The organism is Acidovorax sp. 35-64-16 (assembly GCF_002281195.1).
Taxonomy (GTDB): Bacteria; Pseudomonadota; Gammaproteobacteria; order Burkholderiales; family Burkholderiaceae_C; genus Acidovorax; species Acidovorax defluvii.
The window spans coordinates 1-54,935 of sequence record NZ_NCFM01000006.1 but is presented as its reverse complement, the minus strand read 5'-3'; the positions used below and the strand labels follow the sequence as shown (position 1 = coordinate 54,935).

Here is a 54,935-nt window from a genome sequence, read left to right as displayed (position 1 = left end):
CATGGCCGGGCTGGCGCAGGCGCAGCCGGTGCAAATCACGGATGACCGGGGCCGCGCGGTGGTGCTGCCGCGTTCGCCCCAGCGCATCGTGAGCCTGCTGCCCTCGCTGACCGAAAGCGTGTGTGAATTGGAGCAGTGCCACCGTCTCGTTGGGGTGGACCGCTATTCCAACTGGCCCGACGCGGTGGTGGGCAAGCTGCCTAAGGTGGGCGGCGGGCTGGACCCGAGCATCGAGGCCATCGTGGCCCTCAAGCCCGATGTGGTGCTGTTGTCCGTCAGCTCACGCGCCAGCGACCGGCTGGAGGCGTTGGGTCTCACCGTCGTGGCGCTGGAGCCCAAGACGCATGCCGACGTGCGCCGCGTGCTGGGCGTTGTGAGCGATTTACTGGGCGTGCCCCGCGCGCAGGGCTCCGACCGCCTCTGGCGCGTGATCGATGCGGGTGTGCAGGCGGCGGCGCAGTCGCTGCCACCCAAGGCCAAAAATGCGCGCGTGTACTTCGAGGTGAGCCGCGGGCCCTATGCGGCGGGCGAATCGTCGTTCATCGGCGAGTCCCTGGCACGGCTGGGGGTGCGCAATGTGGTGCCCGCATCGCTCGGGCCTTTTCCCCGTCTGAACCCCGAGTTTGTGGTGCGCGCCAACCCCGACATCATCATGATCGGCAACCGCAGCATGCAGGCCATGGTGCCGTACCCGGGCTGGGCCAGCATGCGCGCCATCCGTGAGAACCGGCTGTGCGTGTTTGGCCCCGGCGATTCCGACGTGGTGGTACGCCCCGGCCCGCGCATGGCCGAGGCCGCCCGCATCATGGCGCGCTGCCTGGCGGACAAAGCGCCATGACCGATCTCGCCGTAACTCTGCCATCGGGCTCGGCCAGCCGCCGAGCCACCTGGTGTGGTGCCTGTCTGTTGCTGGCCAGCGCTGTGCTGGCCGTGTGTGGCGCCAGCGTGGGCAGCACGGGTTTCGACAGCGTGCTGCGCATGCACGGCGACCCGGTGGCCTGGCAGATCGTGTGGGACATCCGCTTGCCGCGCACACTGGGCGCCTGGCTGGCGGGCGCGCTGCTGGGCCTGTCGGGCGCGGTGGCGCAGGGGCTGTTTCGCAACCCGCTGGCCGACCCGTACCTGCTGGGCAGCGCTTCGGGCGCGGCGCTGGGCGGGGCGGTGGCCATGGCCCTGTTTGGTGTGTCGCCGGTGGCGGCGCAGTGGCTGGCGCGCATTGGCATCACGGGCATGGCATTTCTGGGTGCGGCGGGCGCCGTGGTTCTTACGCTGCTGTTGGCCAAAGGCGTGCAACACACGCTGCGCCTGCTGCTGGCGGGCGTGATCGTGGGTGTGGTGCTGAGCGCCCTGCGCGACCTGGTGGAGCTGGCCTCGCCCGACATCCTGCAGGCCATGCAGGCCTTCACGCTGGGCAGCACGGCTTTTGTCGGCTGGATGGCCTGCGTGCTGATGGCAGGGGCCTTTGTTGTGTGTTCGGTGGTGGCATGGATGCTGGCCCGCGCGCTCGACGGCCTGACGCTGGGCGAGGCCACCGCCGCCAGCCTGGGTCTGCCGCTCGCGCCCATGCGCGCCGGGCTGGTGGCGGCCATGGCGCTGGCCACGGGCACGGCCGTGGCGCAGACCGGGTTGATTGCTTTTGTGGGGCTGGCGGCGCCGCACCTGGTGCGGTCCATCGTGCGCGTGACGCACGAGCGGCACATCGTGCTCTCCAGCCTGATGGGCGCGGTGCTGCTGCTGGCGGCCGACATCCTGGCACGCTGGCTGCTGGCGCCGCAGGAGCTGCCGGTGGGCGTGCTCACGGCGGCCCTGGGCGGTACCTACCTGCTGTGGCTTATGCACCGGCGCACATCGCAAGGTGGTGCACTATGAATTCAATAGCTATCAGCGCTTGCCAGATAAGCGCCAGCATCGGAAATCATTTGATATTGCAGGGCGTTGACCTGCAACTGCCCGCCGGGCGCTGGACCAGCATCGTCGGGCCCAATGGCGCCGGCAAGTCCACGCTGCTGAAGGTGCTGGCGGGCCTGTTACCCGGCGCTTCGGTGCAGGGCGAGGTGCAGTTGCTCGGGCGGCCACTGGCGCAGATCCCCGCACGCGAACGTGCCCGGCAACTCGCCTGGCTGGGGCAGAACGAAGGCTCGGCCGACGACCTCTCCAGCTACGACGTGGCCATGCTGGGCCGCCTGCCGCACCAGGCCTGGCTGGCCTCGCCCAGCGCGGCCGACCATGCCGCCGTCGAGCAGGCGCTGCGCACCACGCAGGCCTGGGACTGGCGCCACAGGCCGCTGTCGCAGCTGTCGGGCGGTGAGCGCCAGCGCGTGCTGCTGGCCCGCGCCCTGGCCGTGCAGGCGCAGGTGCTGCTGATGGACGAGCCCCTGGCCAACCTCGATCCACCCCATCAGACCGATTGGCTGCACACCATGCGCGCGCTGGTCGATGCGGGCGGCACGGTGGTCAGCGTACTGCACGAGGTGTCGCTCGCGCTGCAGGCCGACGACATGGTGGTGATGGCGGCAGGCCGCGTGCTGCACCAGGGCGCCTGCGGCGCACCCGACACCCACGCTGCGCTGGAGCAGGTGTTTGACCACCGCATCCATGTGCGGCATCTCGATGGCATGTGGATGGCGCTGCCATCGATACACCGTCACAACAAGACCAGGGAAATAGACGCATGAACATCGAATCGGGTTTTTCGCAGGTTGCGCAGTCGTTGTTGTGGCCCGTGCTGGTGCTGGTGGGGCTGGCGTTTGTCTACGCGCTGTGGGTGGGCGGCGCTACGCTCATGGAGGCCTGGCAACGCTGGCGCCAGCCACAGTACCGCTCGCTGGGTGCGGCGCCCCATCTGTCGATGGAGGAGTTGGAGCTGCAACTGGTGCGCCAGGTGGAGCCCGTGCGCCTGCTCAGCCGCCTCTCGCCCATGCTGGGGCTGATCGCCACGATGATCCCGCTGGGCCCCGCGCTGCAAAGCGTGGCGGCGGGCAACGGGCAGCAGGCCCTGGCCGTGTTCAGCGGCGCCTTTGCCGGCGTGGTGCTGGCGCTGGCTGCCGCGTCGGTGGGGCTGGTGGTGTACTCGGTGCGCCGTCGCTGGCTGCTGGCGGAGCTGCTGGTGGTGCGCAAGGAGCGCGGGGTGGCGCAATGACGTTGAAGCACCTGAGTGTCCTGGCCGAGGACGACGACGACCCGATGCTGTCCGCCGTGAACCTGGTGGACGTGTTCCTGGTGCTGGTGGTGGCGCTGCTCACGGCCGTGGCCGTGCAGAGCCAGACCAGCGCCAACGAAAGCGTCACCATCATCCGCAACGCGGGTCAGCCCGACATGGAAGTGGTGGTGCGCGAGCAGGGCAAGGAAGTGCGCTTCAAGGGCGCTGGCAGCGCAGCGCAAGGGCAGGGCGTGCGTGCGGGCGTGGCCTACCAGCTCGAAGACGGCAACATCGTCTACATCCCTGAAACGCGCGCTGTGTCAGCCCCTGAAGCGGCCGGTGGACCATCCGCCCAGCCATGAACGCGCTCATCTTGCGCGCGGCATTGTGGTGCCTGCTGCTGGCTGCGCCGCAGGTGCATGCCGTCCAGGCTGGCACAGCCGATCGCGCCGATAAGGCTGCGCCCGTGTTGCTGTGGCTCACCTCCGATATCACCACCGCCACGCGCACGGCGATGGTGCAGCGCCTGGCCACCGAGGCGGGCCTGGGCTTTGCGCACATCGACTACCCGCTCGCGGGCCCGGCGGTGCTGGATGCGGCGGATGCCCGGAAGCTGCAGCGCGCGCTGGCGGGCGCTGCGCTGGTGTGGGTAGACGCGCCGCATGCCAGCGTGGAGGCACGCCTGCGCCGCATGGCAGGGGCGCAGCTCGATGCCCATGCGACACGTTCCCCCGGCCGCCTGGTCTGGGTGCCCGCCGGAGTGCCCGCAACCGACATGGCTGCGCTCGAAGCGCCAGCCCGCATGGCGGCTTACCTGCAGGCCGGCGGCCCGCGCAACCTGCAGAGCGCCATCGCCCTGGCGCGTGCCACCGTGGCGGGTGTTGCCATGCCCGCCTTGCCCGCGCCCGAGATCCTGCCCGCCCGTGGCATCTACCACCCCGACGCCCCCCGCCTGTTGCCCCATGCCTCAGCGCTGGAGGCATGGCGCCAGGGCCAGCCCGCGCTGCGCAGCCTGCCCGCCGTGGCCGTGCTGGTGCACCGCCACCATTTTGTGGATGGCAGCACCGGATGGCTCGACGCCTGGCTGCGCACCTTCCGCCAGCAGGGCCTGTTCGCCTATGCCGCCTTTGGCCAGCAGGTCACGGCGCAGACGCTGGCCGAGGTGCTGGAGCTGACCCCCGAGAGCGGCACCGGCCCGGGCCGCCTGCATGCCTCGGCCCTGGTGCTGCACCAGCTCGTGCCCCAGGCCGCCGCACTGCAGCCGCTGCTGGCGCGCTGGGGCGTGCCCCTGCTGAGCACGCAGCCTTACCGTGCGGGCGATGCGGCGGCGTGGGAGGCCAGCGACACGGGCCTGTCGCTGTCCGACGTGCCGTTTTACCTGGCGCAGCCCGAAGCGGCCGGCGCCATCGACCCGGTCCTGGTGGCCGCCCACGGTGCCGAGGGGCAAGAATTTCGACTCATTGAGCGCCAGGCGCAGGCCGTGGCCGCCAAGGCGCGGCGCCTGATCGCGCTGCAGACCAAGCCTGCCGCCGACAAGCGCCTGGTGGCCATGGTCTACAACTACCCGCCGGGCGGCACCAACTTTGGCGCCTCGTTTCTCAACGTGCCGCGCAGTCTGGAGCAGGTGTCCAGCGGCCTGGCCCAGGCGGGTTACCGCACGCAGCGCGTGCCCGAGCAGGGCTGGATTGATGGGCTCAAGCCGCTGCTCGCTGCCTACTACCCCGGCGCCGATGTGCGCGCGCTGCTGCAAAGCGGCCAGGCCGCCGCGCTGCCACTGGCGCGTTATGAGCAGCACCTGGCCACCTTGCCAAAGGCCGTGCGCGAGCGCATGAACGCGCACTGGGGCGCACCCGCAAAAAGCCGTTACGTGGTCGATTGGCAGGGCGAAAAAGTGTTTGCGATCCCGCGCCTGCAGGTGGGCCAGCTGGCCGTGCTGCCCCAGCCGCCGCGCGAGGAAACCCTGCGCCTGGGCCAGAACCCCTTCATGCACAAATCCAAGGCGCCGCTGTCGCACCACTACCTGGCCGTGTACCTGTGGGCGCAGCTGGAGGCCGACGCGCTGATCCACTTTGGCACCCACGGCACGCAGGAATGGGCGGGTGGCAAGGCGCGTGCGCTGGATGTGCACGACGACGCGCTGCTGCCGCTCGGTGACCTGCCCGTGGTCTACCCCTACATCGTGGACAACCTGGGCGAGGCCCTCACGGCCAAGCGCCGGGGCCGCGCCGTGCTGGTGAGTCACCGCACGCCGGTGTTTGCGCCGGCCGGCTTTGCGGCGCGCATGGCCCACATGCACGAGGTGATGCACGAATGGGAAACCGTGGACGAAGGCCCCACGCGCCGCGCGCTCGAAAAGCAGCTGGTGGCGCAGTTCGTGGAGCACCAGCTGCACCGCGACCTGGGCTGGAGCGCCGAGCGCATCGCGGCCGATTTCCACGGCTTCCTCGAAATCCTGCACCCCTACCTGGACCAGCTCGCGCAAAGCTCGCAACCCAAGGGCCTGGCTGTGTTCGGCCGCGTGCCCGCGCCCGAGCAGCGGCGCGAAACCATCCTGCAGGCGCTGCGCAAGCCGCTGATCGAGGCGCTGGGCGAGGACATCGACGAAGCCTTTCTCATCCAGCACGATGCGGTGCGGACCGCGCGCCCCGCGCGCTGGCTGGAGGTGGCATTGAAGGACGCCGAGGCTGCGAGTGTGCTCGACCTGCGCCCCGCGCTGCCGGCGCAGGCGGCATCCGACGTGGTGCGCGCCGAAGACCATGTGCCCAACCGCGCAGCGCGCCAGCCGATCGACACCCCCGCGTTGCTGCAGCTGGCCCGGCGCGCGCAAGAGCTGGAGCGCCTGCTCGCCACCGAGGGCGAGCTGCCCGGCCTGCTGGCCGCGCTGGAGGGCCGCTACCTGCCCGCTGCCTACGGTGGCGACCCCATCCGCAACCCCGACAGTCTGCCCACGGGCCGCAACCTCACGGGGCTGGACCCGAGCCGCCTGCCCACGCGCCAGGCCTATGCCGTGGCCCAGACGCTGTTCAACGACTGGTTCAAGGACTACCAGGCGCGCCACGGCGGCCAGGCGCCGCAGCGCATGGCGCTGTCGCTGTGGGCGGGCGAGACGCTGCGCCACCAGGGCATCATGGAAGCACAGGCGCTGGTGGCCTTGGGCATGCGTCCGGTGTGGGACGATGCCGGCCGCCCGGTGCGCGTGGAAACCATTCCCGCCGATGAACTCAAGCGCCCGCGCGTCGATGTGCTCATGAGCATCACCGGCTCGTACCGCGACCAGTTCCCCGCGCTCATGGCGCTGCTGGACCGCGCCGTGGCCCAGGCCGCCACGGCCGAGCCCGGCAACGTGATCGCACGCAATACCGAGCAGATCGGCCAGGAGCTGCGCAAGCAAGGCGTGCCCCGCGCACAGGCAGAGCAACTGGCACGCGTGCGGTCGTTCGGCAATGCGGTGGGCGACTACGGCACTGGCCTGTCGGACGCGGCGCAGAGCGATGGCCTGCAAACCAACGATGCGCGTCTGGGCCAGATGTTCCTCGAACGCATGAGCCAGCCGTATCTGGACGGCGAACCCGTGACAGGCGTGGCGGGTGCGAGGGCTGCGCAGGCCCTCGGTGCCCACCTGCGCCGGACCGATGCAGCCATCCTCTCGCGCAGCTCGCACCTGTACGCCATGGTCAGTTCGGACGACCCGTTCCAGTACCTGGGCGGCCTCTCGGCCGCCGCCCGCGTGGCCGGCCGGCCGCAGGGGCTGGAGCTGCACGTGGCACAGCTGCAGGACGTGGCCGAGCCCACCACCGAGACGGCACAGCGCGCCATCGCGCTGGAGATGCAGTCGCGCTACCTGCACCCCGGCTGGCTGCAGGCGCAGAAGGCCGAGGGCTATTCGGGCACGCTGCAGGTGCTCAAGGCTGTGCAGTTCGCCTGGGGCTGGCAGGCCGTGGCACCCGACACGGTGCGCAGTGACCACTGGCAGAGCTTTTACGACGTGCTGGTGCGCGACAAGCACCAGCTGGGCCTGCCCGAATGGCTCAAGGAACATCCACAGGCCTACGCCCAGTCGCTGGAGCGCCTGGTGCAGGCGCAGCGCCAGGGCTATTGGCAGGCCGATACCGACACGCAAAAACAGCTCGCGCAGATGTACCAGGAGCTGACGCGCGCCGCGCCGCTGGCGGCCGAGCTGCCCAGCGTGCGCCGCTGGGTGGAGCAGGCCGCGCAGGGCACCGCTTCTGTGCCGACCGGTATGGCCGTGGCGGCGCCGCAGTCGCCCGCAGCTGCGTTGGCGCAGCCTGTGCCCCCATCCGCCGATCTGCCTGCACCACCGCCCCAGGCCAACACTCCACCCGACGCGCCCGCGGTGCCCACGATGGGCGTGCTGCTGGAGCGCCAGCCCGAGCATGAAGCCGCGGTGACCGAAACCACATTGCTGGAGCGCATGGCGGGCATCGTGGCGCTGCTGGCCATGGCCCTTGTGGTGCTCGCTGGCGCTGCCTGGCAGGCCCGTCGCCCATCTTCCCTGTCCCCACCGTCGCAATTGGCCGCGATGTGACGCCTTACCACTCTGAAAGAATGAACGCCATGGAAATTGAAACACCTCCCACCGAGAAGCGCTACGAAAAACCCGAAGGCGAACGCCGTGGCCTCATCATCGTCAACACCGGCGACGGCAAGGGCAAAAGCACGGCCGCCTTTGGCCTGGCGCTGCGCGCGCACGGCCGGGGCAAGGCCGTGAAGATTTTCCAGTTCATGAAGGTGCCCACCGCACGCTTTGGAGAGCACCGCATGTTCGAGCAGATTGGCCTGCCCATCGAGGGGCTGGGCGACGGCTTCAGCTGGAAAAGCAAAGACCTGGAGCACTCAGCCCAGCTGGCGCGCGACGGCTGGGAGAAGGCGCGCGCCGCCATCCTGTCGGGCGAGCACTTTCTGGTGGTGCTCGATGAGATCACCTACCCGCTGATCTACGGCTGGCTGCCGCTGGACGGCGTGATGCAGACCCTGCGCGAGCGGCCCAAGGACGTGCATGTGTGCCTCACCGGCCGCCGCTGCCCGCCCGAGATCATCGAACTGGCCGACACCGTGACCGAAATGCAGATGGTCAAGCACGCGTTCAAGGCGGGCATTCCCGCGCAGCGCGGCATTGAGGACTAGTCAGGCTGCCGTGTCCGACCACTGGCTTTTATTGCTCACACCCGCAGGGGGCTGGCCCCAATTGGCGGTGTGGATCGGCGTGCCGCTGCTGGCGCTGGCGGTGGACTGGTGGTTGGGTGAGCCACCCGCCGCCTGGCACCCTGTGGTCTGGATGGGGCGGGCGCTGCAGTGGTGGGGCGACCGGCTGGCGCCCACGGCCCCCGTCGCTGACGATTTGAAGGCTTTTTGGCGCTCAGCGCTTGTCTGGCTTGCACTGGCAGCTATTGTTTTGGTAGTGGCTTGGGGGGCACAACATCTGGTGCTGATGCTGCACGGCTTTGTGGCGGCTGCCTTGCTGGCGTTGCTGCTCAAGCCGCTGCTGGCCTGGCGCATGTTGCACGACGAGGTGCTGGCGGTGGAGGTGGCGCTGGGTCAGTCGCTGCCCGCCGGGCGCGCGCAACTGGCCCGGCTGGTGAGCCGTGATGTAAGCGCGCTCACCGCCGTACAGGTGCGCGAATCGGCCATCGAGTCGCTGGCCGAGAACCTGAATGATTCCGTGGTGGCGCCGCTCTTTTGGTTTGCGCTGCTGGGCCTGCCGGGCGCTGCGCTGTACCGCTTTGCCAATACGGCCGATGCCATGTGGGGCTACCCCGGCATGCGCGGCGGGCGCTACTGGCAATGGGCGGGCAAGTGGGCGGCGCGGGCGGACGACGTGCTGTCGTGGGTGCCAGCCCGCATCACCGCCCTGTTGCTGGCGGTGGTCGCCAGGGGCCTGCCGTTTTCCACGCTGGCCCGCCAGGCGCGCAAGACGCCATCCCCCAACAGCGGCTGGCCCATGGCGGCCATGGCGCTGGCGTTGAACGTGCGCCTGGCCAAGCCCGGTGTGTACACGCTGCACAGCAAGGGCCGCAGGGCGGGGCCTCTGGATACGCGGCGTGCCGCGCGCCTGGGCACGCAGGTGGTGCTGGCGATGGTGCCCGTGGTGGCGGGCCTGCAACTGCTGGTGCTGGTGGGGGTTGCCTGGGCGCACGCATGACCTCCCCAAGTTGTTTCTCCACGCCCGTGCCATTGCACGGTGGGCCGGATGCTGCGGGCGTTCCGGTGTTTGATTTCTCGACCAACAGCAACGCTTGTGGCCCGTGCCCCGAGGCACTGCACGCCGTGCAGTCGGCCGATGCCACGCGCTACCCCGACCCGGCCTACACGGCGCTGCGCGAGGGTTTGGGTGCTTTTCATGGCGTGACCCCGGCGCGCATCGTGCTGGCGGCCAGTGCCAGCGAGTTCATTCACCGCATGACCGCCCTGGCCGCACAGCAAGGCGCGGTGCAGGTGGCAGTGCCGCCGCACAGCTATGGCGACTATGCCCAGGCTGCGCAAGTGCGCGGGCTCGATGTTGTGCGGGGAGGTGGTGCTGCGGCGGGTTTGCAATGGGCGTGCGAGCCATCCAGTCCGCTGGGTCGGGCAGATCCTGCGGTGCGCACATGGCAGGACGGCAGCACCGTCGCTGCGCTGCGCGTGCTCGACTGCGCTTATGCACCACTGCGGCTGGACGAGGAGGGTGCCTGGGCTGGATCGCCATCGCCGCACCTGCCATCGGCCTGCTGGCAGCTGTGGACGCCTAACAAGGCCATGGGGCTGACGGGCGTGCGTGCGGCCTATGCGGTGGCGCCAGCAGATGCCGATGAGCGGGTCGATGTTTTGAACGCCATGGCTCCCTCGTGGCCCGTGGGGGCACATGGGGTGGCTTTGCTGCATGCGTGGATGCAGCCCGCGGTGCAGCAGTGGCTTTTGCACAGCCTTGGTCGACTGCGCGACTGGAAAGCCCGCCAGCATGGGCTGTGTGCCGACATGGGTTGGCAGGTGCAGCCGGGCAGCCTGGCCAACTACTTTTGCGCACGACCCGATGGCTTCGCCCAGTCAAAAGCCTTTTTGCAAATACTCCCCGGCTTGCGCAGCGCTGGCATCAAGCTGCGCGATTGCACCTCGTTCGGCTTGCCTGGCGTGGTGCGCCTGGGTGTGCTGCCACCTGCTTCGCAGGACGCCCTGGCTGCCGCGTGGCGCGGGATTCAGGTGACCCTTCCCCATCAGAAAGACATGGCATGACAACGACTTTTCTGGGGCGCCCCCTGGCCCGCTGCGTCATGGTGCTGGGCACCACCAGCGGCGCTGGCAAAAGCTGGCTCACCACCGCGCTGTGCCGTCACTACGCCCGTCAGGGCCTCAAGGTGGCGCCCTTCAAGGCGCAGAACATGAGCAACAACGCGCGTGTGGTCGAGGGCGTTGGGGGCGAAGGCGAGGGAGCAGGCGCCATGAGCGCTTGGGGTGAGATCGGCAGTGCGCAGTACTTCCAGGCCCTGGCCGCGCGCGCTGTGCCTGATGTGCGCATGAACCCGCTGCTGCTCAAGCCCGAGGCCGACACGCACAGCCAGGTGGTGTTGATGGGCCAGGTAAGCGCAGAGCTGACAGCCATGCCCTGGCGCGGCCGCAGTGAAAAGGTTTGGCCGCAGATCGCGACAGCGCTCGATGCGCTGCGCGCCGAAAACGACGTGGTGGTGATCGAAGGCGCGGGTTCGCCTGCCGAGATCAATCTGCACGCCAGCGACATCGTCAACATGCGCGTGGCGCGCCATGCGCAGGCGCGTTGCCTGCTGGTGACCGACATCGACCGGGGTGGTGCCTTCGCCCACCTCTACGGCACCTGGGCGCTGCTGCCCGAAGACGAGCGTGCGCTGATTGCAGGCTTTGTGCTCAACAAGTTTCGGGGCGATGCTGCCTTACTGGCGCCCGCGCCGCAAATGCTGCAAGCGCTGACCGGCGTGCCTACCGTGGCCACCATACCGATGTGGTGGCAGCACGGCCTGCCCGAAGAAGACGGCGTCTTTGACGACCGCACGCTGACCGCCGGTGCCGTGCACACCACGGTGGCCGTAGTTGCCTACCCGCGCATCAGCAACCTCGATGAATACCAGCCGCTCAAGAACGTGCCCGGCCTGCGCCTGCAGTGGGTGCGCAGCCCGGCCGACGTGGCGGGGCTGCGGCCCAACGACTGGATTGTGCTGCCGGGCTCCAAGGCCACAGCCGCCGATCTGGCCTGGCTGCGCGCGCAGGGGCTGGACCAGTCCATCGCCGCGCACGCGGGGCAGGGCGGCACCGTGCTGGGCGTGTGCGGTGGCCTGCAGATGCTGGGCGAGGCGCTGATCGACCCCGAGGGCATCGACGGCAACGGCCCCGGCCTGGGCCTGCTGCCGCTGGTCACCGTGTTCGAGCCCGCCAAGACCGTGCGGCGCACGGCTGCGCAGTTTGGCCCGCTGGCGGGCGCCTGGGCGCCGCTCTCGGGCGTGGCTGCCTGCGGCTACGAAATCCACCACGGCCAGACGGCCCAGCACCCCGCCATGGCAGCCAAGGGCGACGTGGCACGCGAGGTCATGCCCGGCATCGCCTGGCAGAACCCGGCGGGCAATGTGCTGGGCGTGTACCTGCACGGCCTGTTCGAGGATGCCGCCGTGCTGCACGCCCTGTTTGGCGCCCAGGCGCCCACGCTGGAGACCGTGTTCGACGGCCTGGCCGATGGCGTGGCCCGGCACTTCGACCCGGGCGTGCTGGACGCGCTGATCGCGTAAGCGTTGCGAACAGGGCGGCTGCTATCATCCCGCCCCTCAGGTGCCCGATGCTTCAATAGCATCGGGAGAATCGGGAAGGCGGTGCAAATCCGCCGCGTGCCCAACGCTGTAAGGACGATGCCCCCCACGTGTGCCACTGGCTGCCAAGCCGGGAAGGTGTGCCAAGGCAGACGACTCCAAGCCAGAAGACCGGCCTGAGCCATTTTTGGCGCTGCAAGGCCGGGCAGCGCTGCCACTATTCACGCACAGGGGACTGCCATGAATACCAGCGCAGTGGCGCAAGCCACGCCCAGCGCGCACGCCTTCACGCAAGAAGCGCGCGACGCCATCTACCACGCCATCTTTTCACGCCGCGATGTGCGCGGGCAGTTTTTGCCCACGCCCGTGCCTGATGAGGTTCTGAGCCGCATCCTCACCGCCGCGCACCACGCGCCCTCGGTAGGCTTCATGCAGCCCTGGAACTTTCTTGTGGTGCAGTCGCCCGAGACCAAGCGCCGCGTGCACGACGCCTTCGCCAAGGCCCACGCCGAGGCCGCGGGCATGTTCGCGGGCGACAGGCGCGCCGTGTACCAAAAGCTCAAGCTCGAAGGCATCGTGGAGTCGCCCATCGGTATCTGCATCACCTGCGACCGCGAGCGCACCGGCCCGGTGGTGGTGGGGCGCACCCACATGAAGACCATGGACCTGTACAGCAGCGTCTGCGCCGTGCAAAACCTGTGGCTGGCTGCGCGCGCCGAAGGGTTGGGCGTGGGCTGGGTCAGCATCTTCCACCAGGCCGACCTGCAAGAGGCGCTGGGCATTCCCAAGGGCATCACCCCCATCGCCTACCTGTGCGTGGGCTACGTGAGCCACTTCTACGACAAGCCCGAGCTGGAAACCGCCGGATGGCTGCCGCGCCTGCCCATGGAAGACCTCGTGTACTTCGAGCAATGGGGCCAGCGCGACGACCAGCAGCCGCTCATCGCCCACCTGCAGCGCGACCAGGCGGCAGCGCAGCGCAGTCGCCAGACCACCCCCGCATAAAGCTGCGTCGGTGCACGGGGCTTGCCCGCCGCACCACCACCATCACACGACGCGCAGTCCCGTACGTAAAGACCGCGCCCAACCCTTCTTGAAAGTTGAACCACACCATGACCGCCCCACTGCCTCTTCTTGCCGACATCGCCGACCCGCAGCTCACCCAGGCCCTGCAGCACAAGCTGGACCACAAGACCAAGCCCCTGGGCTCGCTGGGTCGCCTGGAGCCGCTTGCGCTGCGCATCGGACAGATTCTGGGCACCGACTCGCCCCGGCTGGAGCAGCCGCAAATGGTCGTCTTCGCCGGCGACCACGGCCTGGCCGCGCGCGGCGTCTCGGCTTTCCCCAGCGACGTGACCTGGCAGATGGTCGAAAACTTCCTCGCCGGCGGCGCCGCCGTGAGCGTGCTGGCGCGCCAGCACGGCCTGGCGCTCACCGTGGTGGACTGCGGCGTGGCGCGCGACTTTGCGCCGCGCGCTGCCGTGCCTGGCCAGCCCCAGCTGCTGGTGCGCAAGGTGGCAGCGGGAACGCAAGACGCGTCCACCGGCCCCGCCATGACGGCCGCGCAATGTGCCCAGGCGCTGGAAAACGGCATGGATGTGGTGCGTGGTTTGCCCGGCAACGCGCTGCTGCTGGGAGAAATGGGCATTGGCAACACCTCGGTGGCGTCGCTGTTGCTGTCGCGCCTGTGCGGCGTGTCGCTGCAGGACTGCACTGGCGCTGGCACCGGCCTGGACGCGACCGGGGTGGCCCGCAAACGCGCCATACTGGCGCAGGCGCTGGCGGCCAATGAAGGCGCGGTCAACCCGCTCGACGCACTGGCCGCGCTGGGCGGCTTCGAGGTGGCCACGCTGGTGGGCGCCGTGCTGCAGGCTGCGTCAGAGCGCCGTGTGATCGTGGTCGATGGCTTCATCACCAGCGCCGCCGTGCTGGTGGCTGCCCGCCTGCAGCCCCACGTGCTGCAGCGCTGCGTGTTCGCCCACGGCTCGGCCGAGCCCGGCCACGCGCATATGCTGGCGCACTTGCTGCCTGGCCAACAGCCCCAACCGCTGCTCGACCTGGGCCTGCGCCTGGGCGAAGGCTCGGGCGCGGCCCTGGCCTGGCCGCTGTTGCAATCGGCTTGTGCCGTGTTGCGCGAGATGGCCAGCTTTGAGGCGGCGGGGGTGGCAACGCAGTCGGTGTGAGCGGTGTGAGGCATGAGGCGCGCACGGTTTTGACGCTGTGCCGCACTCGCGTTAGTATTACAGACGTTATTACGAAAGCGACCATGCACACCCTCAAACTTACCCAGATCGGCAACTCGGTCGGCGCCATCTTTCCCAAAGAGTTGCTGGCGCGCCTGCAGCTCGAAAAAGGTGACGAGCTGTACGTCACCGAAACCCCCGACGGCCTGCGCATCACCACGCACAACCCTGAATTTGAAGCGCAGATGCGCGTGGCGCGCGAGATCATGAAAGAGCGCCGCGCCGTTTTGCACGAGCTGGCCAAATGACGCGCGAATGGGTCTGGCTGGACCGCGCCGTCATCCTTGCCATCCACGATATGCAACTGGCTGAACACGGCGGCGGCGCGGGTGTGCGCGATGCCGGCTTGCTCGACTCGGCGCTGGGCAAGCCCCTGCACCTGCAGGCCTACGGCGAGCCGCCCCCTGACGCGGCTGCGCTGGCCGCCTCGTATGGCTACGGGATCTCTCGCAACCATCCATTTATCGACGGCAACAAGCGCACCGGCTTTGTGGCGGCTGAGCTGTTTTTGCGCCTCAATGGACTGGCGCTGCACGCCGACGACGCGTCGTGCGTGCTGACGATGCTCGCCGTCGCCGCAGGCGACATGCCAGAAGAAGAGCTTGCCGCGTGGCTGCGCGCGCACACTGCGGCGCGGGCATGAGTTGATTTGAAAATTTAAGCTATTTAGGCCTCTGGCGCTTATATGGTAAGCGCTAGTAGCTATCAATAGCATAGCTAGCGGGGTGGCTGCCATGGTGTGCGCGTGTGCGTGGCGCGCCAGGCGGTGCTCCCAAATGGCAGCTGATCAACCAACGCAGGTCTGGTTGCGCCCCTGTTCCTTGGCTTGGTAAAGGGCGGCGTCGGCGCGCGATAGCATGGCGTCCAGGGTGTCCGCCGGGCCGTGCCAGCTGGTCACCCCGATGCTGAGCTGGCAATCGAGCGGGTGGCCGGCCTGCAGCAGGGCATGGATGCGTTGCGCCACACTGCGGGCGGCAGGCGCATCGGTGTCGGGCAACAAGACCAGAAACTCTTCGCCTCCATAGCGACCCAGCCGGTCTTCGCCGCGCAAGGCAGCTGCCGTGCAGGCCGCGAAATGCACCAGCACCGCATCACCGTGCTGATGGCCCTGCGTGTCGTTCACCATCTTGAAGTTGTCCAGGTCCAGCATCATGATCGACGGCCCGTGGCCATAGCGGCGGGCGCGGTCCAGTTCTACCTGGCACGCCAGCATGACGGCGCGGCGGTTCAAGGCCTGGGTGAGCGAGTCGTGCGTGGCCAGATGCTCCAGCTCGGTGCGCAGCCGGTCGGTGGCCAGCAAGATGGCGCCAATGGACAGCATCAGCACCGTGAGCACATAGGCGCCGATGTACACCGTCTGGAAAAGCGAAGGTTCCATGATGTCGCTGCCCGCCCGGCCCATCAGCACCGAGACAAACCGCGTGCTCAGCACCAGGATGTGCGTCGCCAGTACCACCTGGACCAGGCGCATGGGAAAGCTCTTGCCCCATGCCGCCACAGAAAGCGCAGGTGCGAGCCATACAGCACGGTCATCAGCAATGTGAAGGAGGCGATGCGCAGCGTGTAGCTCGGCGCAACATAGGTCATCCACATAAATGCCAGTGTGGACGCGGCCAATACGCCGCCCCACACGGACCATCCCCCTCCATGCCCCAGAAACCGGCGGCTGCCGAGGTAGTAGACCGTTGCGCCCAGCAGCAGTGCCTGGTTGACCATCACCATGGTCAGGAAATCGGGCAGTTTGCCCCGCGCGCTGAAGAGCACGGTGGAGACCAGCCAGAGCACCGGGGCCGCAGCCCAATAGTCCAGCCCGCGGATATGGGGCGGGTAATTGCGCCGCATGAGCAAAAGCACCACCGCCATCATGGCGGACATCAGGCCGCCCATGGCGATGAGGGAGCGCGGATCGAGTTGCATCTTCCGGCGGAGGCTGAGGCGGGCTGCGGTGTAAGAAAGTGTTTCGTTCAGTATAGACAGCATGCACCTTTAGGGCGAACGAATTTATGCAGTGGCTGCTGGCTGCTGGCAGGTGGCGCGGGTGCACGGGTGGCTGGGCCCATCCGGCGCAGACAGCCCAAAAAAATGCCGCCCACTTGCGGGGGCGGCATGCAGGGTGCGAACGCAGGGCCGTTCAGGCGGGGGTGGTTACGCGCTCCATGCGCGTGAGCGGCAGGGCTTCGTCCTCATTGGCCGCCTTTTGCATCACGAAGTTGAACCTGGAGCGGGCAAACGGCGCGCTGATGCCCAGCGACTCGTAGCCTGCAGGGGCCACGTTCTTCTCCAGTTCCACGATCAGGCCGTCGCGCGTGGCAAAGGCAAAGTCGTCGTCGATGTACGTGTCGCCAGGGATGTTGACCTGTGTGGTCAGCGTGCGCATGCCCGGGGCTGCCACCAGGAAGTGGATGTGCGCGGGGCGGTTGCCATGGCGGCCCAGGGCCTCGAACAACTCCGATGTGGGGCTGTTGGGGGGAATGGCGTAACCCGGTGGCAGGAACGAGCGAAAGCGGTACTGGCCCTTTGCATCCGTCTCGATGCGGCGGCGCAGCTCGTACGGCTTCATGCCGGGAAAGAAGTGCGAATAGCCGCCCTGTTCGTTGGCGTGCCACACGTCTACCGAGGCGTGCGGCACAGGCTGGCCGTTCAGGTCGAGCACCTGGCCTTCCATCACGAACACTTCGCCCTTGGGCTCGCCCTCGTCCAGGCGCACTTCGACCTGGGACATCGGAGCCCCCGCCACGAACAGCGGGCCTTCGATGGCGCGCGGCGTGCCGCCCGTGCGGCCGGCCTTGGCGTCGGCTTCGTCGGCGCGGATGTCGAGCAGGCGGTCAAAACCGAGGCCCGCGGTGATCAGGCCCGTCTGGCCAGCGGCGCCCAGGCGCGTGAGCCAGCCGGCGGCGGCCCAGAACTCGTCGGGCGACACATCCAGTTCGTCGATGGTCTTGAACAGATCGGTGACGATGCGCTCGGTGAGCTGGCGCACGCGTGCGTTGCCGGGTGCGATCTTCCTGGTGTTGACCAGTTCCAGCAGTTGGGCTTGGGTGAGTTCGGACATGGGATGTCTCCTCGGTGGGATGGGGTGGAATGTGAAGGCAGGTGAAATCAGTCGAGCTTGATGCCGCGCTCGGTGATCAGCTTGGTCCAGCGATCGGATTCGCGGGCCAGGTGCTTGGCCAGCTCGTCGGGGGTGGAGCCCACGGGCTCGGCGCCGATGGATTCAAAGCGCTTGACCACCTCGGGATCTTTCATGGCGTCCAGTTGGGCGTGGATGCCGGCATGAACACGGCAAACCATGGCGAAACCTCGTAGCCCGGAACGCCTGTCTCGGCCAGCGTGGGCACGTTGGGCAGGGTGCTGGAGCGTTTGGCCGTGGTCACGCCCAGTGCGCGCAGCTTGCCCGACTCGATGTGCGGGCGTGCCGAGGTGATGCTGTCAAACATGTAGTTGACCTGTCCGCCCAGCAGGTCGGACACGGCCGGGCCGCTGCCCTTGTAGGGGATGTGCAGCATCTCGACCTGTGCCAGCGAGGTGAATACTTCGCCCGCCAGGTGGATGGAGGTGCCGTTGCCGGCCGACGCATAGGTGAGCTTGCCGGGCGCCTTGCGGGCGGCGGCAATCACGTCCCGGGCGGTCTTCACATCGGGCTGGGTGGCGTTGGTGACCAGCACATTGGGCACCACGGCCAGCAGGCTCACGGGCGCAAAGTCCTTCACCGGGTCGTAGTTGAGCTTGCCGTACAGGGGCTTGTTGGTGGCCATGCCGATCGACGTGATCATCATCGTGTCGCCGTCGCCCGGCTGTTTGGCCACGAAGTCCGCACCAATGTTGCCGCCAGCGCCCGGCTTGTTTTCAATCACGAAGGGCTGGCCCAGCGACTTGGCGGCCTTTTCGCCCAGCGTGCGTGCGATGGCGTCCATGGCGCCGCCGGGCGGGAAGGGCACCACCCAGCGGATGGGCTTGTTGGGCCAGTCGGCAGCCGCAGCTTGTGCGTGGGCAGTGATACCGAGGCCGGCCAGGGCCAGCAAGGCCAGCAGATTGCGTTTGGAGTGCATGGTGTTTGTCTCGTGGGTTTTGTGGTGAGAGGTGGCTCAGATGGCCGAGGGATGCTGCGCCAGCGGGGTGACGGAGATCTTCATGAACGGGAACAGCGGCAGGCCTTGCAGCAGCTGGTGCAGTTCGTCGTTCGACGCCACATCAAAGATGCTGTAGTTGGCGTATTCGCCCACCACGCGCCAGATGCTCTTCCAGCGGCCGTCGCGCTGCAGGTCTTGCGAATAGGCCTTCTCGCGCGCCTTGATCTCGTTGGCTTCTTCCACGGGCAGGTCGCGCGGGATGTTCACGTCCATACGTACCAGAAACAGCATCGGTGTTCTCCTTAAACGGGGGTGGGGGTGTGTGCGGCCATGTCCACGTGCACGGCGGTGAGGCCCTGGCGGGCGCGGTCAAAGCGTTCAAGTTGCGCCAGCGAAACCTCGACACCAAAGCCGGGGCCGTCGGGCAGTTGCAGCTCGAAGTCGACGATGGGCATCTGGGATTCGACGATGTCGTCCACCAGCAGTTGCGGGCCGAACAGCTCGCAGCCATGGTGCGCGCTGCCCAGCGTGGCAAACACATGCGCCGATGCAGCGCTGCCCAGCGAGGTCTCCAGCATGGTGCCGCCGTACCAGCCGATGTCGGCGGCCTCGGCAATGGCGGCCACCTTGCGCGTGCGCACCAGGCCGCCGTGCTTGGCCACCTTGAGCGAGAACACATGGCTGGCTTTTTCGCGCGCCAGCATCATGGCGTCCTGCGGGGTGCAGACGGTTTCGTCGGCCATGATGAGCGCGCCATCGAGCGTGGCCGTGAGGCTCTTGAGCGCCTCCACGTTCCACTGCGCCACGGGCTGCTCGATCAGCGTCACGCCGGCCTCGACCAGTTGCGGCAGGTAGCGGCGTGCGGTGTTGCCGTCCCAGGCTTGGTTCACGTCCACGGTGAGCTTGGCCTTGCCCTGCAGGCCGCGCGCGATCTGCGACACATGGGCCACATCGTCCTGCGGCGCGCGCGCGCCGATTTTCATCTTGAAGATGTGGTGGCGTTTTTGTTCCAGGCGCAGGTGGGCTTCCTGCAGGTCGCGATCAACATCGCCGCTGGCCAGCGTCCAGGCCAGGGGCAGGCTCTGGTGCACCTTGCCGCCCAGCAATTGCCAGGCGGGCAGGGCGAGAGTGCGGGCCACGGCGTCGATCAGCGCCATCTCCACGGCGCTCTTGGCAAAGGCGTTGCCCTTGCAGGCCTTGTCCATGCGCGCCAGGGCGGCCTCAAAGCCGCCCGCGTTCTGGCCGACGAGGGCCGGGGCCAGGTAGTTTTGAATGGCGTGCAGGATGCTCTCGGGCGATTCTTCGTTCCACGAGGGGCCGCCGATGGTGGCGGCCTCGCCAAAGCCGGTGGCGCCGTCCTTGAGCCACACCTGAACGATGACTGGACTTTGGCGGCTGATGGAGCCAAACGAGAGCTTGTGCGGGCGGATCGTGGGAATGTCCAGAATCCGCGCCTGCATGCGTTCGATGGTGAAGCGGCTATGCATCGATGTGTACCTTGTTGGTTGGGCCGGGGCAACTCGCTGGCCCATCAGGGAGTCAGAAAAAAGGCAAGATTAGATTTAATCCGTGTGACGTTCCAATGATTTATTTGCGACTTATCATTCGATTTTGTCGAACGAATAAGGGGTGTCTTTGATGGAGATACGGCAGCTTCGCTACTTCCTGGACATCGCCCAGACCGAGCACCTCACCCAGTCTGCGCAGAACCTGTTTGTCACCCAGTCCACCTTGTCGCATGGTCTGCGCCAGCTGGAGCAGGAACTGGAGATTCAGCTCTTTGACCGGCTCGGACGGGGTCTGCGGCTGTCGCAGGCGGGGGCGGCGTTTCGCGTGCATGCCGCCCGCGCCTTGCAGGAGATCGAGGCCGGACGCATGGCGCTGGCTGACATGACGGGGTTGCAGTCGGGCACGCTCACCGTGGGCGTCATTCCCACCTTTTTGCACACCCTGGTGCCGGCCACGGTGGCGGCCTTCAGCATGGCGTATCCCAGGGTGAACATCGTGGTGCGCGACCTGCGCGCCGGGCCCATCGAGGAGCAGCTGGTAGAGGGCTTGCTGGACGTGGGCATTGCCTTTCACCCCACGCAGCGTGAGGAGATCGAGACCGAACCCCTGTTCGAGGAGCGCATGCAGCTGGTGGTGAACCGCGCCCACCCGCTGGCGCGCCGCCGCAGCCTGGCGCTCAAGGGCCTGGCGCAAGTGCCCCTGGCCATGCTGCCGCGCGCTTTTGCCACGCGCCGCCTGATTGACGACAGCCTGCGCGAGGCCGGCGTGCAGCCCTGGGTGCGGGTGGAGATGGAGTCGGTGGAGGGCCTGATCGACGTGTGCCGCTGGGGGGAGCTGGCCTGCATCGTGCCCGAACGCGCCGCGCGCCAGGCGCCAGACATGCAGGCCATCCAGCTGCATTCGCCGCAGATGGTGCGCCACGCCGGCATCTTGTGGCGCCGTGGCGCCTCACGCAGCCGCGCTGCCGTGGAGTTTGCGGCCTTGCTGCGGCCAGAGCATCGGATGCCCGGCGGGCCTGTGCGCTGAGGTGTGGCACAGGCACGCGCCATGCTCACGCTGGCGCTGGCACGGTGTCATTCAGAAATATGAGCCAAATATGCCTCTAGCGCTTATGTATAAAGCGCTAACAGCTATATTATTTGTAGCACTTTCGCCACTGCGAAAGATGCAGGCAAAAGTGCGCCATTTGCCCGCTGCCCGCGCTGCGGTGCCCTGGCCCATCAGGGACGTGGCGGTGCAGGCGTCTTGGGCTGAAAGTCGCAATACGGCGCCACCAGGCATTCCCAGCAGCGTGGCTTGCGTGCCTGGCACACATAGCGGCCCAGCAGGATGAGCCAGTGGTGCGAATCGACGGCGTAGGCGGGGGGCACGCGTTTCATCAGCTGCACCTCCACTGCCAGCGGGTTTTTGCCGGGCGCCAGGCCCGTGCGGTTGCTCACGCGAAAGATGTGGGTGTCCACCGCCATGGTGGGCTCGCCGAACGCCACGTTGAGCACCACGTTGGCCGTCTTGCGGCCCACACCGGGCAGGGCTTCGAGCGCCTCGCGCGTGCGGGGCACCTGGCCGCCGTGTTGCTCCACCAGGATGCGGCAGGTCTGCAGCAGGTGGCGCGCCTTGCTTTTGTAGAGGCCGATGGTCTTGATGTAGCCCTCCAGGCCGCCCTGCCCCAGATCCATGATGGCCTGCGGCGTGCCTGCCACCGGAAACAGCTTGCGCGTGGCCTTGTTCACGCCCACATCGGTGGCCTGCGCGCTTAGCAGCACGGCGGCCAGCAGCTCGAACACCGTGGTGTATTCAAGTTCGGTGTTGGGCAGCGGGTTGGCCGCCTTCAGTGTGGCAAAAAAGGGTTCGATCTGCGCGGTTTTCATGGCGGGCAGTGTAGGGCGCGGGCGCGGCATGTTTGCGGGTCGCCGTCGGCAAAGCCGCAATTGGCGGCTGCCGATTGGCGACAATGCGCTATTGCCCGTCCACTGAAAGCACCGTCCATGCAATTTGCCGACCGCCTGAACAACGTAGAAACCTCCGCCATCCGCGAACTCTTCAAGCTGCTGGGCAAGCCCGGCATCATCAGCTTTGCGGGCGGCTTTCCCGACAGCGCCATGTTCGACGTGGAAGGCATCCGTGCTGCGAGCAACGCCGCCCTCGCTGAAGAACCCGGCGCTGCGCTGCAATACGGCGCGACCGAAGGCTACAACCCGCTGCGCGAACAACTGGCGGCCTTCATGACCAGCAAGGGTGCCAAAGAGGTAGCTGCCGACAACCTGATCGTCACCACCGGCAGCCAGCAGGCGCTCGATTTGCTGGGCAAGACGCTCATCAGCCCCGGCGACAAGGTCATTGTGGAAGGCCCCACCTTCCTGGCCACCATCCAGTGCTTTCGCCTGTATGGCGCCGAACTCATCAGTGCCCCCATCGACGGCAACGGCGTGAAAACCGATGAGCTGGAAAAGCTGATCGCCGAGCACAAGCCCAAGTTCGTCTACCTGATCCCCACCTTCGGCAACCCCAGCGGCGCCATGCTGAGCCTCGCGCGCCGCAAGCAGGTGCTGGAGATGGCCGTCAAGCACAACACCTTGATCGTCGAGGACGACCCCTACGGCGACCTGTACTTTGGCGACGCCCCGCCGCCCAGCCTGCTGAACCTGTCGGCCACTGTGCCCGGCAGCCGAGAGCTGCTGGTGCACTGCGGCAGTTTGAGCAAGGTGCTGTCGCCCGGCCTGCGCGTGGGCTGGATGATTGCCCCGGCCGAGCTGCTGGGCAAGGCCACCATGTGCAAGCAGTTCAGCGACGCGCACACCAGCACCTTTGCCCAGGCCACGGCCGCGCAGTACCTCAAGGCCGGCCGCATGCCCGCCAGGCTGGCCAACGTGCGCAAGGTGTATGCAGAGCGCGCCCAGGCCATGGGCGATGCGCTGCGCAAGGAGCTGGGCGACGCCATCGAGTTCGTGCAGCCCCAGGGCGGCCTGTTTGTGTGGGCGCGCCTCACGGGTGCGGGCGGCAAGGTGGCTGACGGCAACGTGCTGGCCAAGCGCGCGATTGAAAAGGGCGTGGCCTTTGTGCCGGGCACGCCGTTCTTTTGTGCCAACCCCGACCACGCCACCTTCCGCCTGTCGTTCGCCACAGCCGATGCCGACAAGATCCGCGAAGGCGTGGCCCGCCTCGCCCAGGCGTTGTAAACGGTTTCTTTACGCCCGCACCGACCGCCATGCGGCGGCTGCCAGTTCTTGCCGGTAGAGCACGGGCGAGGTCAGGGCGTTCGGGCCCTCCTGGCCCGACAGCCAGGCCCGGCAATAGCTTTGCACCGGGCCCATCACCAACGAAGGCATCAGCTCACAGGGCAGGTTGCGCACCGCGCCCGCCTGGCGGTGCGGCTCGAACCATGCCACCAGGGCCTGGTTGCGGCGGCTGGCAGCCTGGGCCAGATCGGGCGTGCGCGGGCCTGCCGCCACGGCGCTGCGCGCCTGGAATAAAAAGCGCGCCCGCTCGGGTTGCGCCACTACCCAGTCCAGATAGCCCGTGACCAGGGCGCGCACGCCTGCTTCCACACCATGCGCGGCATCAAGCTGCGCCTGCACGCGGCTCGACTGGTCGTGAAAGATGTCGAAGAACAGCGCCGCCACGATGCCGTCCTTGTTGCCGAAGTGGTGGTAGATGCTGCCCACGCTGGCCCCGCAGCGGGCCCGCACGCCGTCGATGGAGACGGCATCCACCCCGCCATCCACCGCGCAGGCCAGCGCGGCATTCAGGATGTCCTGGCGGCGGTCGGTGGTTGCTTCGGAGGGCGGGGCGGACAGGGTAGGGGTGATACGGCTTGCCATGGAACGGGATTCTAGAATAAAGTTCTAGAAAAACCTTCTACTCATCACGTTAAGCCATGCATTCCTCCGCCACCGCCACCGCCACGCCCGCAACTTCCGCCCCCACGCCGCCCGCACCCGGCGCCACCCTGTACCCGCATCTGCTTGCCCCGCTGGACTTGGGCTTCACCACCATCAAAAATCGTGTGCTCATGGGCTCCATGCACACGGGGCTGGAGGATGGGCGCGACCTCTCGCGCATGGCGGCGTACTTCCGCGAGCGGGCCGAGGGCGATGTGGGCCTGATCGTGACCGGCGGCTTTGCGCCCAACATCGCGGGCTGGGCCAAACCGTTTGCGGGCACGCTGGCTACATCGGGTGCTGCCAAACGCCACCGGGTGGTGACCGACGCAGTGCACGGTGCGGGCGGCAAGATCGCGCTGCAGATCCTGCACACGGGCCGCTATGCCTACCACCCGCTGGCGGTGGCCCCGTCGCGCCTGCAGTCGCCGATTTCACCCTTCACGCCGTTCGCGCTGTCTGCACGCGGGGTGGAGCGCCAGATCCGCGCGTTCGTGAACTGCGCCGTGAAGGCGCGCGAGGCAGGCTACGACGGCGTGGAGGTGATGGGCTCCGAGGGCTACTTCATCAACCAGTTTCTCTCGCAAGCCACCAATCTGCGCACCGACGCCTGGGGCGGCGACTACAGCCACCGCATGCGCCTTCCGGTCGAAATCCTCGCGCGCATGCGTGAGGCCGTGGGGCCGGACTTCATCATCATCTACCGCCTGTCGATGATCGACCTGGTGCCGGGCGGCAGCGCCTGGGACGAGATCGTCACCCTGGGCAAGGCGGTGGCCACGGGCGGGGCAAACATCGTCAACACCGGCATCGGCTGGCACGAGGCGCGTGTGCCCACCATTGCCACCAGCGTGCCGCGCGCGGCGTTCGCCTGGGTCACGCAAAAGATGAAGGCCGAGTTTGCGGCGGCGGGCATCGCCACGCCGCTGGTCACGTCCAACCGCATCAACACGCCCGAAGTGGCCGAGCAGGTGCTGGCCGATGGCTGCGCCGACATGGTGTCGATGGCGCGGCCGCTGCTGGCCGATGCGGCGTTTGTGAAGAAGGCCGCGCAGGGCCGGGCCGACCGCATCAACACCTGCATTGCCTGCAACCAGGCCTGTCTGGACCATGTGTTTCAGAACAAGACCAGCAGTTGCCTGGTGAACCCGCGCGCCTGCCACGAGACCGAGCTGGTCTATCGGCCGGTCACCGCGCCTTCATCGCGCAAGCGCATTGCCGTGGTCGGCGCAGGGCCCGCAGGCCTGACCGCTGCCACGGTGGCGGCCGAGCGCGGGCATGAGGTGCACTTGTTCGATGCCGCAGCGGCCATCGGTGGTCAGCTCAACATGGCCAAGGTGGTGCCGGGCAAGGAAGAATTCCACGAAATGCTGCGCTATCTGGCCACGCGGGTGCAAGACACCGGTGTGCACCTGCACCTGAACCAGCGCGTGCAGGCCAATGACCTGGCGGGCTATGACGAGGTGGTGATCGCCACCGGCGTGGAGCCACGCGACCCGAAGATTCCCGGCCAGGATCACCCCAAGGTGCTGAGCTACATCGACGTGCTGCGCCACGGCAAGCCCGTGGGCCAGCGCGTGGCCGTTATTGGCGCGGGGGGCATCGGCTTCGACGTGGCCGAGTATCTGGTGCACGGCAACCACCCTTCCACCACGCTCGATCTGCCCGCCTGGAAGGCGGAGTGGGGTATCACCGACCCCGCCGAGGCGCGCGGTGGTCTGGCCACAGCGGGCCCGCATGTCACGCCCCCTGCGCGCCATGTGACGCTGCTGCAGCGCAAGAAGGGCAAGCTGGGTGCCGGGTTGGGCAAGACCACGGGCTGGATCCACCGCACCACGCTCAAGATGAAAGCGGTGCAGATGGTGGGCGGCGTGAACTATGAGCGCATTGCCGATGAGGGGTTGCTTGTCTCCTACGGCGACAAGCGCGAGAACCCCACCTGGATCCCCTGCGACACCGTGGTGCTCTGCGCGGGGCAGGTGCCGCTGTTCAGTCTGGCGCAGGAGTTGGAGGCTGCAGGGCGCAAGCCCTATCGGATTGGCGGCGCGCTGGAGGCAGGCGAGCTCGATGCCAAGCGCGCCATCGACCAGGCGGCGCGGCTGGCGGCGCGGCTGTAACGCAAAGCGGTGGTGCGGCACCTGCCGCAGTACCATGCGCTGCCAGTCTGGGTATCGGGTGCCGGGCTGGTGCTTTCCGCGCATTCACCCGCACTCCAGGCCCGTTCCATGCAATACCGCAACCTTGGCAAAAGCAATCTCCAGGTCTCCCGTCTGTGCCTGGGCACCATGATGTTTGGTGACCAGACCCCGCGTGAAGAGGCCGCCGCCATCGTGGCCGATGCCCATGCCCAAGGGGTGAACTACATCGACACGGCCGATGTGTACACCAAGGGCGCTTCTGAAACCATGGTGGGCGAATTGCTGCGCGGCCAGCGCCACCACTGGGTGCTGGCGACGAAGCTCGGCAACCCGATGTCGGACCGCGTGAACGAGGCGCACTATTCGCGCAGCTGGATGCTGCGCGAGGTCGAGGCGAGCCTCGGGCGGCTGCAGACCGACCATGTGGACATTCTTTATCTGCATCGCGACTACAACGGCATGAACCTGGAGGAGCCCCTGCGGGCGCTTGATGCCATGCTGCGCGCGGGCAAGATCCGCTACTGGGGCGTTTCCAATTTTCGGGGCTGGCGCATCACGGAGCTGGTGCACCTGGCCCGGCAGATGGGCATGCCCGGGCCCGTGGTTTGCCAGCCTTATTACAACCTGCTCAATCGCATGCCCGAGGTCGAGATATTGCCGGCCTGCGCCCACCATGGCGTGGGGATCACTTCTTACAGTCCCGTGGCCCGGGGCGTGCTCACGGGCAAATACCTGCCTGGTCAGCCACCGGCGGAGGGCTCGCGCGCCGCCCGGGGTGACAGGCGCATTGCGCAGACCGAGTGGCGCGCAGAGTCGCTGGAGATTGCCCAGACCCTGCACAAGCAGGTGCGCGAGCGGGGCGTGACGTTGGCCCAGTTTGCCACGGCCTGGGTGCTGGCCCATCGGGCGGTGGATTCGGTGATTGCCGGGCCCCGAACGCTCGCGCAGTGGCAAGACTACGCGCCCGCGCTTGGCTACGCCCTGACCGAAGAAGACGAGGCGCTGGTGGACTCTCTGGTGGCACCGGGCCATCCGTCCACGCCGGGATACACCGATCCGGCCTATCCGCTGGATGGGCGATAGGCTGCATTGCGCCCACGGACCGCCGATTGGGTTCCAATAGCGCCATGCAAGATTCCTCCACCACCGTGCACCGCCTGAATGATCTGGAGATCAAGGCCAGCTACACCGAAGATCTGCTTGATCAGCTGAACCTGGCCGTGTATCGCCAGCAGCAGCAGATTGACGACCTCACCCGTGAACTGCTGCGCTTGCGTCAGCAGCTTCCAGAGGCGGGCGGCGGCGCCCCGCGCAACCTGCGCGACGAGCTGCCGCCCCACTATTGATGGAGGGGCCGGGCGGGCTGCCCCGCGGTGGTCCGCAGGCATTGAAAGCCGTGTGCAGCGCGGCGTGGAGTCCTTGGCCGGGGTGGTGCCACTGCCGCAGGCGGTACGATCACCCATGAAGAAAACTTTCCAGCTCCACATTGAAGGCAAGAACCGCGACCGCGTTCTGGATGCCGTCAAGCATGAAATCCGCAAATACATCAAGCGTGAGCGCGGCCGCCCCGTGCCCGCCGGGGCAGATTTTTGGGATTTCGACTGCAAGTTCGGCAGCACGGCCGAAACCGCCGAAGTGGCGCACCTTGCTGCCCTGATCGGCCTGATTGACGGCGTGGCCCGGGAAGGCGGTGCGCAGTTTTATGTCGAAATTCTGGCCAAGGGCGGGCATCGCCAGGCCCGTCCTGCCAAGGTGGCCGAAAAAGGCGAGGGCGGCGACACCTTCGACGTCAGCAACGTCAAAGACGCCGACTGATCACACGCCATCCGGGCCTGTTGCGGCTTGTGCAGCAGCGGCTGCGGCGCGCAGCTTGTCCTTCTTGCTGGGCCGCTTTCCCTTGATTCCGCCAGTGCCCTCTGATGTGCCTTCGGGCGGCAGTTCGGTGGGCTCGAAGCCGGGGATTTGTTCGCGCGGCAGAGTGAGGTGCTGGCGTTTCTCGATCAGTCGGAAATGGGCCTCGGCATCGGCTGTCACAAAGCTCACGGCCACGCCGCTTTCGCCCGCGCGGCCCGTGCGGCCAATGCGGTGCACATAGTCCACCGCAGACCGGGGCAAATCGTAGTTCACCACCGCAGGCAGCTGGGCAATGTCGATGCCGCGCGCGGCCAGGTCGGTGGTCACCACCACCTGCCAGCGCTCGTCCTTGAACTCTTGCAGCACCTGCTTGCGTGCGCCCTGGCTCAGGCCGCCGTGGAAGGGCGTGGCAAAAATGCCGGCCTTGTAGAGCTTCTCGGCCACATGCTCGGCGGCATATTGCGTGGCCACGAACACCAGCACGCGGCTCCATTCGTTCTCCTGCACCAGGTGGCGCAGCAGTTGCGTGCGGCGGCTGGCATCTACCGCAATGGCGCGCTGCACGATGCACGGTTCGTTCGCAGGGGTGTCGGCCACGGCCACGCGCACGGGGTCGTTCAGCAGGCCGTCGGCCAGCGTTTGCACGCCCGCAGGGAAGGTGGCCGAAAAGAACAGGTTCTGGCGCCGGGCTGGCAGCAGCGCCAGGGTGCGCTGCAGTTCCTCGGCAAACCCCAGGTCCAGCAGGCGGTCGGCTTCGTCCAGCACCAGCAGGTTCACGCTGGCAAGCTGCAGCGCGTTGTGGTCCACCAGATCGAGCAGGCGTCCCGGCGTGGCGACCACCACGTCGGCGCCACCGCGCAAGCCCATCATCTGGGGGTTGATGGAAACGCCGCCAAACACAACGGCCACTTTCACTGGCTGGGGCAGGTGCTGGGCCAGGCTGCGCACCACCTCGCCGACCTGGGCCGCCAGCTCGCGCGTGGGCACCAGAACCAGCGCGCGCACCTGCCGTGGCGTCGGGGTGGCTCCGGCTTGCAGCCGTTGCAGCAGGGGCAGGGCAAAGGCCGCCGTTTTGCCCGAACCCGTCTGGGCCGAGCCCACGACATCGGCGCCGCGCAGGATGGCCGGAATGGCCTCTGTCTGGATAGGCGTGGGCGCGACAAAGCCCATGGCAGTGGCAGCCTGAACAAGGGCGGGAGAGAGACCGAGGGCAGAAAATGGCATGGCGTAAGACAAATAAATTCAGGCCACGAACCCGGCGCCAGCGCGCAACGGATCATGGTGGGCAAGGAGAACTGTGCGCCCCATCGTGGGCCACAGGCACAGCGGTTGGCGTGCGGCATTGTTCACTGCGTGGCTGCTTGCGGATGGCCCCACACTGTGCAACCCGCAAAAAACCGGCTGTGAGTGCGATGACAGGGTGGGCAGTGCCTATGGCGCAGAGCGCTGCACCGCGTCGTCTATGGGCGTGCATTGTGCGCCACCTGCGGCGGTGGCGATAATCGCAACCCGTCCGCGCCGCGCGCCGCAATGCCTTCTCGACACCATGAACCTTGCCCTTGATTCATCCACCATCACCCACAGCATCCAGCTGGCGGTGGCTCCGGTGTTCGGCCGATTTTCTGCAGCGCGCTGTGCTGGAGCTGGGTTACCTGCGCACCCGTGGGCGCATGGCCAATGGCTGCATTGGCCTGCTCACGCTGTGCGGGTTTCTGATTGGGGTGACCATCATCCTGCTGTTTCTTGGAGAGACCACCGACTTTCGCGGCCACACTTTGGCACTGGGAAGCTTTTTGAGCGGCGTTCTGTCGTTCCTGCTGGCGCTGGTGCTCTTTTTTGTGGAAACGGTGATGGCCACGCGCATCCTCAATTTCCACATGCTGCGCGCCCCGGTGCCTGCACCTGCCCCGGCGCCAACGCCTACACCTGCCACCCCCCAGCCCTGAGGCCCGCACCATGAAATCCTTGCGTGATCTGGCAGGCCTGGGCGGCCTCGTGTATTCCACCGACCATGGGCGCATGTGCCCCGACTGCCGGCAGCCGCAGGCTCAGTGCGTGTGCAAGGCAGCATCGGTGCCAGCGGGCGACGGCATCGTGCGCGTTTCGCGCGAAACCAAGGGACGTGGCGGCAAGGCCGTGACGGTGGTGAAGGGCGTGGCGCTGGATGCCGACGCGCTGGCCGGACTGGGCAAGCAGCTCAAGACCGGGTGCGGAAGCGGCGGCACCGTCAAGGACGGCGTGATCGAGGTGCAGGGTGACCATGTGGACCGTGTGGTGGAGACGCTGAAAAAGCTCGGCCACCAGGTCAAGCGCGCGGGGGGCTGATGATGGACCCCAGCCAGCTGCAGCGCCTGGTCACGGTGTCCATGCCGTATGGCAAATACAAGGGCCGCTTGCTGGCCGACCTGCCCGGCAACTACCTCAACTGGTTTGCCCGCGAGGGCTTTCCGCGCAGCGATCTGGGGCGTTTGCTGGCGCTCATGCACGAGATCGACCACAACGGCCTTTCGCAGCTGCTCGAACCCCTGCGCTCTGCCGCCGGGCTGCCCCCACGCGCGCAGGACGACTGAGGCACGCCCCGAAGGAGCCTTCGAGGCGGCTCGTGCTCAAAACACCGGTCAGCGGGCTCTGGCGGCGCAATTTTGAGTAAAAATGGACTGCAGCCCAATACTGGTAAGCGCAAGCAGCTATTATTTTTGATGCCTCAATGCGCTCAAGTGGGCTTGGTCGGCACCAGCCACTGGCGTGCGGCCACCATCACGCACTGGGTCAGCCGCTCCAGGCCTGTCTGGGCCGAGCGGGCGTGCACCCAATACAGCGGCATGTCCATGCCGGTGCCGGGCAGCAACTCCACCAAGGTGCCGGCGTCGAGCTGGTGCTGGATCAGCGACGTGGGGTGCATGCCCCAGCCCATGCCCACCTCGCAGCCGCGCACAAAGCCGTTGTTGGACGGCAAAAAATGCTTGGGCGGGTTGTGGCGCGAGGCCAGCCCCTGCTGCTGCATCCATTGCTCCTGCAGGCGGTCCTTGCGGTCGAAGGTCATCATGGGGGCGCGGCCAATGGCTTCGGCGCTGACCCCGTCCGCAAAATGCCGCGCCACAAACGCGGGGCTGGACGCGGCCACGTAGCGCACCGACCCCAGCGGCCAGGTATTGCAGCCCGCAATGCTGCCCGCGCTGGCCGTGACGGCGGCCAGCACGTCGCCTTCCTTGATGCGCTGGGCCGTGTGGTCCTGGTCGTCGATGCGGATGTCCAGCAGTTCGTTGCCCCCGGCGGTGAAGGCGGCCATGGCGTCCATGAACCAGGTGGACAGCGAATCGGCATTCACCGCCAGCTTCAGCGTGGGGGGCGTGGCATGGCCGTCGGGCATCAGGCCCGGGTTGGTGCGGCGCAGTTCGTTTTCGAGCAGCGCCACCTGCTCCACATGCAGGCACAGCCGCCGCCCGGCGTCGGTGCCGGTGCAGGGGGTGCCGCGCAGCACCAGCACCTGGCCCGTGCGCTCTTCCAGCTGCTTGATGCGCTGCGACACTGCCGAGGGTGTGATGTGCAGTCTGCGGGCCGCCCGCTCGAAGCTGCCTTCCCGCACCACGGCGGCCAGGGCCTGGAGTCCGGTGTAATCCAGCATGAAGAATTGCTAACTTTGGTTCAGGTGAATTAATTTTACTTAATCACGGCCGCTGTCCAGAATCGGTGGCATGTGGACTGCCAATGTTTCTTCTTCGTGGCTTGCCGGGTTTACCGTGTGCCTGTCGCTCATCGTATCGATCGGGGCCCAGAACCTGTATGTGCTGCGCCAGGCCGTGAGTGGCCAGCATGTGCGCGCCTGCGTCGCGTGGTGTGTGGCCAGCGATGCGCTGCTGATTGGCGTTGGCGTGGCCGGCATGGCGCAGTTGCTGGGGCACTCGCCCACGCTGGCCTATTACCTGAGTGTGGGCGGCGCGGTTTTTCTGCTGGCCTATGGCCTTTTTGCCTGGTGGCGCGCCTTCACAGCGCCCGATGCCAGCGTTGGCTCCACGCCCGTTGCGGCCCCGCGTGGTTTGCTCAGCGTGATTGGCACCCTGGCGGTGATCACGCTGCTCAATCCCCATGTTTATCTGGACACCGTGGTGCTGGTGGGCTCGATTGGTGCACGCCAGGACGGTGGTCTCAAGTGGGTGTTTGTGATGGGGGCGGCTTCGGCCAGCCTGGTGTGGTTTGCCGCGCTGGCGCTGGCCGGGCGGCGGATGCAGGGGCTGTTTGCCAATCCCCGCGCCTGGCGGGTGCTGGACGCTGTGACCGGCTGCATGATGCTGGCGCTGGCGTGGTGGGTGTGGCAAGGGGTTGCGGGCTGACGCAGGCCACGGCGGCAGACGGGTGCTGTGCCCGCAATGCGGGTCAGCCCCGTTGGCCGGGGGTGAAGGACGCGTTTGTCGGGGATACTTCAGGCGCACCGCCTCCCGGGGGCTTGTTCCTGCAAGGGGGGCATCAGGCGGTCCGCCGCCATTTTTTGCCAGAGAGCCTCGCACCATGAAACAGCCTTTATTTGTTCGCCCCTCCTGGTTGTTGCTGGGCGGCATGTGGCTTGCTGCAGGCGCCCAGGCGGCAGACCCGGCCGGCTCGCCCGCCTCGCCCATGCTGGTGCCGTCAGAGGATGGTGCCTCTATCATTGATCTGCGCGCGCGGCTGGTGTGGCCGCGCTGTGTGGAGGGCATGCAGTGGAACGGCAAGACCTGCACTGGCACCCCGCAGCGGCTGGACCATGCGCAAGCCGTGGCCTTGGCCAATGCCCGCTGGAAGGCCGACGGCATGCGCTGGCGGCTGCCGCGCGTGCCAGAGCTGAAGCGACTGGTGGACAAGACGATCAGCCCGGCGGGGCTTGACCCGGCGCTGTTTCCCGCCGCGCCGCACGACTGGCATTGGTCGGGCACTGCCAATGTCAGCACGGGGTCGGGCAACCAGTACAACTACGGCAATGTCATGAACAGCCGCTCCGGTGGCGGCGACATGGCCTTTCGCCAAGGCTGGGCGGTAAACCTGGAAACCGCAGAGAGCCGCGGCGACGTGGGCAAGGGGACCCGGCTGTTGGTGCGGCTGGTGCGGCCCCATGTTCCGGCGCCAGAACCTGTCCGGGCCGAGCGGTAACCCTATGGCCGAGGCCGCTGGATGCGCGGTCAGGGCGCTGCAGTGCGCGGGGGGAGGGCCGTGCAGCCTGGGCCGACAATCCAGCGTTAAATTTGAATGAAATGCGCTTCTAGCCCATGTAGATAAAGCGCATTGCGCTATTAAATCAGGAGTCTAGTGACCGGCCGCTGACGAGGCGCCTTCGACGTCGGCACCATTGCAAAACACAGGCTGCGTGCCGAAGTATCCGAGAAACAAGTTGCGGGCGATGCCGTGGGCGGTGATCTGCAGGTCGCGCGCCACCTCGGGCGCGAAAAGCCGTTCGGTCTGCTCGCCCCACAGGCGCACCCACACGGCAAAGTGCGCTGGCGTCACACCCTGCAGCGCCATGTGCTTGCCAAATACGTTGCCACGAAAACGCTTGCTGCCCAGTGCCACCGTGCTCCAGAAATCGACCATGCGCGCCAGATGGGGCTCCCACCGGTCACGCAGGGCATTCTCGAACACGGGGCCCAGCAGGGCGTCGGCCCGAACCGCAGCATAAAAGCTGTGCACGAGCTCGGTCAGGCTTTCCACGCTGGGCGTGCGCCACTCGCCGCCATTGCCACTACCGGGCGACGGGCTGGGCGCAGAGGGGCTCAGCTGCATCCGCAGCCCGATGTGCCACCGCAGCCACCGCGTGCCGCAGGTGCGGCCTGCTGGGCGGCTTCGAACTGTGGGAACAGCACGTTGTTTTCGAGGTGGATGTGGTTGATCAGGTCGTCGCCAAACTGGGCAATGCCCGCGTACAGGGCGCGCCAGGTGTTGCAGGCGCCGGCAGGTGGCGTGGCGTCATGGGTCAGGGCGTTCAGCTGCTCAAGCGCTGCGCCATGGTCCACGTGTTCGGCCCGCATCATGCCGATGGGCTGGTTCACGAACGGGTTGCCGCCCGACTTGAGCATGGGGAACAAAATGGCTTCTTCCTTTTGCATGTGCGACAGCAGTTCTTGCTGAATTTCTTCCAGCAGGTTACCCAGACCGGCAGGCACATCAGGGTTGGCGCGGTGCACGGCTTCTACGCGGTGTGCCATGCGAATCAATTCGGGCAACTGCACGCGATGCACGTCGTGGTAGCGCGCGAGGATGTGGTCCACCAGTGCGCCGGGCTCGCTCACACCAGGAAGGGCGCTGGGGCGCTGCAGGGCAGCCAGCTCGGACAGCACGGCATTCACGTCCAGGCCTTTCTCAGCAGCGGCGGTTGCCAGAGGGACCTGGCCGCCGCAGCAAAAATCCAGTTTCAGACGGCGGAAGACGGCGGTAGCACCGGGCAGTTGTACTGCAATCTGGCCGATTTGCTGATCGGCACTCAGTGCGGCGGCGGCGGTTTCCAGGCGGGCGTTCATGGGGTGTTCCTATAAAGATACATTTGATATGAATATTTTATGACATAAAATTCATGCCAACTATTCCTTTTAATTGACCTGCAGCAATCCAATGCGTCTGACCCAATGGACCGACTACACGCTGCGCGTGCTGATGTATTGCGCGGCCACTGAAGGGCGTTTGCAGCCCGTCACCATCAGCGAGGTGGCAGAAAGCTATGACATTTCGCGCAGCCACCTGACCAAGATCGTGCAGGAGCTGTCAGCCCAGGGTCTGCTCGAAACCACGCGCGGACGGGGGGGCGGCATGCGCCTGATGAAGCCTGCAAACGACATCAACATCGGTGCCGTGGTGCGTGCCACCGAAACCGATTTCAACCTGGTCGAGTGCTTTGACCCCGAGCACAACCAATGCCGACTGAGCAGCCATTGCTATCTCAAGGGGGTGCTTGGTCAGGCCATGCGGGCCTTCTTTGCCGTACTGGACAAGGTGACGCTGGCCGATCTGCTCGCCGATCCCCAGAGCGTGGTGGCGATGCCCACATCGCGCCGCCTGGCCGCTAAGCCCCTTGTGCCGGGGCTACCGGACAAGGTGGCGTAACGCCTCAAAAGAAGCGTCGGGCAAGCGCTTCAGGGCCGCAGCACTTCCAGAAGGCGGTCCAGCCCGCCTTGGTTGATCGCAATGTTGGCCTGCGCCCGCACGGCGGGCTTGGCGTGGTACGCGACTGACAGGCCGGCTGCACCCATCATGGGCAGGTCGTTGGCGCCATCGCCCACGGCAATCGCCTGCGACGGATCGATGCCCATCAGCGAAGCCATCTCCAGCAAGGTACGGCGCTTTTCCGCGCCGTCGCAGATGTCACCCCAGGGCTGGTCCACCATGCGGCCGGTCAGCAGGCCGTCTTCAACTTCCAGCCGGTTCGAGCGCGCAAAATCAATACCCAGGCTGGCCTTCACACGGTCAGCAAAAAATGTGAAGCCACCCGAAACCAGCAAGGTGGTCAGGCCAGCGGCCTTGGCGGCGGTGATGAGTTCCTTGGCACCGGGGTTGAAGCGCAGGCGTTCAGCGAACACCTGTTCCATGTGACCCACGGTGACCCCTTTGAGCAGGGCCACGCGCTGGCGCAGGCTTTCCTTGTAGTCGGTGATGAGGCCCTGCATGGCGGCCTCGGTGATGGCTGCCACTTCGGCCTTGCGGCCGGCGGCATCGGCAATTTCGTCTACACACTCAATGTTGATGAGGGTGGAGTCCATGTCAAAGGCCATGAGTTGGTAGCTCGTCAGGGACAGCGGAGGCTCAATGCCCTGGACGACGAGGCCGGGGGCGAATTCGGTGGCGTGGGTCATGGAAAACTGCGGAGCGTTGCGGATACGAAAGCCGCAATGTTAGCCCGCCTGCCTGGGCTCCACGCCTGCGGGTCCACCGTTCGTCAGCGGGAGCCTGGTGGCCGAGGGGCTTGTCCCGATGTGCTGTTGCTTGCGCTTTCATCCATCTTGCCCAGAAACAGGCGAATGAAGAAAACCATCATGCCCAGCATGAAAAAAATGCCGATGATGCTCATCAGGCCGTAGTCGGTGGAAAAAAGATCGGTCAGCAATTTCATGAAACCCTCCTGTTTGAATGGGTTTACTACTATTGCGCCGCAGGCTGTCCAGCGCGTTGATTTACGTCAATTGCTGGTGCAACGATTGCCCGCCGCCTACCTCGAATGCCCAAGATAGAGCGGATCGGACCAGGTGGCCAGCCATTGCGGTTTGAAGGCCACAAACACGGCCGTGAGCATGCCCGTGACAAACGCATCACCCCAGGCCATCAGCCAGCGCGCCACGAGTGAGAGCTCGTCGCCCACGCCAGGCAACAGATGACCATTCCATTGCGACAGGGCGCCTGAGGCAAAGAGGCACAGCACCGTGCCCAGAAAGGCGCGGCCCAGCACATAGACGAAGAGCTTCGTGCCGATGAAATGCCGCACCAGCGCCCCCACCATCAGCGCCAGGGTCGCGGGGATTACGCCTTGCCAGGCGATGGCTCCCAGCGCTTCGGGCCAGCCCATGGCCGGAGAGATCAGGCAGGCGATCACTCCCACCACCACCAGCACGGGAATGGCCAGGGGCCAGCCCAGCATTAGCACCACCATGCACGCACCCGACCACTGCAGTTGCAGCGGCATGGCATGCAGCGTGGGCAGCGCCCACATCCATGGCAACACCACCAGCGTAGCCAGCAAGGGTGTGAGCAGGGGTGACAGCTCCTGGTCGGGCCCGTTGGCCGCCTTGCGACTGCCAAGCAGGCGCCAGGGGCGCAACCCAAGCGCCACCAGCAGGGCGATGGCCGTGAGCGCAGCTTCCAGCACCATGGCTCAGGCGGCGACAGGCTGTGCCAGCGGCTGGCCCAGGCTGCGCAAGATGTCGCGCACCATCTGCGCGCGGTCTTTGGGGTCTTTCAGCTCGCGCTCAATGCGCAGCTTTTCGTTGCCGGCCAGCTTGATGTGCTTGTTCTTCTGGATCAGCTCAATGATGCGCATGGGGTCGACGGGCGGCTGGGGCTTGAAGGTGATGGTGATGACGCCGGGCGCGGCATCCACCTTCACCACGCCATAGGGCTGGCTCAGCACGCGCAGGCGGTGCACATCGATGAGCGTTTGTGCCTGCGGCGGCAACTTGCCAAAGCGGTCTACGATTTCTTCGAGCAGGCCGTCGATCTGGTCGGGCGTCTTGGCGGTGGCGAGTTTTTTGTAGAACGACAGGCGCAGGTGCACGTCGCCGCAGTAGTCGTCGGGCAGCAGGGCCGGGGCGTGCAGGTTGATGTCGGTGGTGACGGACAGGGGAGAGAGCAGGTCGGGCTCCTTGCCCGCCTTGAGGCAGCGCACGGCCTCGGAGAGCATCTCGTTGTAGAGCTGAAAGCCCACCTCCAGCATGTTGCCGCTCTGGTTCTCGCCCAGCACTTCGCCCGCGCCACGGATCTCCAAATCGTGCATGGCCAGATAAAAGCCGCTGCCCAGTTCCTCCATGGCCTGGATCGCATCAAGCCGCTGCTGTGCCTGCTTGGTCAGGCCTTCGACGTCGGGCACCATCAGGTACGCATACGCTTGGTGGTGGCTGCGTCCCACACGGCCGCGCAGCTGGTGCAGCTGCGCCAGGCCAAACTTGTCGGCGCGGCTCATGATGATGGTGTTGGCCGTAGGCACGTCGATGCCGGTCTCGATAATGGTCGAGCACAGCAGGATGTTGTAGCGCTGGGCCACAAAGTCGCGCATCACGCGTTCGAGCTCGCGCTCGGGCATTTGTCCGTGGGCCACGGCGATGCGCGCCTCGGGCAATATCTCTTCGAGCTTCTGGCGGCGGTTCTCAATCGTCTCGACCTCGTTGTGCAGAAAGTAGCACTGGCCGCCGCGCTTCAATTCGCGCAGCACGGCTTCGCGGATCACGCCCGTGCCTTCGCTGCGCACAAAGGTCTTGATGGCCAGGCGCCGCTGCGGCGCGGTGGCGATGACCGACAGGTCGCGCAGGCCTTCGAGCGCCATGCCCAGCGTGCGCGGGATGGGCGTGGCCGTGAGGGTAAGCACGTCCACTTCGGCGCGAAACTGCTTCATCGCCTCCTTGTGGCGCACACCGAATCGGTGCTCCTCGTCGATGATCAAGAGGCCCAGGTTGTGGAACTTGGTCGATTCGCTGAGCAGCTTGTGCGTGCCCACCACGATGTCTACCGTGCCATCGCCAATGCCCTTGATGGCGGCGGTGATCTCCTTGCCCGAGCGAAAGCGCGAGACCTCGGCCACCTTCACCGGCCATTTGCTGAAGCGGTCTACCAGCGTCTGGTAGTGCTGCTCGGCCAGCAGCGTGGTGGGCGCCAGAAACGCCACCTGCTTGCCGCCCGTGACGGCCACAAAGGCGGCACGCAGGGCGACCTCGGTCTTGCCAAAGCCCACGTCTCCGCAGACCAGGCGGTCCATGGGGCGGGGGCTGATCATGTCCTGGATCACTGCGTGGATGGCTGCGTTCTGGTCAGCGGTTTCTTCAAAGCCGAAGTCGTTGGCAAAAGTCTCGTAATCCTGCGCGCTGTAGCGGAAGGCGTGGCCCTCGCGCGCAGCGCGGCGGGCATAGATGTTGAGCAACTCGGCCGCGCTGTCGCGCACCTGCTCGGCGGCCTTGCGTTTGGCTTTTTCCCACTGGCCGCTGCCCAGCTTGTGCAGCGGGGCTTCGTCGGCGCTCACGCCGGTGTAGCGGCTGATCAGCTGCAGCTGGCTCACGGGCACATACAGCACGGCCTTGTCGGCGTATTCCAGGTGCAAAAACTCCTGCATGGCGGGCGTGCCGTCGGGGTTCTTGTTGCCCACGTCCATGTTGACGAGGCCGCGGTAGCGACCGATGCCGTGGGCGCTGTGCACCACGGGGTCGCCCACGTTCAACTCGGCCAGATCTTTGATCAGCGCCTCGACGTCGCTCACCTGTTCCTGCTTCTTGCGCCGGCGCGTGGTGGGGCCTGCGGCGAACAGCTCGGTCTCGGTCACGAAGTCGATGCCGTCCTCGATCCAGCTGAAGCCCGCGTTCAGGGCTGCCGTGGCGATACCCACCTTTTCGGTGGTGTCGCCCTGGAACTCGGCCAGCGAATCGAACGCCGGAGGGTTTACCCCGCTGGCGCGCAAGAAGTCGAGCAAACTCTCTCGCCGGCCATCGCTTTCGGCCAACAGCAGCACGCGGTGTTGCGTGTTGCGGATGTGCGCGTGCAGGCGGGCCAGCGGGTCCTCGGCCCCGCGCACCACCGACAGGTCACCCAGGTTCTGAAAGTGCGGGTTGTCATCCACATCCTGCACACCTGGGCGCAGCGACAGTTGCGCGTGCAGATTGGCGCGCGTGTAGAACTGGTCCACGGAGAGGAACAGCGACTCGGGTGGCAGCGCGGGGCGCTCAGGGTCGCCCTGGATCAGGCGAAAGCGGTCTTTCGTGTCCTGCCAGAAGCGCTGGAAGGCCGGTTCAAGGTCGCCATGCAGTACCACCGTGGCTTCGCCTCCCAGGTAGTCGAACACCGTGGCCGTGTCGTCAAAGAACAGTGGCAGGTAGTACTCGATACCGGCCGTGGCCACGCCCGCGCCCATGTCCTTGTAGATGCGGCTCTTGGTCGGGTCGCCCTCCAGCATTTCTCGCCAGCGGCTTCGGAACTTGGCGCGCGCCTCGTCGTCCATGGGGAACTCGCGGCCTGGCAAGAGGCGCACCTCGGGAACGGGGTACAGGCTGCGCTGGCTGTCGGGGTCGAAGGTGCGGATGGAGTCGATTTCGTCGTCGAACAGGTCCACGCGGAAGGGCACCAGCGAGCCCATGGGGAACAAATCAATCAGCCCGCCGCGCACGGCGTACTCGCCCGGGCTCACCACCTGCGATACATGGCTATAGCCCGCCAGCGTGAGCTGGGCCTTGAACTTCGCCTCGTCGAGCTTTTGCTTGACCTTGAAGTGGAAGGTGTAGCCCGCCAGGAAGGACGGTGGAGCCAGCCGGTACAGCGCCGTGGTGGCGGGCACCAGCACCACGTCGGCTTCGCCCTGGCTGATGCGCCACAGCGTGGCCAGCCGCTCGCTGATCAAATCCTGGTGCGGCGAGAAGGTGTCGTAGGGCAGGGTTTCCCAGTCGGGAAACAGCGCGCAGCGCAGGGCGGGCGCAAAAAAAGCCATCTCGTCGATGAGGCGCTGCGCATCGGTGGCGTCGGCCGTGACGATGGCGGTGGTGCGGCCACCGGCCTTGTCGCGCTCGGCCAGGCGGGCCAGCAGCAGCGAATCTGCGCTGCCCAGGGGGCGGGGCAGGGTGAAACGTTTTCCGGGGGAGAGTTTGGGCAGTTCCATGCGGACGGTGTCGTCTGGGCCCGCCGCATCCCCTGGGGCGCAAAACGCGCACGGGCTGGATGGGTGGGCAGCGGGAGATTTTAGAATGAGCGACACATGACTGCTTCGCTCCTGCACCCACCGCTCGCTCCCTTGTCCACCCAGGGGCGTTTTTGGGCGCTGGTGCCGTGTGCGGGCATGGGCTTGCGTGCCGTGCCTCCTGCTGCCACGCCAGCCGCGGCATCTGCCAACCCGGCCCTGCCCAAGCAATACCATTTGGTGGCAGGGCACCCCATGGTGATGCACACCCTGGCAGCGTTTGCCGGGGTGAGCCGCTTGCTGGGCACGCTGGTGGCGGTGGCGCCGGGCGATCATTTTCTGGACGCCTACGCCCACCCTGCCTTTTTCACGGTGGAATGCGGTGGCCCCACGCGCGCAGATACCGTGCTGGGTGGCTTGCGGGCGCTTGAGGAGCGCGGGGCACAGCCCGACGACTGGGTGCTGGTGCACGACGCAGCGCGCTGTCTGGTGACGTCCGCACAGATCGATACGCTGATGGATACCTGCCAGCACGATGGTGTGGGCGGTTTGCTGGCCCACAAGCTGGCCGACACGCTCAAAACATCGATTGACGGGCCCGGCGGCGTGCGCGTGGCGTCCACCGTGGACCGCAGCGATAAATGGCTGGCCCAGACCCCCCAGATGTTCCGCATGGGCCCGCTCAAAGCGGCCATCGAGCGTGTGGGTTCGGGTGCCACCGACGAAGCCAGTGCCATGGAGGCGATGGGCCTGCACCCGCGGCTGGTACCCGGTGGGGCACAAAACTTCAAGGTGACCTATCCGGACGACTTTGCCCTGGCGGCCGCCGTGTTGGCGCAGCGCGCGCATGGCGCCACGCTCGATCGTTTTGGTGGCGCGCGCGGGCAGGTGGCCCCAGCGGTTGGCAAAAAGACCATGTTTTGAACCCCGCGTGGGTGAAGGTGACTCGATGAATTTCAGGATTGGCGAAGGCTGGGATGTGCATGCGCTCGTGCCCGGGCGCCGGCTGGTGATTGGCGGGGTGGAGATTGCCCATTCCATGGGCCTGCTGGGCCATTCGGATGCAGACGTGCTGTTGCATGCGATCACCGACGCCTTGCTGGGGGCTGCTGCACTGGGCGACATCGGCAGCCATTTTCCGGACACCGACGTGGCATTTCGCGGAGCAGATTCGGGTGTGCTGCTGGCGGAGGCGGCGCGCCGGGTGCGCGCGGCGGGCTACGACATCGGCAACATCGACAGCACCGTGGTTGCGCAGGCGCCGCGCCTTGCCGCCCATATTCCTGCCATGCGCGTGTGCATTGCGGCCGCCGCGGGGGTGGGGCAAGCGCAGGTGAACGTCAAGGCCAAGACCGCCGAGCGCCTGGGCCCGGTAGGTCAGGGGCTGGCCATGGAGGCGCGCGCCGTGGTGTTGCTGTTCAAGGCCTGACCCTGTCGGCATGGGCTGCGGGCCAGGCAATGTGCGCCATTGCATTGCCCTGTCCTTGCAATCATGGCTTGTCGGCACAGGCGATGAAGGCCCCGTGCCGCTGGCTGGCGCTGCAGAGCAGTCAGTCCGCGTGGTCCTCAGCCCGGCGGCGCGGGAGTTGCCGCTTGATGGCAGGGCGCTGCAGGCGTTGCTTGGGGTCTTCCCCCTCGGGTAGGTTGGGGGCCCGCTGCAGCTGGATATGCGCCACCAGCCCGCCGCTGGTGGAATTGGCCAGCGCAAAAATGCCACCCATGCGTTGCACCGTCTTGTCCACGATCGACAGGCCCAGCCCGGCGCCAGCGGCTGCGGTGCGCGCCGAGTCGCCGCGAAAGAAGGGCTTGGTCAGGTTGGATAACTGCTCGGGTGGCACGCCGGTGCCATGGTCGCGCACCTTGATCAATACCCAGTTTTCGCGGCCCTTGGCGGCAATGTCCACGTGGGTGACGGCGGTGTCCACCGTCTTGCCATAGCGGCGTGCGTTCTCCAGCAGGTTGGAAATCACGCGCGCCAGTTCCACCTCGTCCGCCAACACGTTGAGGTCTTCCGGGATCTCCATGGTGATCTGCAGCTCGCGGTGGTCCTGCACCGCGTAAACGCAGGACGACACTACGCCGTGCAGGTTGACGGGGGTGAGCGTGACGTGGTCGGGGCGTGCGTAATCAAGAAACTTGTCGATGGTGGCGTCAAGCTGCACGATGTCGGCCACCATGTGCTCGCGTGCGATTTCATCCACCACGCTCATTTCGGTTTCGAGCCGCAGGCGCGCCAGCGGCGTGCGCAGGTCGTGCGAAATGCCGGCCAGCATGACGGCGCGGTCCTGCTCCAGCTTGGCAAGCTTTTGTGCCATGCGGTTGAAGCCGATGTTCACTTCGCGGATTTCACTGGTCACCGCTTCTTCGTCGAGGCGGCTGGCGGCGAAATCACCATCGCGCACGCGGTTGGCGGCATACGAAAGCTGCTTGAGAGGCCGGTTGATCAGCCGGGCAATGGCAGCAGCGCCGGCCAGCGAAAGGGCGCCTGCCGTGATGAGCCAGATCAGCCAGGTGCGGCCGCCGGCGGGGCTGAAGCGCGAGCGGTCCATCAGCAACCAGTTGGGGTCGCCATTGATGTTGAAACCAACCCACAGGCCATTTTCTCCGTTCACGTTCTGGGCCACGATGGTGTCAGGGCCCAGGCGCTGGGTGAGCTCGTGGGTCAGGCGGTTACCCAGTGCAGTGCTGTCGAGCAACGTGAATTTGTCGCCCGGCTCGCGCGGCAGGATGCGCACCCCTTCCTGGTCGGCCATGGTTTTGATGAGCGACACGCGCGCGATGGCATCCGCGTGCACCAGCGCTGCACGGCTGAGGTTGACCAGCGACGCAATCTGCTGGGCCGTGTGCAACGTGCGCGGCTCAAACTCCAGGGCGCGCAGCGTTTGCAGCCAGGCAAGGATGCTGCCCACCAGCAGCAGCGCCAGCAGGAAAAAAGTGCGCCAGAACAGGTTCAGCCCCACGCGCGCACGCTGCTCGCGCGCGCGGCGCAGGGACTCCAGGGGGGCGGGACTGGTGGCGTCGGATGGTGCGGTCACCGGCTGTCGGGGTGCCGGCCGGCCTTCGGATTTGCGCATGAAATGGTCAGTTCGTTCCGTCCGGTACGAAAACATAGCCTACGCCCCACACCGTCTGGATGTAGCGTGGTGCGGCGGCGTCTACTTCTACCAGTTTGCGCAGGCGCGACACCTGCACATCCAGGCTTCGGTCGAAGGGCTCGAACTCGCGGCCGCGCGCCAGCAGGGCGAGCTTTTCGCGCGACAGGGGTTGGCGCGGGTGTCGCACCAGGGCCTTGAGCATGGCGAATTCGCCCGTGGTCAGCGGCAGCTCTTCGCCATTGCGCTGCAGCGCGCGCGTGCCCAGGTCAAACGTGAAGGGGCCGAAGGTGACCACTTCGTTGTCGCCCGAGGGGGCGCCGGGCGCCTCTTGCGCAGGGCGGCGGCGCAGCACGGCATGCACGCGCGCCAGCAGTTCGCGGGGGTTGAAGGGCTTGCCCAGATAGTCATCGGCGCCCACTTCCAGGCCCACGATGCGGTCCACGTCTTCGCCCTTGGCGGTGAGCATGATGATGGGCGTGCGGTCGTTGGCGGCACGCAGGCGGCGGCAAATGGACAGACCGTCTTCGCCGGGCATCATCAGGTCAAGCACGATGAGGTCCACCGTTTCGCGCAGCAGCAGGCGGTTGAGCGCCTTGCCGTCTTCGGCGACCATGACTTCAAAGCCTTCCTGGGTCAGGTAGCGGCGCAGCAGATCGCGGATGCGTGCATCGTCATCCACCACCAGAATCTTGTCGGTACGGTTGGTTGTTGTAGCCATGGTGATTGCAGGTCCAATTTGTAACAGAGCCAATTCTGACCAGCTTCAGCCCGGAAGTTCGGGTTTCTGCCCGGTGTTTGACCAACTGTTACAAGTTTTGCCCCGGTGTGCAGGCCGCTCACGCACGGTTCATGAAGGCCGGCATCTGCAGCGGTTACTGTCGAAGCCTGTGCAGCACCGGTGTGGTGCAGTGCGTTGATCGCAAGGACTTTTTGACATGAAAAATGCTATTCGTTTGATAGCTGCCAGCGCTTTTATGGTGTGCGCTGGGGCTGCTTTTTCTCAAAATTCCCAAACCGCCGAACCACGCAATGTGGTGCAACTCTCAGCCTCTGGAACGGTTGAGGTGCAGCAGGATTTGCTGGTGCTGGCGCTGTCCACGAGCAAAGAGGGCGCAGACGCGGCTTCCACGCAGGCACAGCTCAAGCAGGCGCTGGATGCTGCACTGGCGGAGGCCAAGCGCAATGCGCAGTCCGGGCAAATGGACGTGCGTACGGGCCCCTTCGGGCTGTACCCGCGCTACGGCAAGGACGGCAAGATCAATGGCTGGCAGGGCCGGGCCGAGCTGGTGCTGGAGGGCCGAGACTTTGCCCGCATCACAGCCACGGCAGGAAAAATCCAGACCATGGCCATCAGCCAAGTGGGGTTTGCCTTGTCACGCGAGGCCCGCGCTAAGGTGGAGGGCGAGGCCCAGACCCTGGCCATCGAGCAGTTCAAGGCGCGCGCCGCCGATTTGAGCCGCGGGTTTGGCTTTGCCAACTACAGCCTGCGCGAGGTGTCTGTGAACAGCAACGAGATGTCTCCCGGCCCCCGCCCGCGCGCAATGGCCATGGAGGCCAAATCGGCAGCGTATTCGGACGCGCCGGTGCCGGTGGAAGCGGGCAAGGCGCAGGTGGTTGTCAACGTCTCGGGCTCGGTGCAGATGCGCTGACGCTGGCCGAAAGATGGGCCAGGGGTGTATTTAACGTTAAAATGGCCTCTAGCCCTTATGGGGTAAGCGCTAAAAGCTATTGAAATGATAGCGTCTGTGGTGGGCATGGCGGCAGGCTGTGGCTGCCTGTTAATGCTGCGCCGCCGACTTCTGCCCGCCGCTGCCCCGTTGATCTGGTGGCCCGCTTACTGGGCTGTCCAGCCGCCGTCCATGTTCCACGCCACGCCACGCACGTTGTTGGCGGCCGGAGAGCAAAAGAACACCGCCAGCTCACCCAGCTCTTCGGGCGTGGTGAATTGCATGGAAGGCTCTTTTTCGCCCAGCAGCAGGCGCTTGGCTTCTTCGTTGGTGATGCCGCGCTCTGCCGCCTTGGCATCCACCTGTTTTTGCACCAGCGGCGTCAGCACCCAGCCGGGGCAAATGGCGTTGCAAGTGACGCCAGAGGCCGCATTTTCGAGCGCCGTCACCTTGGTCAGGCCCACGATGCCGTGCTTGGCCGCCACGTAGGCCGATTTTTGCGCCGAGCCCACCAGCCCGTGCACCGAGGCCACGTTGATGATGCGCCCCCAGTTGGCCGCCTGCATGGCGGGCAGGGCCAGCCGCGAGGTGTGGAAGGCGCTTGTAAGGTTGATGGCGATGATCGCGTCCCAGCGCTCCACCGGAAAATCTTCGATGCTCGCCACGTGCTGGATGCCGGCGTTGTTCACGAGGATGTCCACACGACCGAACTGCGATGCAGCGGACTTCATCATGTCCTCGATATCGGCTGCGCGGCTCATGTCGGCGCCGTGGTAGGCCACCTGGACACCTGCCGACTGACCGGCGGCCAGCACCTCGGCGCGTGGGCCGTCCACATCGCCAAAACCATTGAGCACGATGTTGGCGCCCTGGCGGGCGAGGGCCTTGGCGATGCCCAGACCAATGCCACTGGTGGAGCCGGTAACGAGTGCGGTTTTGCCTTTAAGCATGGGAGTCTCTCCGAATGAATTACGATGCAACGCAGCAATTATCGAACGCTGTTGCCGGATCCTGCACCCATGATTGAACCTACGCTGAACTACGTACTGTGCCCGGGCGCTGCCTCTGCGGCGGGCCCCTTTTCCGGCGCGCTGGCCAGCCCTCCCGCGCAGCATCGCATGGCGTACAGGGAGTGGAACGGCACGGGCAACCCGGACCATCCGCACGTGGTGCTGTGTGTGCATGGTCTAACGCGGCAGGGGCGGGATTTCGATACCCTGGCGCGTGCGCTCAGCCGCCATGCCCGGGTCATCTGCCCGGACGTGGTTGGTCGGGGTCAAAGCGACTGGCTGGCCGACCCCGCTGGCTACCAGGTACCCCAATACGCGGCCGACATGCTGGCTTTGCTGGGTCAGTTGCAGCAGCAGGCCCCTGTGCAGAAGCTGGACTGGGTGGGCACCAGCATGGGCGGGCTGATCGGCATGGCCCTGTGTGGCCAGCCCGGGCTGGGCGTGGCCGGTGAGCCCGCTGAATCGGCCGGCGGTTCTGCCAAGGCCGTGGGAAGCCTGTGGCCGCTGGGCGTGCCGGTGCGCCGGCTGGTGCTCAACGACGTCGGCCCCGCCATCGAATGGCTCGCCTTGCAACGTATCGGCCAGTATCTGGGAGCGCCGGTTCGGTTTGATTCGCTGCAGCAGGCCGCCGATGCCATGTGGATCATGTCGTCCAGCTTTGGTCCGCACACCGCCCAGCAGTGGCTGGAGCTGTCGCGGCACATGGTGCGTACCTTGCCGGATGGCGGCCTGGCCATGCACTACGACCCGGCCATCGCGCAGGCCTTCAAGGCCATGACGCCCGAGGTTTCTGCCGCAAGTGCAATGCAGCTGTGGCAGCTGTACGACCGCATCCACGCGCGCACACTGCTGCTGCGGGGCGCGCAGTCTGACCTGCTTTCGCCAGAGACCGCCCAGGCCATGGTGCACCGTGGGCCGATGGCAAAGCTGGTCGAGTTTGAAGGTGTGGGGCATGCCCCTACCTTGATGGCGCAAGACCAGGTGCATGTTGTTTCAGAGTTTTTGCTGGCCCCCGAAGCAACGGTGGCCGCATGAAAACGTACCCGCCGGCCGCCGCTGCGCAGGCACCTGCGGCTGACACCCTGCCGCAACTCCTCGCCGCAACGGCCCACACACTGCCAGAGCAGGTCAATGCCCTGGCGCGCGCTCGCGCCTTTGCCGAGCCCCTTATGGCGGGCGAGATGCTCGATTCCGGTGAAAACACGCTGGCCCATGCCGACGCCGTGGCCGCCATCCTCAAAGCCATTGGCGGATCGGACGCCATGCAGGCGGCTGGCTACCTGGTGTATGCCTGCGGACACCTGAACAAACCCCGTGAGGTGATCGCCAAGGCCTTTGGCGACAACTTTGCGGCCCTGGCGGTGGAAACCACCAATCTGATGCGTGTGCAGCGGCAGGCGCGTGGTGCGCAGCAGGTGGACGACCCGGCGGTGCAGACCGAAAACGTGCGCAAGATGCTGCTGGCGTTCTCGCGCGACCTGCGCGTGGTCATGCTGCGCCTGGCCTCGCGCCTGCAAACGCTGCGCTTTCATGCCGCCAGCAAAACCCCGGTGTCGCCCAGCCTGGCGCGCGAATCGCTGCAGGTGTTTGCACCATTGGCCAACCGGCTGGGCATCTGGCAGGTGAAATGGGAGCTGGAGGATCTGTCGTTTCGCTTCCTGGAGCCCGAGACCTACAAAGAGGTTGCGCACCTGCTCGACGAAAAGCGCGGCGAGCGCGAGGTCTACATGGAGCAGCTGCGCGCCCGGCTGGAGTCCGACCTGCGCGCGCGCAGCATCAGCGCCAGCGTGCAGGGGCGGCCCAAGCATATCTATAGCATCGTCAAAAAAATGCGCGGCAAGTCGCTCAATTTTGACCAGGTGCTCGACATCCGGGCCTTGCGCGTGGTGGTGCCATCGGTCAAGGACTGCTATGCGGCCCTGAGCTGGGTACACGAGCAGTTCACACCCGTCGTGGAAGAGTTCGATGACTACATCGCACGCCCCAAGCCCAATGGTTATCAGTCGCTGCACACCATCGTGCGCGACGCTGCTGGCAAGCCCATCGAAATCCAGATCCGCACCCAGGCCATGCACGACCATGCCGAGCATGGCGTGGCCGCGCACTGGGCCTATAAAGAGGCGGGCAGCAAAGGATATGCGGGCGTGTCGGCCACCGGCGATTACGACGCCAAGATCGCGGTGTTGCGCCAGTTGCTGGCGTGGGAGCGCGACCTGGTCGGCACAGCGCAAAACCGGGGTCTTTTTGACGATCGTATCTACGTGCTGACCCCCGATGCGGCGGTGGTGGAGTTGCCCCAGGGCGCCACACCGGTCGATTTTGCCTACGCGGTGCACACCAGCTTGGGCCATCGCTGCCGGGGTGCCCGGGTGGATGGCGCCATGGTGCCCCTTAATACCCCGCTGCAAAACGGCCAGACCGTGGAAATCTCCACCGTCAAGGAAGGCCGCCCCTCGCGCGACTGGCTCAATGCCGAACTGGGCTACCTCACCAGCAACCGGGCCAAGGCCAAGGTGCGTGCCTGGTTCAATGCCCAGGCCACCAATGAAACGGTGGCGCGCGGGCGCGAGGCGGTTGAAAAACTGCTGCAGCGCGAAGGCAAGACGGCCATGAAACTGGACGATCTGGCGGTGCAGCTGGGGTTCAAGTCGGCCGATGCACTGTTCGAGGTGGTGGGCAAGGACGAGTTTTCACTGCGCAGCATTGAAACCCTTTTTCGACCGCCAGAGCCCGTGCTGCAGCACGACGATTACCTGCTGCTAAAGAAGACCCGCACCAACGACTCAGCGCCCAAAGGCGGCGTGCTGGTGGTGGGCATCGACTCGCTCATGACGCAACTGGCCAAGTGTTGCAAGCCTGCGCCACCCGACGATATCCGTGGCTTTGTCACCCGGGGCAAGGGCGTGAGCGTGCACCGCGCAGACTGCAGCAATTTTCGCGAGATGGCGACGCGCAACGCCGAACGGGTGATCGAAGTCGAATGGGGCGCTCACAAACCGTCGGCGGGTGCTGCGGTGTACCCGGTGGACGTCGCGGTGGAGGCGGCCGATCGCCAGGGCTTGTTGCGCGATATCTCGGAAGTTTTTGCCCGCGAGAAGACCAATGTCATTGGTGTGCAGACCCAGTCGGTCAAGGGCACCGCCTGGATGACTTTCACCGTGGAGGTTGCCGATTCAGGCCGCCTTAACAAGGTGCTGGGCATTGTGGGCGGCGTTGCCGGAGTGCGCTCTGCACGGCGGCGCTGAGCTGCGTGCGCCGTATCCGCGAAAGTTGACGGGGGCTCTTCACCAAGATTTGTTGAAGCGTCAGCCAAACAGCCTGATTTTTATGGCTATAATTGAAATCTAAACAACGACAGGCGCGTAGCTCAGCTGGTTAGAGCACCACCTTGACATGGTGGGGGTCGTTGGTTCGAGTCCAATCGCGCCTACCAACTAACCATTGGTCAAAGCCTTCCAAATCAACGATTTGGAAGGCTTTTTTATTGGTGCCGCAGATCAATCGGGTTTTATCGGGGCGGCAATGCGCTCGATGGGTGATCTGCCACGGGGGCGGTACGTACATGCCATGTGCTGTCGTTTGCACGAGCGAACGTTGCCCCAATGGTTCTTTCGCGGGCGCCGGTGGAAAGGCTACTGGCAAACCTCGTTGTGGGCCCCTAATGGCGTGCGCCACCGGTGGCGGTGCCGCGGGATGCTGTCTGACGGTGCCACAGCCTCTTGGACCACGCAAAGAGCGCAGTGTGGAATTTACAACGGTGGTAAGCGAGCGTTTTCGCTCGCGTCCCCGTCCACTTCCCCAGGAGCACACATGAACTCATTGACTTCTCAGCCGACGAGCGTACAACCGGTTGACCCAGACCTTGCCGAGCAGGCTGTTCCCGGGCATGGTGTGCCGTCCCAGGATCCGACTCCCGCAGCCCAGGTTGGGCTCACTCCCGAAGAGACCGAGCGGGAATCGAAGTCTGCCTTGATCGGTGGCGGTGTTGTGGCGGGTTCGGCTGCGGGTGCGGCCGTTGGTGCCGTGGTTGCAGGTCCGGTTGGTGTCTTGGTCGGTGGCACGCTTGGCGCAGTGGCTGGCGCGATCAGTGGCGGTGCCGCCGGCGAGCTGACGAATCCGGAAGGCACGGTCGATGCAGACGTTGCGCCCACAGTTACCGACGCCACCAAAGACCGCAGCCTGCCTCGCTGAATTGCGTGGTGAGCCAGCCCGGATTTAGTGACGCATGCGGTGGCAGCGCACCAAAGCACACTCCCACTCGCGCGATTGCTGCCGCCATGGTGCAAGGTCGGTGGGAATAGCCCGCTCGGACTCATCAGGGTATTCCTTTGCCGGAGAGGGGGCTATCACTCTCTAGAATCTGCTGCACTGCAATAAATGGGCCTTGCGCCCGAGGAGTCCGTAGTGCCCGACAAGAAAAGCGCCCCCGCCGCCAAGACAGCGCAGCGCGTGATCAAGAAATACCCGAACCGCCGCCTCTACGACACCGATACCTCCACCTACATCACCCTGGCCGAAGTGCGTCAACTCGTCATGGCCCACCAGAATGTGGTGGTGCGCGATGCCAAGACGGGCGAAGACCTCACGCGCAGCATTCTGCTGCAGATCATCCTCGAAGAAGAGGCTGGTGGCGCACCCATGTTTACCGAGGCGGTGCTGGCCAACATCATCCGTTTCTATGGCCATGCGATGCAGGGCTTCATGGGGGCCTACCTGGAAAAGAACGTGCAGGCTTTCACTGATGTGCAGGCCAAGCTGGCCGAACAGTCGCAAAACGTCACACCCGAAATGTGGGCGCAGTTCATGAGCCTGCAGTCGCCCATGCTCAAGGGCATGATGGGCAACTACGTGGAGCAATCGCAATCGATGCTCAACCAGATGCAGGAGCAGATGCAAAAGCAGACCGAGCAGATGCTGGGCGCCTTTGGTCTCAAGCGCTGATTTGCGCCTCAATCCCACTGTCCGGACTGCCGGGTCGCCGGAACTGGGACAATACGGGAATATGAGCGAAGCACTCTCCCCCACAAAAACCCCCAAGGTCGGGTTTGTCAGCCTCGGCTGCCCCAAGAACCTGACCGACTCCGAACTTATCCTCACGCAACTCAGCGCCGAGGGTTACCAGACCTCCAAGACCTTTGAAGGCGCGGACCTGGTCATCGTCAACACCTGCGGCTTCATTGACGACGCCGTCAAAGAGAGCCTGGACACCATTGGCGACGCCCTGGCCGAGAACGGCAAGGTCATCGTCACCGGCTGCCTGGGCGCGCGCTCGGGCGAGGGCGGTGGCAACCTGGTGCAGCAAATGCACCCCAGCGTGCTGGCCGTGACCGGCCCGCAGGCCACGCAGGAGGTGATGGACGCCGTGCACCGCAACCTGCCCAAGCCGCACGACCCCTTTCTCGACCTCGTGCCCGGCGCCTTTGGCGAGGCGGGTATCAAGCTCACGCCGCGCCACTACGCCTACCTGAAGATCAGCGAGGGCTGCAACCACCGCTGCACCTTCTGCATCATCCCGTCCATGCGCGGCGACCTCGTGTCGCGCCCCATTGGCGATGTGCTGAAAGAGGCCCGGGCGCTGTTCGAAGGCGGTGTCAAAGAGCTGCTCATCATCAGCCAGGACACCTCGGCCTACGGCGTGGACGTGAAATACCGCACCGGTTTCTGGGACGGCAAGCCCGTCAAGACGCGCCTGCTGGAGCTGGTGCAGTCCCTGGGTGAGATGGCTGCGCCCTATGGTGCCTGGGTTCGCCTGCACTATGTGTACCCGTACCCGAGCGTGGATGAGATCATTCCGCTGATGGCGCAAGGTTTGGTGCTGCCCTACCTGGACGTGCCTTTTCAGCACAGCCACCCCGACGTGCTCAAGCGCATGAAGCGCCCGGCCAGCGGCGAGAAGAACCTCGATCGCATCCAGCGCTGGCGCGAGGCCTGCCCCGAGCTGGTGATCCGCAGCACCTTCATTGCGGGATTCCCCGGCGAGACCGAAGAAGAGTTTCAGCACCTGCTCGACTTCATGCGCGAGGCGCAGATCGACCGCGCGGGCTGCTTTGCCTACAGCGACGTGAATGGCGCCGAGGCCAACAGCCTGCCCGGCATGCTGCCCCTGGAGGAGCGCGAGGCGCGCCGCGCGCGCTTCATGGCAGTGGCCGAAGAGGTATCGGTCGCCAAGCTGCAGCGCCGCGTGGGCGCAACCATGCAGGTACTGGTGGACCACGCCCCCGCCATGGGGCGCAAGGGCGGCGTGGGCCGCAGCTACGCTGATGCGCCCGAGATTGACGGCACCGTGCAGTTGCTGCCGCCCGAAAAAATCAGCAAGCAGATGAAGGTGGGCGAGTTCACCCGCGCACGCATTGTGGGTGTGCAGGGCCACGACCTGGTGGCGCAGCCCATCTAAAAAGTGAGCAGCTAGCGGTTTTCTCCATTGGATTTCATGCTGTTTTTACATTGAAACCATTGATTGGAAAGCGCTACCAGCTCATTTTTCAATAGCACTGGTGAAGTACTGCCATGGCACCAACCAGCGCCACGCCAGCAGGCACACCAAGAAAAAAGGCTTCCCGAGGGAAGCCTTTTTGCTGCATGAGACATGCTTACACGCGCTTGCGGTATTCGCCGGTGCGGGTGTCGATTTCAATCTTGTCGCCTTGCGATACGAACAGCGGCACGGGCACTTCGAAGCCGGTGGCAATCTTGGCGGGCTTGAGCACCTTGCCGGACGTGTCGCCCTTGACGGCGGGTTCGGTCCAGGTGATTTCGCGTTCGACGCTGGTGGGCAGCTCGACCGAGATGGCCTTGCCGTCGTAGAACACCACTTCCAGCGTCATGCCGTCTTCCAGGTAGTTCAGTGCGTCGCCCATGTTTTCGGCTTCGACTTCGTACTGGTTGAACTCGGTGTCCATGCAGACGTACATCGGGTCGGCAAAGTAGGAGTAGGTGCACTCCTTCTTGTCCAGGATCACGTTGTCGATCTTGTCGTCGGCCTTGAACACGTTTTCAGTGCCGAAGTTGCCGATCAGGCTTTTGAGCTTCATGCGCACGGTGGCAGCGCCGCGACCGCCGCGTGCGTATTCGGTCTTGAGGACGACCATGGGGTCCTTGCCGTGCATGATGACGTTGCCGGCGCGGATTTCTTGAGCGATTTTCATAGCAGGTTGCTTGGGTTGGGGCCGCTCAACGCGCTCGCTGGTGGCCTTCAGGGAAGAAGGCGCGCCGTGCCGATGCATGTTCCGCGGCGAAAATGCGCAAAGGCGGGGCACCGGTGTGCCGCGCCTTGTTTGCGCAAAGCCTTGGATTTTACCGTTTTTCGCGCACAAAGCGCCAAAGTTGCGCCACCAGGTTGTCCTGCATCAGCAGTTGTGCGCGGGCCGCCTGCACGCAGGCCGTCCATTCGGCCAGGGTGACAGCGTCGGGCATCACCAGCGGTGTGTTGTCCAGCCCGTTCCAAGCAGCGTGAAACCGCCGCAGCGAGGGCGGGGCTTTCAGCCAGTCGAGAAAAGCCATGAGTTTGTCGTGGTGGGCGTTGTCGTGCTGCGGGTAAATCTGCCACACCAGCGCCTGCCCGGCCCACAGCGCCCGCACCAGGGAGTCCTCGCCGCGCACCAGGTTCAGGTCGCAGGCCCACAGCATGTCGTCAAACGCAGGTTGGGTGCAGTGGGGAAGATACGAAATGGATAGCAGATCGCGCTTTTCCATCAAGGGCTGGCAGCCGTTTTCGTTAAATAAATGGCCCACGGCGTTGTACACGGCCTGCGTGGCACGGCCGGGCGTGACGAGAAGGTGCGTGGGGGTTTTTGTGCATTGCGCCAGCAAGTCGGGCAGGGCCGGGGGCTCATAGCAAAAAAGCGAGATCCAGCGTTGCGGATCGAGCGTACTGACGTCACTGGCGTCACAAGGGTCACTGATAGCACTGGCAGCCTGCGCGGCACGCCAGGCGGTGGCGTCCATCGCGTTGCGGCGCTCCAACAGGTCCGGTTCGCGCAGCAGGCCGCCCGTGCCAGCGGTGAATCCGGGGTAGAAAAACCAGCGTGTCCATCCCGCGGCCGGGCCTGAGAGGATGGGCGAGGGCAGGCGGTGGTTGCGCTCCACATAGCCTTCTGCGGACAGGTATTCAAGATTGATCCAGACGGGTTTTTGCCCCCTTGTGCTTGCCTGGTAAGCGCTGTAAGCTATGAATTCAGGAGCAATTTCGCAACCGAAGGCCTCCAGCATCACATCGGGTGGCGTCTCGTGCGCGGCCGGCACGGGCGAGCCCCACGCACGCACCTCTACCCCCGGGCAGCCTTCGGGCGCCATCCACTGCAGGGCCGAAGCGTCGTCCACCCACAGGCGTACCTGCTGGCCTTGCCCGGCCAGTTGTGTGGCCAGGCGCCAGCAGACGCCGATGTCGCCAAAGTTGTCGATCACGCGGCAAAAAATGTCCCACTGCAGGGGGGCGAGGGGCTGGTTCATGGCAGGGTGGTGGGGCGTTGTGGGTTGCGAAGGTGGTCCACCAGCAGGCGCGCAACGCTGGACAGGGATTCTTCGGTGCGCACGCCCAGCACCAGTCTGCGCTGGGCCCAGGGCTCGTTCAGCGTGACAGCCCGGATTGCCAGCGTGCCCTTGTACAGCGCGGCACTGCCGCGCGGCATGACGCCAATGCCCAGGCCGGCGGCCACCATCAGGCACAGCGCGTCGTAGCTGGTGACCTGGATGCGCAACCTGAGCGGCAAGCCCGCCTCGGCGGCTGCGCGCGTGAGCTGGTTGTTGATGGCGCTGCCCGGGTGCACCCCGACAAAGTCAAAAGCCAGTGCCTCGGTCATGGCAACCGCCTTGCGCCGCGCCAGCGCGTGGCCCGTGGGCACCACCAGCACCAGTTCGTCGGTGCGGTAAGGCAGCAGCGTGATGCGGTCGCCGTAGTTGCCATCGTTCAGGATGCCCACATCGGCGGCGTTTTCGGCCACCGACTGGGCTATGGATGTGCTGATCTGCTCCTGCAGGCGCACGTCCACCTGCGGGTGCAGCGCCAGAAAGCTTTGCAGCTCACCGGGCAGAAACTGTGTGATGGCCGATATGTTGGCCACCACGCGCACATGGCCGCGCACGCCAGTGCCGTATTCGCGCATCTGGCTGGCAATGCCATCGAGGTCATTGAGCACGCCGCGCGCCATGTGCAGCAGGGCAAACGCCGCAGCCGTTGGCTCTGTGCCCCTGTTGCTGCGGGTGAACAGCTCTACCTGCAGCGCGGCCTCCAGGTCGGCCAGGCGGCGGCTGACGGCCGA

54 protein-coding genes, 1 tRNA gene, 2 pseudogenes and 1 riboswitch (1 of these 58 running past the window's edge) are annotated in these 54,935 nt (G+C 66.0%); of the genes and pseudogenes, 35 read left to right on the top strand and 22 right to left on the bottom strand.

What is annotated here, in order from left to right:
* The 14 genes from B7Y64_RS06640 to B7Y64_RS06575 form a co-directional block, all read left to right on the top strand.
* Positions 1-838, top strand: partial view of an ABC transporter substrate-binding protein gene (locus B7Y64_RS06640; protein WP_291323845.1) — the 3' portion only. It extends 65 nt beyond the left edge of the window; only the last 838 of its 903 coding nucleotides appear in the window; its start codon lies off the left edge, out of view; its stop codon occupies positions 836-838.
* Positions 835-1,869, top strand: coding sequence for an iron ABC transporter permease (locus tag B7Y64_RS06635; RefSeq protein WP_291323844.1), 1,035 nt, complete (start codon positions 835-837; stop codon positions 1,867-1,869). Before B7Y64_RS06640 ends, B7Y64_RS06635 begins: the two co-directional genes overlap by 4 nt.
* The gene (locus B7Y64_RS06630; RefSeq protein WP_291323843.1) at positions 1,866-2,675 is read left to right on the top strand and encodes an ABC transporter ATP-binding protein; all 810 of its coding nucleotides are present in this window, start codon (positions 1,866-1,868) and stop codon (positions 2,673-2,675) included. Before B7Y64_RS06635 ends, B7Y64_RS06630 begins: the two co-directional genes overlap by 4 nt.
* On the top strand, positions 2,672-3,139 hold the full coding sequence (locus B7Y64_RS06625; RefSeq protein WP_111866892.1) for a hypothetical protein: 468 nt from the start codon (positions 2,672-2,674) through the stop codon (positions 3,137-3,139). Before B7Y64_RS06630 ends, B7Y64_RS06625 begins: the two co-directional genes overlap by 4 nt.
* Entirely contained in the window at positions 3,136-3,501 is a 366-nt protein-coding gene (locus B7Y64_RS06620; RefSeq protein WP_291323842.1) for a DUF2149 domain-containing protein, read from the top strand. Before B7Y64_RS06625 ends, B7Y64_RS06620 begins: the two co-directional genes overlap by 4 nt.
* The gene (gene cobN, locus B7Y64_RS06615) at positions 3,498-7,685 is read left to right on the top strand and encodes a cobaltochelatase subunit CobN (RefSeq protein ID WP_291328569.1); all 4,188 of its coding nucleotides are present in this window, start codon (positions 3,498-3,500) and stop codon (positions 7,683-7,685) included. The genes B7Y64_RS06620 and cobN overlap by 4 nt, the downstream gene beginning before the upstream one ends.
* 29 nt (positions 7,686-7,714) lie before the next feature.
* On the top strand, positions 7,715-8,284 hold the full coding sequence (cobO, locus tag B7Y64_RS06610; RefSeq protein WP_291323840.1) for a cob(I)yrinic acid a,c-diamide adenosyltransferase: 570 nt from the start codon (positions 7,715-7,717) through the stop codon (positions 8,282-8,284).
* Between the two features lie 31 nt (positions 8,285-8,315).
* Positions 8,316-9,299, top strand: a complete 984-nt coding sequence (gene cbiB / locus B7Y64_RS06605; protein ID WP_291323871.1) for an adenosylcobinamide-phosphate synthase CbiB — start codon at positions 8,316-8,318, stop codon at positions 9,297-9,299.
* The gene (locus B7Y64_RS06600) at positions 9,296-10,366 is read left to right on the top strand and encodes an aminotransferase class I/II-fold pyridoxal phosphate-dependent enzyme (RefSeq protein WP_291323839.1); all 1,071 of its coding nucleotides are present in this window, start codon (positions 9,296-9,298) and stop codon (positions 10,364-10,366) included. The genes cbiB and B7Y64_RS06600 overlap by 4 nt, the downstream gene beginning before the upstream one ends.
* A 38-nt stretch (positions 10,367-10,404) precedes the next feature.
* Positions 10,405-11,883, top strand: a complete 1,479-nt coding sequence (locus B7Y64_RS06595; protein ID WP_291323870.1) for a cobyric acid synthase — start codon at positions 10,405-10,407, stop codon at positions 11,881-11,883.
* Between the two features lie 21 nt (positions 11,884-11,904).
* Positions 11,905-12,096, top strand: a riboswitch (cobalamin riboswitch).
* A gap of 45 nt (positions 12,097-12,141) precedes the next feature.
* Positions 12,142-12,906, top strand: a complete 765-nt coding sequence (gene bluB, locus B7Y64_RS06590; protein WP_291323838.1) for a 5,6-dimethylbenzimidazole synthase — start codon at positions 12,142-12,144, stop codon at positions 12,904-12,906.
* Positions 12,907-13,013: 107 nt separating this feature from the next.
* Positions 13,014-14,084, top strand: coding sequence for a nicotinate-nucleotide--dimethylbenzimidazole phosphoribosyltransferase (cobT, locus tag B7Y64_RS06585; RefSeq protein WP_291323837.1), 1,071 nt, complete (start codon positions 13,014-13,016; stop codon positions 14,082-14,084).
* An 83-nt stretch (positions 14,085-14,167) separates the two neighbouring features.
* Positions 14,168-14,392, top strand: a complete 225-nt coding sequence (locus tag B7Y64_RS06580) for an AbrB/MazE/SpoVT family DNA-binding domain-containing protein (protein ID WP_024815411.1) — start codon at positions 14,168-14,170, stop codon at positions 14,390-14,392.
* Positions 14,389-14,787: a type II toxin-antitoxin system death-on-curing family toxin gene (locus tag B7Y64_RS06575; RefSeq protein ID WP_291323836.1), complete on the top strand. Its 399-nt coding sequence runs from the start codon at positions 14,389-14,391 to the stop codon at positions 14,785-14,787. The genes B7Y64_RS06580 and B7Y64_RS06575 overlap by 4 nt, the downstream gene beginning before the upstream one ends.
* A 144-nt stretch (positions 14,788-14,931) precedes the next feature.
* Here B7Y64_RS06575 and B7Y64_RS06570 read toward each other — a convergent pair whose 3' ends face one another.
* From B7Y64_RS06570 to B7Y64_RS06545, 6 genes and pseudogenes are all read right to left on the bottom strand, one after another.
* Complete coding sequence (locus tag B7Y64_RS06570) at positions 14,932-15,615, bottom strand: GGDEF domain-containing protein (RefSeq protein WP_291323835.1); 684 nt, start codon at positions 15,613-15,615, stop codon at positions 14,932-14,934.
* Positions 15,570-16,061, bottom strand: coding sequence for a hypothetical protein (locus B7Y64_RS06565; protein ID WP_291323834.1), 492 nt, complete (start codon positions 16,059-16,061; stop codon positions 15,570-15,572). The genes B7Y64_RS06570 and B7Y64_RS06565 overlap by 46 nt, the downstream gene beginning before the upstream one ends.
* 214 nt (positions 16,062-16,275) lie before the next feature.
* The gene (locus B7Y64_RS06560) at positions 16,276-17,196 is read right to left on the bottom strand and encodes a catechol 1,2-dioxygenase (RefSeq protein ID WP_291323833.1); all 921 of its coding nucleotides are present in this window, start codon (positions 17,194-17,196) and stop codon (positions 16,276-16,278) included.
* A 47-nt stretch (positions 17,197-17,243) separates the two neighbouring features.
* Positions 17,244-18,193 (bottom strand): annotated as a pseudogene (locus B7Y64_RS06555) (tripartite tricarboxylate transporter substrate binding protein).
* 36 nt (positions 18,194-18,229) lie between these two features.
* Positions 18,230-18,505 carry a muconolactone Delta-isomerase gene (gene catC, locus B7Y64_RS06550; RefSeq protein WP_026435659.1) on the bottom strand — a complete coding sequence of 92 codons (276 nt, stop codon included), beginning with the start codon at positions 18,503-18,505 and terminating at the stop codon, positions 18,230-18,232.
* 11 nt (positions 18,506-18,516) lie between these two features.
* Positions 18,517-19,701 carry a muconate cycloisomerase family protein gene (locus B7Y64_RS06545; RefSeq protein ID WP_291323830.1) on the bottom strand — a complete coding sequence of 395 codons (1,185 nt, stop codon included), beginning with the start codon at positions 19,699-19,701 and terminating at the stop codon, positions 18,517-18,519.
* A 151-nt stretch (positions 19,702-19,852) separates the two neighbouring features.
* Here B7Y64_RS06545 and cynR point away from each other — a divergent pair, with 151 nt between their 5' ends.
* Positions 19,853-20,749 carry a transcriptional regulator CynR gene (cynR, locus tag B7Y64_RS06540; RefSeq protein WP_114654885.1) on the top strand — a complete coding sequence of 299 codons (897 nt, stop codon included), beginning with the start codon at positions 19,853-19,855 and terminating at the stop codon, positions 20,747-20,749.
* A gap of 194 nt (positions 20,750-20,943) precedes the next feature.
* Here cynR and nth read toward each other — a convergent pair whose 3' ends face one another.
* Positions 20,944-21,591, bottom strand: coding sequence for an endonuclease III (gene nth / locus B7Y64_RS06535; RefSeq protein ID WP_114654940.1), 648 nt, complete (start codon positions 21,589-21,591; stop codon positions 20,944-20,946).
* A gap of 117 nt (positions 21,592-21,708) precedes the next feature.
* On the opposite strand from nth, the gene B7Y64_RS06530 reads away from it, so the two are divergent.
* A complete protein-coding gene (locus B7Y64_RS06530) occupies positions 21,709-22,899 on the top strand; it encodes a PLP-dependent aminotransferase family protein (protein WP_291323829.1) in 1,191 nt (396 codons plus the stop codon).
* A 9-nt stretch (positions 22,900-22,908) separates the two neighbouring features.
* Here B7Y64_RS06530 and B7Y64_RS06525 read toward each other — a convergent pair whose 3' ends face one another.
* Positions 22,909-23,541, bottom strand: a complete 633-nt coding sequence (locus tag B7Y64_RS06525; protein WP_291323828.1) for a TetR/AcrR family transcriptional regulator — start codon at positions 23,539-23,541, stop codon at positions 22,909-22,911.
* Between the two features lie 56 nt (positions 23,542-23,597).
* Here B7Y64_RS06525 and B7Y64_RS06520 point away from each other — a divergent pair, with 56 nt between their 5' ends.
* The 4 genes from B7Y64_RS06520 (at position 23,598) to B7Y64_RS06505 (ending at position 27,554) form a co-directional block, all read left to right on the top strand.
* Entirely contained in the window at positions 23,598-25,718 is a 2,121-nt protein-coding gene (locus B7Y64_RS06520; protein ID WP_291323827.1) for an NADPH-dependent 2,4-dienoyl-CoA reductase, read from the top strand.
* Positions 25,719-25,826: 108 nt separating this feature from the next.
* Complete coding sequence (locus B7Y64_RS06515; RefSeq protein WP_291328565.1) at positions 25,827-26,822, top strand: aldo/keto reductase; 996 nt, start codon at positions 25,827-25,829, stop codon at positions 26,820-26,822.
* Between the two features lie 44 nt (positions 26,823-26,866).
* Positions 26,867-27,085: a SlyX family protein gene (locus B7Y64_RS06510; RefSeq protein WP_291325442.1), complete on the top strand. Its 219-nt coding sequence runs from the start codon at positions 26,867-26,869 to the stop codon at positions 27,083-27,085.
* Positions 27,086-27,200: 115 nt separating this feature from the next.
* Entirely contained in the window at positions 27,201-27,554 is a 354-nt protein-coding gene (locus B7Y64_RS06505; protein WP_291325441.1) for a DUF6172 family protein, read from the top strand.
* On the opposite strand, the gene B7Y64_RS06500 is transcribed toward B7Y64_RS06505, so the two are convergent.
* Positions 27,555-28,817, bottom strand: coding sequence for a DEAD/DEAH box helicase (locus B7Y64_RS06500; protein WP_291325440.1), 1,263 nt, complete (start codon positions 28,815-28,817; stop codon positions 27,555-27,557).
* 322 nt (positions 28,818-29,139) lie between these two features.
* Between B7Y64_RS06500 and B7Y64_RS06495 the strand changes: the two are divergent.
* The 3 genes and pseudogenes from B7Y64_RS06495 (at position 29,140) to B7Y64_RS06485 (ending at position 30,163) form a co-directional block, all read left to right on the top strand.
* Positions 29,140-29,539 (top strand): annotated as a pseudogene (locus B7Y64_RS06495) (DUF2721 domain-containing protein).
* A gap of 10 nt (positions 29,540-29,549) precedes the next feature.
* Positions 29,550-29,918, top strand: coding sequence for a translation initiation factor Sui1 (locus B7Y64_RS06490; RefSeq protein ID WP_291325438.1), 369 nt, complete (start codon positions 29,550-29,552; stop codon positions 29,916-29,918).
* Positions 29,919-29,920: 2 nt separating this feature from the next.
* Positions 29,921-30,163, top strand: coding sequence for a DUF3820 family protein (locus tag B7Y64_RS06485; RefSeq protein WP_291328596.1), 243 nt, complete (start codon positions 29,921-29,923; stop codon positions 30,161-30,163).
* Between the two features lie 143 nt (positions 30,164-30,306).
* Here B7Y64_RS06485 and B7Y64_RS06480 read toward each other — a convergent pair whose 3' ends face one another.
* A complete protein-coding gene (locus tag B7Y64_RS06480) occupies positions 30,307-31,218 on the bottom strand; it encodes an HTH-type transcriptional regulator ArgP (protein ID WP_291324755.1) in 912 nt (303 codons plus the stop codon).
* A 70-nt stretch (positions 31,219-31,288) separates the two neighbouring features.
* Here B7Y64_RS06480 and B7Y64_RS06475 point away from each other — a divergent pair, with 70 nt between their 5' ends.
* Together B7Y64_RS06475 and B7Y64_RS06470 are read left to right on the top strand one after the other, a co-directional pair.
* Entirely contained in the window at positions 31,289-31,924 is a 636-nt protein-coding gene (locus B7Y64_RS06475) for a LysE family transporter (protein ID WP_291324754.1), read from the top strand.
* 175 nt (positions 31,925-32,099) lie between these two features.
* Positions 32,100-32,714, top strand: coding sequence for a DUF1566 domain-containing protein (locus B7Y64_RS06470; RefSeq protein WP_291324753.1), 615 nt, complete (start codon positions 32,100-32,102; stop codon positions 32,712-32,714).
* A 153-nt stretch (positions 32,715-32,867) separates the two neighbouring features.
* On the opposite strand, the gene B7Y64_RS06465 is transcribed toward B7Y64_RS06470, so the two are convergent.
* Positions 32,868-33,341, bottom strand: coding sequence for a group III truncated hemoglobin (locus B7Y64_RS06465; protein ID WP_291324752.1), 474 nt, complete (start codon positions 33,339-33,341; stop codon positions 32,868-32,870).
* On the bottom strand, positions 33,332-34,075 hold the full coding sequence (gene ytfE / locus B7Y64_RS06460) for an iron-sulfur cluster repair protein YtfE (protein WP_024815388.1): 744 nt from the start codon (positions 34,073-34,075) through the stop codon (positions 33,332-33,334). Before ytfE ends, B7Y64_RS06465 begins: the two co-directional genes overlap by 10 nt.
* Before the next feature lie 91 nt (positions 34,076-34,166).
* Between ytfE and B7Y64_RS06455 the strand changes: the two genes are divergently transcribed.
* The gene (locus tag B7Y64_RS06455; protein ID WP_024815387.1) at positions 34,167-34,655 is read left to right on the top strand and encodes an Rrf2 family transcriptional regulator; all 489 of its coding nucleotides are present in this window, start codon (positions 34,167-34,169) and stop codon (positions 34,653-34,655) included.
* Positions 34,656-34,684: 29 nt separating this feature from the next.
* On the opposite strand, the gene serB is transcribed toward B7Y64_RS06455, so the two are convergent.
* The 4 genes from serB to mfd form a co-directional block, all read right to left on the bottom strand.
* Positions 34,685-35,401: a phosphoserine phosphatase SerB gene (gene serB / locus B7Y64_RS06450; protein ID WP_291324751.1), complete on the bottom strand. Its 717-nt coding sequence runs from the start codon at positions 35,399-35,401 to the stop codon at positions 34,685-34,687.
* Positions 35,402-35,484: 83 nt separating this feature from the next.
* A complete protein-coding gene (locus B7Y64_RS06445) occupies positions 35,485-35,658 on the bottom strand; it encodes a DUF3149 domain-containing protein (RefSeq protein ID WP_081739383.1) in 174 nt (57 codons plus the stop codon).
* A gap of 96 nt (positions 35,659-35,754) precedes the next feature.
* Entirely contained in the window at positions 35,755-36,411 is a 657-nt protein-coding gene (locus B7Y64_RS06440) for a hypothetical protein (protein WP_111867587.1), read from the bottom strand.
* Positions 36,412-36,414: 3 nt separating this feature from the next.
* Positions 36,415-39,888 (bottom strand): transcription-repair coupling factor, encoded by a 3,474-nt coding sequence (gene mfd / locus B7Y64_RS06435; RefSeq protein WP_291328563.1) that lies wholly within the window; start codon positions 39,886-39,888, stop codon positions 36,415-36,417.
* 96 nt (positions 39,889-39,984) lie between these two features.
* Between mfd and B7Y64_RS06430 the strand changes: the two genes are divergently transcribed.
* Positions 39,985-40,830, top strand: coding sequence for a 2-C-methyl-D-erythritol 4-phosphate cytidylyltransferase (locus B7Y64_RS06430; protein WP_291324750.1), 846 nt, complete (start codon positions 39,985-39,987; stop codon positions 40,828-40,830).
* A gap of 25 nt (positions 40,831-40,855) precedes the next feature.
* Positions 40,856-41,335, top strand: a complete 480-nt coding sequence (gene ispF, locus B7Y64_RS06425) for a 2-C-methyl-D-erythritol 2,4-cyclodiphosphate synthase (RefSeq protein WP_024815382.1) — start codon at positions 40,856-40,858, stop codon at positions 41,333-41,335.
* A gap of 121 nt (positions 41,336-41,456) precedes the next feature.
* Here ispF and B7Y64_RS06420 read toward each other — a convergent pair whose 3' ends face one another.
* Entirely contained in the window at positions 41,457-42,980 is a 1,524-nt protein-coding gene (locus B7Y64_RS06420; RefSeq protein WP_024815381.1) for a sensor histidine kinase, read from the bottom strand.
* A gap of 7 nt (positions 42,981-42,987) precedes the next feature.
* Positions 42,988-43,719 (bottom strand): two-component system response regulator OmpR, encoded by a 732-nt coding sequence (gene ompR / locus B7Y64_RS06415; protein WP_024815380.1) that lies wholly within the window; start codon positions 43,717-43,719, stop codon positions 42,988-42,990.
* A 217-nt stretch (positions 43,720-43,936) separates the two neighbouring features.
* Between ompR and B7Y64_RS06410 the strand changes: the two genes are divergently transcribed.
* Positions 43,937-44,650: an SIMPL domain-containing protein gene (locus B7Y64_RS06410; protein ID WP_291324749.1), complete on the top strand. Its 714-nt coding sequence runs from the start codon at positions 43,937-43,939 to the stop codon at positions 44,648-44,650.
* A 185-nt stretch (positions 44,651-44,835) separates the two neighbouring features.
* Here the strand turns inward: B7Y64_RS06410 and B7Y64_RS06405 are convergent, their stop codons facing one another.
* Positions 44,836-45,618, bottom strand: a complete 783-nt coding sequence (locus tag B7Y64_RS06405; RefSeq protein WP_024815378.1) for a 3-hydroxybutyrate dehydrogenase — start codon at positions 45,616-45,618, stop codon at positions 44,836-44,838.
* A 69-nt stretch (positions 45,619-45,687) separates the two neighbouring features.
* On the opposite strand from B7Y64_RS06405, the gene B7Y64_RS06400 reads away from it, so the two are divergent.
* The 6 genes from B7Y64_RS06400 (at position 45,688) to rimO (ending at position 52,072) form a co-directional block, all read left to right on the top strand.
* Positions 45,688-46,713, top strand: a complete 1,026-nt coding sequence (locus tag B7Y64_RS06400; protein WP_291324748.1) for an alpha/beta hydrolase — start codon at positions 45,688-45,690, stop codon at positions 46,711-46,713.
* Positions 46,710-48,923, top strand: a complete 2,214-nt coding sequence (locus tag B7Y64_RS06395; RefSeq protein ID WP_024815376.1) for a bifunctional (p)ppGpp synthetase/guanosine-3',5'-bis(diphosphate) 3'-pyrophosphohydrolase — start codon at positions 46,710-46,712, stop codon at positions 48,921-48,923. The genes B7Y64_RS06400 and B7Y64_RS06395 overlap by 4 nt, the downstream gene beginning before the upstream one ends.
* Before the next feature lie 111 nt (positions 48,924-49,034).
* Positions 49,035-49,111 (top strand) — tRNA-Val (locus B7Y64_RS06390).
* Positions 49,112-49,488: 377 nt separating this feature from the next.
* Positions 49,489-49,869, top strand: coding sequence for a hypothetical protein (locus B7Y64_RS06385; RefSeq protein WP_291324747.1), 381 nt, complete (start codon positions 49,489-49,491; stop codon positions 49,867-49,869).
* Between the two features lie 186 nt (positions 49,870-50,055).
* Entirely contained in the window at positions 50,056-50,619 is a 564-nt protein-coding gene (phaR, locus tag B7Y64_RS06380; protein WP_051463489.1) for a polyhydroxyalkanoate synthesis repressor PhaR, read from the top strand.
* 61 nt (positions 50,620-50,680) lie between these two features.
* Positions 50,681-52,072 (top strand): 30S ribosomal protein S12 methylthiotransferase RimO, encoded by a 1,392-nt coding sequence (gene rimO / locus B7Y64_RS06375; protein WP_291328561.1) that lies wholly within the window; start codon positions 50,681-50,683, stop codon positions 52,070-52,072.
* A 196-nt stretch (positions 52,073-52,268) separates the two neighbouring features.
* On the opposite strand, the gene efp is transcribed toward rimO, so the two are convergent.
* From efp to B7Y64_RS06360, 3 genes are all read right to left on the bottom strand, one after another.
* A complete protein-coding gene (efp, locus tag B7Y64_RS06370) occupies positions 52,269-52,823 on the bottom strand; it encodes an elongation factor P (protein WP_024815372.1) in 555 nt (184 codons plus the stop codon).
* A gap of 148 nt (positions 52,824-52,971) precedes the next feature.
* The gene (gene earP, locus B7Y64_RS06365; RefSeq protein ID WP_291328559.1) at positions 52,972-54,126 is read right to left on the bottom strand and encodes an elongation factor P maturation arginine rhamnosyltransferase EarP; all 1,155 of its coding nucleotides are present in this window, start codon (positions 54,124-54,126) and stop codon (positions 52,972-52,974) included.
* On the bottom strand, positions 54,123-54,935 hold an 813-nt coding region (locus B7Y64_RS06360; protein WP_291328557.1), incomplete at its 5' end, for a LysR family transcriptional regulator. The genes B7Y64_RS06360 and earP, both read right to left, overlap by 4 nt.

Bases quoted from the DNA above. Each gene is read 5' to 3' on its own strand.
- B7Y64_RS06635 (WP_291323844.1), top strand. From the start codon at position 835: ATGACCGATCTCGCCGTAACTCTGCCATCGGGCTCGGCCAGCCGCCGA.
- B7Y64_RS06630 (WP_291323843.1), top strand. From the start codon at position 1,866: ATGAATTCAATAGCTATCAGCGCTTGCCAGATAAGCGCCAGCATCGGA.
- B7Y64_RS06625 (WP_111866892.1), top strand. From the start codon at position 2,672: ATGAACATCGAATCGGGTTTTTCGCAGGTTGCGCAGTCGTTGTTGTGG.
- B7Y64_RS06620 (WP_291323842.1), top strand. From the start codon at position 3,136: ATGACGTTGAAGCACCTGAGTGTCCTGGCCGAGGACGACGACGACCCG.
- cobN (WP_291328569.1), top strand. From the start codon at position 3,498: ATGAACGCGCTCATCTTGCGCGCGGCATTGTGGTGCCTGCTGCTGGCT.
- cobO (WP_291323840.1), top strand. From the start codon at position 7,715: ATGGAAATTGAAACACCTCCCACCGAGAAGCGCTACGAAAAACCCGAA.
- B7Y64_RS06600 (WP_291323839.1), top strand. From the start codon at position 9,296: ATGACCTCCCCAAGTTGTTTCTCCACGCCCGTGCCATTGCACGGTGGG.
- B7Y64_RS06595 (WP_291323870.1), top strand. From the start codon at position 10,405: ATGGTGCTGGGCACCACCAGCGGCGCTGGCAAAAGCTGGCTCACCACC.
- bluB (WP_291323838.1), top strand. From the start codon at position 12,142: ATGAATACCAGCGCAGTGGCGCAAGCCACGCCCAGCGCGCACGCCTTC.
- cobT (WP_291323837.1), top strand. From the start codon at position 13,014: ATGACCGCCCCACTGCCTCTTCTTGCCGACATCGCCGACCCGCAGCTC.
- B7Y64_RS06580 (WP_024815411.1), top strand. From the start codon at position 14,168: ATGCACACCCTCAAACTTACCCAGATCGGCAACTCGGTCGGCGCCATC.
- B7Y64_RS06575 (WP_291323836.1), top strand. From the start codon at position 14,389: ATGACGCGCGAATGGGTCTGGCTGGACCGCGCCGTCATCCTTGCCATC.
- B7Y64_RS06570 (WP_291323835.1), bottom strand. From the start codon at position 15,615: ATGCGCCTGGTCCAGGTGGTACTGGCGACGCACATCCTGGTGCTGAGC.
- B7Y64_RS06565 (WP_291323834.1), bottom strand. From the start codon at position 16,061: ATGCAACTCGATCCGCGCTCCCTCATCGCCATGGGCGGCCTGATGTCC.
- B7Y64_RS06560 (WP_291323833.1), bottom strand. From the start codon at position 17,196: ATGTCCGAACTCACCCAAGCCCAACTGCTGGAACTGGTCAACACCAGG.
- catC (WP_026435659.1), bottom strand. From the start codon at position 18,505: ATGCTGTTTCTGGTACGTATGGACGTGAACATCCCGCGCGACCTGCCC.
- B7Y64_RS06545 (WP_291323830.1), bottom strand. From the start codon at position 19,701: ATGCATAGCCGCTTCACCATCGAACGCATGCAGGCGCGGATTCTGGAC.
- cynR (WP_114654885.1), top strand. From the start codon at position 19,853: ATGGAGATACGGCAGCTTCGCTACTTCCTGGACATCGCCCAGACCGAG.
- nth (WP_114654940.1), bottom strand. From the start codon at position 21,591: ATGAAAACCGCGCAGATCGAACCCTTTTTTGCCACACTGAAGGCGGCC.
- B7Y64_RS06530 (WP_291323829.1), top strand. From the start codon at position 21,709: ATGCAATTTGCCGACCGCCTGAACAACGTAGAAACCTCCGCCATCCGC.
- B7Y64_RS06525 (WP_291323828.1), bottom strand. From the start codon at position 23,541: ATGGCAAGCCGTATCACCCCTACCCTGTCCGCCCCGCCCTCCGAAGCA.
- B7Y64_RS06520 (WP_291323827.1), top strand. From the start codon at position 23,598: ATGCATTCCTCCGCCACCGCCACCGCCACGCCCGCAACTTCCGCCCCC.
- B7Y64_RS06515 (WP_291328565.1), top strand. From the start codon at position 25,827: ATGCAATACCGCAACCTTGGCAAAAGCAATCTCCAGGTCTCCCGTCTG.
- B7Y64_RS06510 (WP_291325442.1), top strand. From the start codon at position 26,867: ATGCAAGATTCCTCCACCACCGTGCACCGCCTGAATGATCTGGAGATC.
- B7Y64_RS06505 (WP_291325441.1), top strand. From the start codon at position 27,201: ATGAAGAAAACTTTCCAGCTCCACATTGAAGGCAAGAACCGCGACCGC.
- B7Y64_RS06500 (WP_291325440.1), bottom strand. From the start codon at position 28,817: ATGCCATTTTCTGCCCTCGGTCTCTCTCCCGCCCTTGTTCAGGCTGCC.
- B7Y64_RS06490 (WP_291325438.1), top strand. From the start codon at position 29,550: ATGAAATCCTTGCGTGATCTGGCAGGCCTGGGCGGCCTCGTGTATTCC.
- B7Y64_RS06485 (WP_291328596.1), top strand. From the start codon at position 29,921: ATGGACCCCAGCCAGCTGCAGCGCCTGGTCACGGTGTCCATGCCGTAT.
- B7Y64_RS06480 (WP_291324755.1), bottom strand. From the start codon at position 31,218: ATGCTGGATTACACCGGACTCCAGGCCCTGGCCGCCGTGGTGCGGGAA.
- B7Y64_RS06475 (WP_291324754.1), top strand. From the start codon at position 31,289: ATGTGGACTGCCAATGTTTCTTCTTCGTGGCTTGCCGGGTTTACCGTG.
- B7Y64_RS06470 (WP_291324753.1), top strand. From the start codon at position 32,100: ATGAAACAGCCTTTATTTGTTCGCCCCTCCTGGTTGTTGCTGGGCGGC.
- B7Y64_RS06465 (WP_291324752.1), bottom strand. From the start codon at position 33,341: ATGCAGCTGAGCCCCTCTGCGCCCAGCCCGTCGCCCGGTAGTGGCAAT.
- ytfE (WP_024815388.1), bottom strand. From the start codon at position 34,075: ATGAACGCCCGCCTGGAAACCGCCGCCGCCGCACTGAGTGCCGATCAG.
- B7Y64_RS06455 (WP_024815387.1), top strand. From the start codon at position 34,167: ATGCGTCTGACCCAATGGACCGACTACACGCTGCGCGTGCTGATGTAT.
- serB (WP_291324751.1), bottom strand. From the start codon at position 35,401: ATGACCCACGCCACCGAATTCGCCCCCGGCCTCGTCGTCCAGGGCATT.
- B7Y64_RS06445 (WP_081739383.1), bottom strand. From the start codon at position 35,658: ATGAAATTGCTGACCGATCTTTTTTCCACCGACTACGGCCTGATGAGC.
- B7Y64_RS06440 (WP_111867587.1), bottom strand. From the start codon at position 36,411: ATGGTGCTGGAAGCTGCGCTCACGGCCATCGCCCTGCTGGTGGCGCTT.
- mfd (WP_291328563.1), bottom strand. From the start codon at position 39,888: ATGGAACTGCCCAAACTCTCCCCCGGAAAACGTTTCACCCTGCCCCGC.
- B7Y64_RS06430 (WP_291324750.1), top strand. From the start codon at position 39,985: ATGACTGCTTCGCTCCTGCACCCACCGCTCGCTCCCTTGTCCACCCAG.
- ispF (WP_024815382.1), top strand. From the start codon at position 40,856: ATGAATTTCAGGATTGGCGAAGGCTGGGATGTGCATGCGCTCGTGCCC.
- B7Y64_RS06420 (WP_024815381.1), bottom strand. From the start codon at position 42,980: ATGCGCAAATCCGAAGGCCGGCCGGCACCCCGACAGCCGGTGACCGCA.
- ompR (WP_024815380.1), bottom strand. From the start codon at position 43,719: ATGGCTACAACAACCAACCGTACCGACAAGATTCTGGTGGTGGATGAC.
- B7Y64_RS06410 (WP_291324749.1), top strand. From the start codon at position 43,937: ATGAAAAATGCTATTCGTTTGATAGCTGCCAGCGCTTTTATGGTGTGC.
- B7Y64_RS06405 (WP_024815378.1), bottom strand. From the start codon at position 45,618: ATGCTTAAAGGCAAAACCGCACTCGTTACCGGCTCCACCAGTGGCATT.
- B7Y64_RS06400 (WP_291324748.1), top strand. From the start codon at position 45,688: ATGATTGAACCTACGCTGAACTACGTACTGTGCCCGGGCGCTGCCTCT.
- B7Y64_RS06395 (WP_024815376.1), top strand. From the start codon at position 46,710: ATGAAAACGTACCCGCCGGCCGCCGCTGCGCAGGCACCTGCGGCTGAC.
- B7Y64_RS06385 (WP_291324747.1), top strand. From the start codon at position 49,489: ATGAACTCATTGACTTCTCAGCCGACGAGCGTACAACCGGTTGACCCA.
- phaR (WP_051463489.1), top strand. From the start codon at position 50,056: ATGGGCCTTGCGCCCGAGGAGTCCGTAGTGCCCGACAAGAAAAGCGCC.
- rimO (WP_291328561.1), top strand. From the start codon at position 50,681: ATGAGCGAAGCACTCTCCCCCACAAAAACCCCCAAGGTCGGGTTTGTC.
- efp (WP_024815372.1), bottom strand. From the start codon at position 52,823: ATGAAAATCGCTCAAGAAATCCGCGCCGGCAACGTCATCATGCACGGC.
- earP (WP_291328559.1), bottom strand. From the start codon at position 54,126: ATGAACCAGCCCCTCGCCCCCCTGCAGTGGGACATTTTTTGCCGCGTG.